At 45.4% G+C, this 57,671-nt stretch carries 55 protein-coding genes (2 of these 55 cut by a window edge); 18 read left to right on the forward strand and 37 right to left on the reverse strand.

What is annotated here, in order from left to right; all coding sequences use genetic code 11:
• Positions 1–1,067, reverse strand: partial view of an FUSC family protein gene (locus VER99_RS15815; protein WP_024372587.1) — the 5' portion only. It extends 835 nt beyond the left edge of the window; the window shows 1,067 of its 1,902 coding nt (coding positions 1–1,067); its start codon is at positions 1,065–1,067; its stop codon lies off the left edge, out of view.
• A 15-nt stretch (positions 1,068–1,082) separates the two neighbouring features.
• Positions 1,083–1,505, reverse strand: coding sequence for a MarR family transcriptional regulator (locus tag VER99_RS15820; protein ID WP_020333778.1), 423 nt, complete (start codon positions 1,503–1,505; stop codon positions 1,083–1,085).
• A 399-nt stretch (positions 1,506–1,904) separates the two neighbouring features.
• Here VER99_RS15820 and VER99_RS15825 point away from each other — a divergent pair, with 399 nt between their 5' ends.
• Together VER99_RS15825 and VER99_RS15830 are read left to right on the forward strand one after the other, a co-directional pair.
• Entirely contained in the window at positions 1,905–2,882 is a 978-nt protein-coding gene (locus tag VER99_RS15825; protein WP_020333777.1) for a DUF1852 domain-containing protein, read from the forward strand.
• Positions 2,883–2,910: 28 nt separating this feature from the next.
• Complete coding sequence (locus tag VER99_RS15830; RefSeq protein ID WP_014233963.1) at positions 2,911–3,939, forward strand: methionine synthase; 1,029 nt, start codon at positions 2,911–2,913, stop codon at positions 3,937–3,939.
• Positions 3,940–4,117: 178 nt separating this feature from the next.
• On the opposite strand, the gene VER99_RS15835 is transcribed toward VER99_RS15830, so the two are convergent.
• From VER99_RS15835 to VER99_RS15860, 6 genes are all read right to left on the reverse strand, one after another.
• A complete protein-coding gene (locus VER99_RS15835) occupies positions 4,118–4,795 on the reverse strand; it encodes a hypothetical protein (protein WP_014233962.1) in 678 nt (225 codons plus the stop codon).
• 582 nt (positions 4,796–5,377) lie between these two features.
• A complete protein-coding gene (gene dgcA, locus VER99_RS15840) occupies positions 5,378–6,364 on the reverse strand; it encodes an N-acetyl-D-Glu racemase DgcA (protein ID WP_014233961.1) in 987 nt (328 codons plus the stop codon).
• On the reverse strand, positions 6,357–7,379 hold the full coding sequence (gene dgcN, locus VER99_RS15845; RefSeq protein ID WP_020333776.1) for an N-acetyltransferase DgcN: 1,023 nt from the start codon (positions 7,377–7,379) through the stop codon (positions 6,357–6,359). Before dgcN ends, dgcA begins: the two co-directional genes overlap by 8 nt.
• A gap of 82 nt (positions 7,380–7,461) precedes the next feature.
• Positions 7,462–8,181 (reverse strand): ABC transporter permease, encoded by a 720-nt coding sequence (locus VER99_RS15850; protein ID WP_020333775.1) that lies wholly within the window; start codon positions 8,179–8,181, stop codon positions 7,462–7,464.
• A gap of 10 nt (positions 8,182–8,191) precedes the next feature.
• Positions 8,192–8,908 carry an ABC transporter permease gene (locus VER99_RS15855; protein ID WP_020333774.1) on the reverse strand — a complete coding sequence of 239 codons (717 nt, stop codon included), beginning with the start codon at positions 8,906–8,908 and terminating at the stop codon, positions 8,192–8,194.
• A 62-nt stretch (positions 8,909–8,970) separates the two neighbouring features.
• On the reverse strand, positions 8,971–9,750 hold the full coding sequence (locus tag VER99_RS15860) for an ABC transporter substrate-binding protein (protein ID WP_020333773.1): 780 nt from the start codon (positions 9,748–9,750) through the stop codon (positions 8,971–8,973).
• A gap of 145 nt (positions 9,751–9,895) precedes the next feature.
• Between VER99_RS15860 and VER99_RS15865 the strand changes: the two genes are divergently transcribed.
• Positions 9,896–10,942, forward strand: a complete 1,047-nt coding sequence (locus VER99_RS15865; RefSeq protein WP_231119412.1) for a LysR family transcriptional regulator — start codon at positions 9,896–9,898, stop codon at positions 10,940–10,942.
• Between the two features lie 32 nt (positions 10,943–10,974).
• On the opposite strand, the gene VER99_RS15870 is transcribed toward VER99_RS15865, so the two are convergent.
• Entirely contained in the window at positions 10,975–12,018 is a 1,044-nt protein-coding gene (locus VER99_RS15870) for an NAD(P)H-dependent flavin oxidoreductase (protein ID WP_020333770.1), read from the reverse strand.
• A 145-nt stretch (positions 12,019–12,163) separates the two neighbouring features.
• A complete protein-coding gene (locus tag VER99_RS15875) occupies positions 12,164–13,024 on the reverse strand; it encodes a mechanosensitive ion channel family protein (RefSeq protein WP_020333769.1) in 861 nt (286 codons plus the stop codon).
• 310 nt (positions 13,025–13,334) lie between these two features.
• Here VER99_RS15875 and VER99_RS15880 point away from each other — a divergent pair, with 310 nt between their 5' ends.
• From VER99_RS15880 to VER99_RS15890, 3 genes are all read left to right on the forward strand, one after another.
• A complete protein-coding gene (locus VER99_RS15880) occupies positions 13,335–14,648 on the forward strand; it encodes a molybdopterin-dependent oxidoreductase (RefSeq protein ID WP_020333768.1) in 1,314 nt (437 codons plus the stop codon).
• Positions 14,649–14,653: 5 nt separating this feature from the next.
• Positions 14,654–15,313 (forward strand): c-type cytochrome, encoded by a 660-nt coding sequence (locus VER99_RS15885; protein WP_020333767.1) that lies wholly within the window; start codon positions 14,654–14,656, stop codon positions 15,311–15,313.
• A gap of 606 nt (positions 15,314–15,919) precedes the next feature.
• Positions 15,920–16,699, forward strand: coding sequence for a hypothetical protein (locus VER99_RS15890; RefSeq protein ID WP_020333766.1), 780 nt, complete (start codon positions 15,920–15,922; stop codon positions 16,697–16,699).
• Positions 16,700–16,811: 112 nt separating this feature from the next.
• On the opposite strand, the gene VER99_RS15895 is transcribed toward VER99_RS15890, so the two are convergent.
• The 9 genes from VER99_RS15895 to VER99_RS15935 all read right to left on the reverse strand — a co-directional run bounded on the left by VER99_RS15895 (position 16,812) and on the right by VER99_RS15935 (position 27,786).
• Positions 16,812–17,414 carry a methyltransferase domain-containing protein gene (locus VER99_RS15895; protein WP_020333765.1) on the reverse strand — a complete coding sequence of 201 codons (603 nt, stop codon included), beginning with the start codon at positions 17,412–17,414 and terminating at the stop codon, positions 16,812–16,814.
• Between the two features lie 100 nt (positions 17,415–17,514).
• Positions 17,515–18,717 (reverse strand): phenylacetate--CoA ligase family protein, encoded by a 1,203-nt coding sequence (locus VER99_RS15900; RefSeq protein WP_020333764.1) that lies wholly within the window; start codon positions 18,715–18,717, stop codon positions 17,515–17,517.
• 9 nt (positions 18,718–18,726) lie between these two features.
• A complete protein-coding gene (locus VER99_RS15905; protein ID WP_014233948.1) occupies positions 18,727–19,548 on the reverse strand; it encodes an ABC transporter ATP-binding protein in 822 nt (273 codons plus the stop codon).
• Positions 19,549–19,627: 79 nt separating this feature from the next.
• On the reverse strand, positions 19,628–20,872 hold the full coding sequence (locus VER99_RS15910; protein WP_014233947.1) for an ABC transporter substrate-binding protein: 1,245 nt from the start codon (positions 20,870–20,872) through the stop codon (positions 19,628–19,630).
• Positions 20,873–21,182: 310 nt separating this feature from the next.
• Complete coding sequence (locus tag VER99_RS15915; RefSeq protein ID WP_014233946.1) at positions 21,183–22,250, reverse strand: branched-chain amino acid ABC transporter permease; 1,068 nt, start codon at positions 22,248–22,250, stop codon at positions 21,183–21,185.
• Positions 22,251–22,261: 11 nt separating this feature from the next.
• Positions 22,262–23,155 (reverse strand): branched-chain amino acid ABC transporter permease, encoded by an 894-nt coding sequence (locus tag VER99_RS15920; RefSeq protein WP_020333763.1) that lies wholly within the window; start codon positions 23,153–23,155, stop codon positions 22,262–22,264.
• Complete coding sequence (locus VER99_RS15925; RefSeq protein ID WP_020333762.1) at positions 23,155–25,107, reverse strand: long-chain fatty acid--CoA ligase; 1,953 nt, start codon at positions 25,105–25,107, stop codon at positions 23,155–23,157. The genes VER99_RS15920 and VER99_RS15925 overlap by 1 nt, the downstream gene beginning before the upstream one ends.
• The gene (locus tag VER99_RS15930) at positions 25,107–25,907 is read right to left on the reverse strand and encodes an ABC transporter ATP-binding protein (protein ID WP_020333761.1); all 801 of its coding nucleotides are present in this window, start codon (positions 25,905–25,907) and stop codon (positions 25,107–25,109) included. Before VER99_RS15930 ends, VER99_RS15925 begins: the two co-directional genes overlap by 1 nt.
• Before the next feature lie 241 nt (positions 25,908–26,148).
• Positions 26,149–27,786 (reverse strand): electron transfer flavoprotein-ubiquinone oxidoreductase, encoded by a 1,638-nt coding sequence (locus tag VER99_RS15935; protein ID WP_024372583.1) that lies wholly within the window; start codon positions 27,784–27,786, stop codon positions 26,149–26,151.
• Between the two features lie 159 nt (positions 27,787–27,945).
• Between VER99_RS15935 and VER99_RS15940 the strand changes: the two genes are divergently transcribed.
• Together VER99_RS15940 and VER99_RS15945 are read left to right on the forward strand one after the other, a co-directional pair.
• Positions 27,946–28,698: an electron transfer flavoprotein subunit beta/FixA family protein gene (locus VER99_RS15940; protein ID WP_020333759.1), complete on the forward strand. Its 753-nt coding sequence runs from the start codon at positions 27,946–27,948 to the stop codon at positions 28,696–28,698.
• A complete protein-coding gene (locus tag VER99_RS15945) occupies positions 28,695–29,621 on the forward strand; it encodes an electron transfer flavoprotein subunit alpha/FixB family protein (protein ID WP_020333758.1) in 927 nt (308 codons plus the stop codon). The genes VER99_RS15940 and VER99_RS15945 overlap by 4 nt, the downstream gene beginning before the upstream one ends.
• Positions 29,622–29,694: 73 nt before the next feature.
• Here the strand turns inward: VER99_RS15945 and VER99_RS15950 are convergent, their stop codons facing one another.
• From VER99_RS15950 to VER99_RS15965, 4 genes are all read right to left on the reverse strand, one after another.
• On the reverse strand, positions 29,695–32,904 hold the full coding sequence (locus tag VER99_RS15950; RefSeq protein WP_020333757.1) for an HD domain-containing phosphohydrolase: 3,210 nt from the start codon (positions 32,902–32,904) through the stop codon (positions 29,695–29,697).
• Between the two features lie 197 nt (positions 32,905–33,101).
• Positions 33,102–33,473, reverse strand: a complete 372-nt coding sequence (locus VER99_RS15955) for a DOPA 4,5-dioxygenase family protein (protein ID WP_020333756.1) — start codon at positions 33,471–33,473, stop codon at positions 33,102–33,104.
• A gap of 188 nt (positions 33,474–33,661) precedes the next feature.
• Positions 33,662–34,570, reverse strand: coding sequence for an O-acetylserine/cysteine exporter (locus tag VER99_RS15960; protein WP_020333755.1), 909 nt, complete (start codon positions 34,568–34,570; stop codon positions 33,662–33,664).
• A gap of 226 nt (positions 34,571–34,796) precedes the next feature.
• Complete coding sequence (locus tag VER99_RS15965; protein ID WP_014233932.1) at positions 34,797–35,999, reverse strand: MFS transporter; 1,203 nt, start codon at positions 35,997–35,999, stop codon at positions 34,797–34,799.
• Positions 36,000–36,165: 166 nt separating this feature from the next.
• Between VER99_RS15965 and VER99_RS15970 the strand changes: the two genes are divergently transcribed.
• The 3 genes from VER99_RS15970 to VER99_RS15980 all read left to right on the forward strand — a co-directional run bounded on the left by VER99_RS15970 (position 36,166) and on the right by VER99_RS15980 (position 38,664).
• Complete coding sequence (locus VER99_RS15970) at positions 36,166–37,044, forward strand: LysR family transcriptional regulator (RefSeq protein WP_020333754.1); 879 nt, start codon at positions 36,166–36,168, stop codon at positions 37,042–37,044.
• A 98-nt stretch (positions 37,045–37,142) separates the two neighbouring features.
• The gene (locus tag VER99_RS15975) at positions 37,143–37,901 is read left to right on the forward strand and encodes a metallophosphoesterase (RefSeq protein WP_020333753.1); all 759 of its coding nucleotides are present in this window, start codon (positions 37,143–37,145) and stop codon (positions 37,899–37,901) included.
• 157 nt (positions 37,902–38,058) lie between these two features.
• Entirely contained in the window at positions 38,059–38,664 is a 606-nt protein-coding gene (locus tag VER99_RS15980) for an AAA family ATPase (protein ID WP_014233929.1), read from the forward strand.
• Between the two features lie 14 nt (positions 38,665–38,678).
• On the opposite strand, the gene amrA is transcribed toward VER99_RS15980, so the two are convergent.
• Both amrA and amrB read right to left on the reverse strand, forming a co-directional pair.
• On the reverse strand, positions 38,679–39,257 hold the full coding sequence (gene amrA / locus VER99_RS15985; protein ID WP_020333752.1) for an AmmeMemoRadiSam system protein A: 579 nt from the start codon (positions 39,255–39,257) through the stop codon (positions 38,679–38,681).
• Entirely contained in the window at positions 39,235–40,038 is an 804-nt protein-coding gene (gene amrB, locus VER99_RS15990) for an AmmeMemoRadiSam system protein B (protein WP_014233927.1), read from the reverse strand. Before amrB ends, amrA begins: the two co-directional genes overlap by 23 nt.
• A gap of 64 nt (positions 40,039–40,102) precedes the next feature.
• Between amrB and amrS the strand changes: the two genes are divergently transcribed.
• The 4 genes from amrS to VER99_RS16010 all read left to right on the forward strand — a co-directional run bounded on the left by amrS (position 40,103) and on the right by VER99_RS16010 (position 42,807).
• Positions 40,103–41,191 (forward strand): AmmeMemoRadiSam system radical SAM enzyme, encoded by a 1,089-nt coding sequence (gene amrS, locus VER99_RS15995; protein WP_024372581.1) that lies wholly within the window; start codon positions 40,103–40,105, stop codon positions 41,189–41,191.
• 125 nt (positions 41,192–41,316) lie between these two features.
• A complete protein-coding gene (locus VER99_RS16000; RefSeq protein ID WP_020333750.1) occupies positions 41,317–41,769 on the forward strand; it encodes an Rrf2 family transcriptional regulator in 453 nt (150 codons plus the stop codon).
• Between the two features lie 90 nt (positions 41,770–41,859).
• A complete protein-coding gene (locus VER99_RS16005) occupies positions 41,860–42,243 on the forward strand; it encodes a hypothetical protein (RefSeq protein WP_020333749.1) in 384 nt (127 codons plus the stop codon).
• Between the two features lie 381 nt (positions 42,244–42,624).
• Complete coding sequence (locus VER99_RS16010; protein ID WP_014233923.1) at positions 42,625–42,807, forward strand: hypothetical protein; 183 nt, start codon at positions 42,625–42,627, stop codon at positions 42,805–42,807.
• A gap of 77 nt (positions 42,808–42,884) precedes the next feature.
• Here the strand turns inward: VER99_RS16010 and nadE are convergent, their stop codons facing one another.
• The 6 genes from nadE to ltnD all read right to left on the reverse strand — a co-directional run bounded on the left by nadE (position 42,885) and on the right by ltnD (position 50,380).
• The gene (gene nadE / locus VER99_RS16015) at positions 42,885–44,975 is read right to left on the reverse strand and encodes an NAD(+) synthase (protein WP_020333748.1); all 2,091 of its coding nucleotides are present in this window, start codon (positions 44,973–44,975) and stop codon (positions 42,885–42,887) included.
• Positions 44,976–45,152: 177 nt separating this feature from the next.
• Positions 45,153–46,607: a GntP family permease gene (locus tag VER99_RS16020; RefSeq protein WP_020333747.1), complete on the reverse strand. Its 1,455-nt coding sequence runs from the start codon at positions 46,605–46,607 to the stop codon at positions 45,153–45,155.
• A 157-nt stretch (positions 46,608–46,764) separates the two neighbouring features.
• Positions 46,765–47,541 carry a 2-oxo-tetronate isomerase gene (gene otnI, locus VER99_RS16025; RefSeq protein WP_020333746.1) on the reverse strand — a complete coding sequence of 259 codons (777 nt, stop codon included), beginning with the start codon at positions 47,539–47,541 and terminating at the stop codon, positions 46,765–46,767.
• Positions 47,541–48,188 carry a 3-oxo-tetronate 4-phosphate decarboxylase gene (gene otnC, locus VER99_RS16030; protein ID WP_014233919.1) on the reverse strand — a complete coding sequence of 216 codons (648 nt, stop codon included), beginning with the start codon at positions 48,186–48,188 and terminating at the stop codon, positions 47,541–47,543. Before otnC ends, otnI begins: the two co-directional genes overlap by 1 nt.
• A gap of 11 nt (positions 48,189–48,199) precedes the next feature.
• Positions 48,200–49,456 (reverse strand): 3-oxo-tetronate kinase, encoded by a 1,257-nt coding sequence (otnK, locus tag VER99_RS16035; RefSeq protein WP_020333745.1) that lies wholly within the window; start codon positions 49,454–49,456, stop codon positions 48,200–48,202.
• Between the two features lie 24 nt (positions 49,457–49,480).
• Positions 49,481–50,380 carry an L-threonate dehydrogenase gene (gene ltnD, locus VER99_RS16040; RefSeq protein ID WP_014233917.1) on the reverse strand — a complete coding sequence of 300 codons (900 nt, stop codon included), beginning with the start codon at positions 50,378–50,380 and terminating at the stop codon, positions 49,481–49,483.
• A 280-nt stretch (positions 50,381–50,660) separates the two neighbouring features.
• On the opposite strand from ltnD, the gene VER99_RS16045 reads away from it, so the two are divergent.
• Positions 50,661–51,434, forward strand: coding sequence for a DeoR/GlpR family DNA-binding transcription regulator (locus tag VER99_RS16045; protein WP_020333744.1), 774 nt, complete (start codon positions 50,661–50,663; stop codon positions 51,432–51,434).
• Positions 51,435–51,441: 7 nt separating this feature from the next.
• Here VER99_RS16045 and VER99_RS16050 read toward each other — a convergent pair whose 3' ends face one another.
• Complete coding sequence (locus VER99_RS16050; RefSeq protein ID WP_020333743.1) at positions 51,442–52,281, reverse strand: aldo/keto reductase; 840 nt, start codon at positions 52,279–52,281, stop codon at positions 51,442–51,444.
• 474 nt (positions 52,282–52,755) lie between these two features.
• Here VER99_RS16050 and guaD point away from each other — a divergent pair, with 474 nt between their 5' ends.
• Positions 52,756–54,081, forward strand: a complete 1,326-nt coding sequence (gene guaD / locus VER99_RS16055) for a guanine deaminase (protein WP_031779198.1) — start codon at positions 52,756–52,758, stop codon at positions 54,079–54,081.
• 31 nt (positions 54,082–54,112) lie between these two features.
• On the opposite strand, the gene VER99_RS16060 is transcribed toward guaD, so the two are convergent.
• Positions 54,113–55,057 carry a carbon-nitrogen hydrolase family protein gene (locus VER99_RS16060; RefSeq protein ID WP_020333740.1) on the reverse strand — a complete coding sequence of 315 codons (945 nt, stop codon included), beginning with the start codon at positions 55,055–55,057 and terminating at the stop codon, positions 54,113–54,115.
• A gap of 148 nt (positions 55,058–55,205) precedes the next feature.
• Here VER99_RS16060 and VER99_RS16065 point away from each other — a divergent pair, with 148 nt between their 5' ends.
• Positions 55,206–56,081 carry a LysR family transcriptional regulator gene (locus VER99_RS16065; protein WP_020333739.1) on the forward strand — a complete coding sequence of 292 codons (876 nt, stop codon included), beginning with the start codon at positions 55,206–55,208 and terminating at the stop codon, positions 56,079–56,081.
• Between the two features lie 2 nt (positions 56,082–56,083).
• Here the strand turns inward: VER99_RS16065 and VER99_RS16070 are convergent, their stop codons facing one another.
• The 4 genes from VER99_RS16070 to VER99_RS16085 all read right to left on the reverse strand — a co-directional run.
• On the reverse strand, positions 56,084–56,362 hold the full coding sequence (locus VER99_RS16070; RefSeq protein ID WP_020333738.1) for a putative quinol monooxygenase: 279 nt from the start codon (positions 56,360–56,362) through the stop codon (positions 56,084–56,086).
• A gap of 12 nt (positions 56,363–56,374) precedes the next feature.
• Complete coding sequence (locus tag VER99_RS16075) at positions 56,375–56,881, reverse strand: GNAT family N-acetyltransferase (protein WP_020333737.1); 507 nt, start codon at positions 56,879–56,881, stop codon at positions 56,375–56,377.
• A 63-nt stretch (positions 56,882–56,944) separates the two neighbouring features.
• Positions 56,945–57,175, reverse strand: a complete 231-nt coding sequence (locus VER99_RS16080; protein ID WP_080654293.1) for a cysteine-rich CWC family protein — start codon at positions 57,173–57,175, stop codon at positions 56,945–56,947.
• Positions 57,176–57,259: 84 nt separating this feature from the next.
• A protein-coding gene (locus VER99_RS16085; protein ID WP_020333736.1) for an SDR family oxidoreductase crosses the window boundary here: on the reverse strand, positions 57,260–57,671 show its 3' portion. The gene runs 341 nt beyond the window's last position; only the last 412 of its 753 coding nucleotides appear in the window; the start codon falls outside the window, past its right edge — the gene reads right to left on this strand; the stop codon is at positions 57,260–57,262.

Here is a 57,671-nt window from a genome sequence, read left to right on the forward strand (position 1 = left end):
GAGCCGGTAATCGCCCAACCTGAACCCGCAATAAGGATAAGCGCACTAGTGCGATACATAGCCTGCAAAGCACTTACCCAATCACGATGAAGTACAACGTGATAAGGCGATTGTGTGGTAGTCATTCGACCGTGTTGATTAAATGCGTGCCTACCAGATAACGCTTGTTTTAGTTCAGCCAGTCCCTGAGCGAAATGAGGTGTGTTACAGGCTTGAATGGCATAAGTCAGGTTAGATACCACTTGCTCAAGAGGAGATTTCAGATCATGCGCATCAATGACTTTTTGTAAGTAATCCGCCAGCTCATCATTGCGAAGAACAGGACGCTTTTCGGCCAGTATCGTTAAGAGAGAAACATGCGCAAACACCACAGCACGCATGGATTGGACGGCACGACGAGAACGAAGTGAGCCTGCGCTGTGTGGATCTAACGCTTCTTCAATTTGTGAAGCTTCCAATAGAAGTTGTTCGACAGACTGAGAGAGCGGCTCTTGTCGAACCTGTTGCTGCAATGCACGCAGTACGGATACCGTCAGAGTTCGAAGTCGCCAGATCAGCGCGTCCTCGTCACTTCGATGGGCAAACACAAGGCCGACCACAAGTGCCACAATGACACCAGTGAGAACTGTGAGAAGGCGGTCCGCGCCAAGCGTCCAGATACTTTGGTGGTTGACCTGACTTAAAAGCACAACCAGTGAAGCAGAATAGCCAGACAGTAAGGTACAGTAGCTAAACAAACCATGGATAACATTACCTGCGGCTGTACATAGACCAACCCATAATGCCAGGCCGATAACCAGCAAAAATAACTGTTCACCGCAAAAATGCATTAAAGCCAACCCAACTAGCGTACCGATAAGTGTCCCCAGAATACGGAATAGCCCTTTCTCTATCAGCATTCCCCGCCCTGGCTGGGAGGCAGCCCAAACAGACATCGCCGCCCAGGATGGGTGATCTAACCCGAGTAACCATCCAATAATTAACGCCACGCAAGACGCAACGGCCGTCCTAAACGCAAAACTAAGACGGCTGGTATCGAATCCCCAGTGTACTAATCTCTCCAGCATTCGGCCTCTCACTACTTAACTCTTGAAACGAGTGGTTAACTTATTCAATACGCCCAGCATGGTGTCTATCTCCTCATCAGAAATATCAGACAGCATATCTTCTTCAATTTCTTGCAAATGGCCACGTAACACCGAAACCTGCTGGCGACCCTCATCCGTTAAATAAATTCGTTTTGTCCGACGATCATGTTGGTCGGCTTGGCGAGTGATTAAGCCTTTCTTTTCTAAGCTATCGAGAAGGCGAACCAGTGATGAGCCTTCTATGCCAACAGAAGATGCCAACGCTTTTTGGCTGATACCATCACCAAACTCGTCTAAGTGCAAAAGCGGTGACCAACTCACATCGGTAAAACCTACCTGAGCTAGTCGATGGTCGATGTGTCTTCGCCATAAACGGGAGGTAATCGAAAATTGTATACCGAATTTTAATCTGCTCATAATAACTTCAATTAATATTATTTGAATTCAAACTATTTGAAATGATAACAGCATTCTTGCAGAGATCAATCTCTCTGTCGTGATCGTCGCGCTTGGGACTTACGAGCTTTGATTAAGCAGATTTAACCCTGAGAACAAGAAAATTATTGAGCCTCTCCCTCCTCTCTATGCCACACCATGAATATTTTTCATGTGCCACATTAAGTAAAAGCGTTTTGATTCATGTAGCACGAAGGGTATAAAAAACACTCTATCTATAACTCATAATAATATTGAATTTGAATCTCTACTCGATTTTTTGTCACTAACAACATACATAACGTCAGAAAAAATTTAGAAAGAACAGAGATAGCTAGGAATAAGTTCAGGTTTACCTTAGGTATAGGATGTCAGCTCAAAATGAATAAAGACTTTACATTTACGATTAATAGCATTTGCTTTGATGAAAATTATCAGCCTTCTGATAACACACGTATCACGACAAACTTTGCTAACTTGGCAAGAGGTGAGAGTCGTCAAGAGAACTTACGCAACACCTTAAAGATGATTAACAATCGATTTAACGCCTTAGCGAGCTGGGATAATCCCGCTGGCGATCGTTATTCAGTCGAACTGGAAATAATTTCTGTTGATCTGGATATTGAAGGCAGCGGTCAAACCTTCCCTTCAATTGAAATCTTAAAAACGAACTTTGTTGATCATAAAACTAATGAGCGTATTGAAGGCATTGTTGGCAATAACTTTTCTTCTTATGTTCGTGATTATGATTTTAGCGTATTACTTTTGGATCATAACAAGAACCAAAATCAATTTAGCATTCCAGATAACTTTGGCGATTTGCATGGCAAGATATTCAAGAGCTTCGTAGATTCAGATACTTACAAGAAGAATTTCAAAAAAACGCCGGTTATCTGTTTGAGTGTTTCAGACAACAAAGTCTATCAACGTACAGAGAACCATCACCCTGTGCTGGGCTTTGAGTACCAACCTAATGAGTCTTCTTTGACTGAACAGTACTTCAAGAAAATGGGCTTACAGGTTCGCTATTTTATGCCACCAAATAGTGTCGCGCCTTTAGCTTTCTACTTTTTTGGTGATCTGCTCAATGATTACACCAATCTTGAGCTCATTAGTACGATCAGTACGATGGAGACCTTCCAGAAAATATACCGTCCTGAGATTTATAATGCTAATTCGACGGCAGGAAAGCGCTATCAGCCAAATTTAAATAACCTGGATCATTCATTAACTCAAATTGTTTATGACCGAGAAGAACGTGGTCAGTTAGCTATTCAACAGGGCAAGTTTACTGAAGAACATTTCATCAAACCATATAAAACAATTCTTGAGAATTGGTCAGTTAACTACGCTTTATAATCAACGAATATAGACAGCAGCCTTTATTATGAAAAAATTATTACCTACTTCGACGTCAGGCAGTTTACCTAAACCTTCTTGGCTCGCTCAACCTGAAACACTTTGGTCACCTTGGAAATTACAAGGTGAAGAACTTACTGCCGGTAAAGAAGATGCGTTACGTATTTCTTTACAAGAACAACAATTCGCAGACATTGATATTGTTAGCGATGGCGAACAAACGCGACAACACTTTGTAACGACGTTTATTGAGCATCTCAGTGGCGTTGATTTTGAGAATCGCAAAACGGTTAAAATTCGTGATCGCTATGATGCGAGTGTTCCAACCGTAGTGGGCCCTGTTTCTCGCCAAAAGCCAGTTTTTGTTGAAGATGCTAAGTTCTTGCGCCAGCAGACCGATAAACCCATCAAATGGGCATTGCCAGGTCCTATGACGATGATCGATACGCTGTACGATGATCATTATAAAAGTCGTGAAAAACTGGCTTGGGAATTTGCAAAAATACTCAACCAAGAAGCAAAAGAGCTCGAAGCTGCGGGTGTGGACATCATCCAGTTTGATGAGCCTGCGTTTAATGTGTTCTTTGACGAAGTCAATGATTGGGGCATCGCAGCATTAGAAAGAGCCATTGAAGGCCTGAAATGTGAAACGGTTGTCCACATATGCTATGGCTATGGCATCAAAGCCAATACCGACTGGAAAAAAACGTTGGGCTCAGAGTGGCGTCAATACGAAGAAGTTTTTCCAAAGCTGCAAAAATCTAATATCGATATCATCTCATTAGAATGTCACAACTCTCGTGTGCCTATCGAGTTGCTCGGGCTTCTTCGCGGTAAAAAAGTGATGGTTGGGGCAATTGATGTCGCAACCGATACGATTGAGACACCAGAGGAAGTCGCCGATACGTTGAGAAAAGCACTTGAGTTTGTTGATGCCGATAAGCTTTACCCTTGCACCAACTGCGGCATGGCACCGTTGTCTCGACAAATAGCGAGAGGCAAACTTAATGCCCTAAGTGCCGGGGCAGACATCGTTAGAAGAGAACTATTGGCTTAACCGTTCTCAAACTAAAGCGAGGGTTACCGTGTTCGAACAGAATGGATTCTGAATCCATTGTCCAACTGGTAACCCTTCATCCAATGTGATTGTCTATCTTTGCCTTTAGAATTAGGCTTGGGCAAACAGATAGAAATCTGAGTAATCTAAGGTTTCGGCCTAATCTAACGGTCGATTATCAGCGAAAAATCGTTTGATACTCTCCCGTTTTCTTATTGATAACATGCTGTTCTCTCACTTGTTCGGTACCCTTTTCATTAATATCATCGACCCAGTAACCGTCGTAACTATTAACACAAGTGACGGATTCACCGCTGTTCCACGAGTCGTATACTGACACGTTATCAACTCTCATGCCGTGCCCTTTAAGGATATCAGCGTATTTTGCCCCAAAGTCCAAACAAAACTGAATGCGTTCATCTATCATGGCCTGACGTTTAGCAGCTTGTTCTTGTTCTCTTTTCTCGCGCTCTAAATTTTGGCGTCTTTGCTCTTCTTGTGCCACTTGCTCGGTCAGGCTAGCCAGAACTGCAGTCTTGTTGTTGCCACTAAACCTGCGGTGTAGATAAATCTCTGAACTCTCGTCATACGCAATGGCGTAACCCGTATCAGTAGCTCCGACAACACTACAGGTCAGAACACCACCCTTAAAATCTTCAGCAACAACTGGCAATTGGTTTAAAACGAGCGATGACACTGACATTGATGGTTGGAACTCTTTATCTTGAGTGACGACTAGTCTACCGAGCTCTTCACACTTTTCTACGTGTACATCCGATAAAACAGGATTACTAGTAGATGTCGTAACACACCCTGCTAGGCTAATTAACACAGCCAAGGAGATAATTTTTTTCATATACAGTCTTTTACTCAGCGCTACTCGCACAAATATTGAAGCTCGAAGGTATTACATCAGTCTTTACTGTGGATGTATAGTTTGCTTTCCGTTTCATACACGGTTTTTAATCAAGTCAGCCAAAGCAATCGATTCCCCGAGACAAAGAACTAAAATGCGCTGTAAGTCAGCAGCATTGCTCTCTTTGCCGATGTAATTTTGCCTTCTTTACATAATCGTCGCCGTCATCTTATCAACATAGTTGCAACTTAGGGAGTGCTGAACGCCATTTTTTAGCTCTAACAACCAGTTAACTTATAAAAAGAACAACATCCTACCAAATGACATGCAACATTGCTTTCAATGCGACTCCTGCACTTACGAGACCTCATCATCATTTGACCATGCGGAGCCAATGCATTCGAAGTCAATAAATGGTTACAAGAAATTACCTGTCCCTCGGAGGCCTAAGCCAAGCGTCACTATGGCTAATTTATACGATCAGGAATTCGCACTCGCCAAAATAACAAAAAAGCCATGGTACTTGACCATGGCTTTGAACGAGATAAAAGTTAGACAGTAGATATACGTCAGGCTGCAGTCTTATCCCCATACACCTTCTGTCGGCTCGACTACGCTCTCGCAATAATTGAGCGCAGGTGTTCTGTCTTCTGATAACAAAAGTGGCCCATCAATATCGACCCATCGAGCTTGTTGAGCGAGAAGCAGTGCCGGAGCCATAGCAAGAGAAGTCCCAATCATGCAGCCGACCATCACTTCAAAGCCCATCTCCTGCGCATCTTTAAGCAAAGCCAATGCTTCTGTCATGCCACCGGTTTTGTCCAGTTTAATATTCACCGCCTGATAGCGTCCTTTCAAAGCAGCTAACGAGGAACGATCAATACAAGACTCATCCGCGGTAATGGGCAACAACGGCGTGATCGTTTCCAGTAAGTGCTCTTCTTCGAACGACAACGGCTGCTCAACCATTTCCACACCGAGTTCAGCGAGAACTGGCAAGTACTCACACAGCTGCGCAAAGCTCCAACCGGTGTTGGCATCAATCACCAAACGGGTATTAGGCGCTGCCTCACGTACTGCACGGACACGTTCTAAGTCACCGTCGCGACCGAGTTTTAGCTTCAGAATTGGGCGATGTTTTTGCGCTTCAGCCGCTTTGCCCATTTTTTCAGCACTATCGAGTGATAAAGTGAATACCGTTGTTACTGGCTGAGGTGCGTCACTAAAACCCGCCATTTGCCATGCTGGTTGCTGTTTTAGCTTGGCTTCCAATTCAAATAAAGCACAGTCAACGGCATTGCGTGGCGCAGCAGATGGTAACAACTCACCGAGTTCTTCACGGCTGATACCCGACTCTACTGCTTGAACAACAGACTCAACATCCGCCAAGACATCGTAAGGGTAATCGGGCTCGAAGACATTCATCCGTTCGCACTCGCCACGTCCTACGAGTCCATCTTGTTCAATCTCAACCACCACTACTTCACCATGCAGCATTGGATCCATGCGTGAAATGACAAATGGCTCATGCAGTGGCCACCTTTCAACGCGCACACTCATCTTACGCATAGCAAACCTCTTCGATGCCATCGACAATTTTCGCCACGCCTGTACGGACAGGGTCGACCACAGGTACACCAAATTGTTTCTCAATGCGTGCGATTTCAGCGAGTGCCTCTTCTTCACTCAAATTCACCGTGTTCAGCGCGATACCACCCAGACGAATATTCGGGTTCGTCACGCGGCCCATCGTAAGGTTAATGTCGATAACCGTTTGTAGATCAGGCACTCTGTAACCTTCCATTTCATCCATTTGCGTGCGACCAGCCTCGTGACAAACGATGATCACATCCGCTTGAGCACCATGTAACAAGCCCAAGCTTACCCCCGCATAAGCTGGATGCAGAAGTGAGCCCTGCCCTTCGATAATGTCCCAATGTTCTGGTGCGTTATCTGGAGAGAGCGTTTCAACCATGCCAGAAATGAAGTCGGAAACCACGGCATCTACAGGCACACCACTGCCTTCAATAAGAATACCGGTTTGGCCAGTGGCGCGGAACGTTGCCGGTATACCGCGTTTTTCCATCTCTCGATGAATCGCTAGCGTGGTAAACATTTTTCCAACACAGCAATCAGTACCAACGCTCAGCAGACGTTTACCAGTGCGCGGAAGGCCTGTGCCACATACCATTGGCCCTTGAGGCACGCGAACATCCAATAGTTTTTGCCCCGTACGTTCAGCCGCTGCAACCAGTTCAGGGATGTCGTTTAGGCGCATGTGTAAACCACTTGCGACGTCCATTCCCGACTCCATCGCTTCAATTAAGATGTCAATCCAAGCCAGTGGCAACGTGCCACCTACGGGAGCAAGTCCAAGAATAAAGGTTTTCGCGCCGCACGCAGCCGCTTCGCGCGGTGACATTTCAGCGATGCCGAGGTCTGCTTTTGCGCCCGGAAGTCGATATTGCGCCAGACACTTTTCTGGTCGCCAGTGAGCCACACCTTTAGCTACTTTCGCCATTAGAAGATCATTTGCATCGCCCAGAAACACCAAATAAGGCGTTTTCAATTCAATCTTGTTCATTGTGTTGATCCTTTTTTAAAGTCAAACGAGCCCACAAGAGTCTTTGCTCCTGTTGCCATCAGGTTGTGGTAGGGTTGAAAAATCAGGTCGTAGCGACAGTCGCTGGCTGTGTGCCCGGCGTTCGCTGGATCTGATGACGATAGAGATAACGTTCTGCCTGACGCCAGGCCATTACAAATACAGTTGCAATCACCAAATACATCGCTGCCGCCAGAAAGTACGTCGAGATATCAAAAGTCTGAGAAAATGCGCGTCGAGTTTGTCCCATCAAGTCCATAACGGTAATCACACTCGCGACTGCGCCGCCTTTGAGCATTAAAATACATTCATTCCCAAGGGCAGGAAAAGCAATACGATACGCAAGCGGCATGACGATGTGTCTGTACAACAAGCTATTATTCATGCCCATTGATTTGGCCGCTTCTATCTCACCTGCATCTACAGATTGAATTGCACCGCGTAATATCTCGGTCTGATATGCCAGTGAGTTGAGGGTGAACACCAATAGCGCACAGTTAACTGGATCGCGGAAGAAACCCCACATTCCCATTTCCATCAGCCAAGGGCGAAACTGACCAGAGCCGTAATAGAGTAAAAACAGCTGAGCAATCAGTGGCGTTCCACGAAAGAAAGAGATAAAGAGCTGTGCTGGCCAACGATAGATGCGCGCCCGCTGAATACGCAATAGTGACATAGGCAATGCCAGCAAAGCCGCTATCGAAACCGAAATAAAGGTGATTTTCAGCGTCATCCATGCCCCATCGAGTAACATCGGAGCGACCTTAGCAATAAAATCTGTCATAGCTTTCTCCTTAGCGACTCACTCGAATACCACGTTTTGAGTGTTGCTCCATTGCTGCCAATAATCTTTCGCAGCACAAGCACACCGCCCAATAGGCTAAACAAACCGTCAGGTAGAACAAAAATGGCTTTTTGGTGGCACCTACAGCGATGTTCGCCGCACGCATCAAGTCATCAAGTGCAATAACCGACACCAGAGCGGTATCCTTTAATAAGTTGATCCACAAGTTACCTAACCCCGGCAGAGCCAAACGCAGCAGTTGCGGGCGCTCGACCAGCCAGAATATTTGAAGTCTGGACAACGCGAGTGCGTATCCGGCCTCACGCTGACCTTTATCCATCGCTTTCCAGGCACCACGCAACACCTCTGCCGCGTAGCCGCTAAAGACCAGACCAAGTGCAATCACACCTGCACCAAACGGATTCAGTTCGAAAAAACCGTTGCTAGGGTCAATCCATTTCAGCGTTTTGTTAATCAGCAGACCGACGCCATGGTAGATAATAAACAGAGTCAGCAGCTCCGGAAGCCCTCGCAGTACCGTGGTATAAACATTGGCAAACCAACGGTGGCTCTTGTTGTTACTTATCGACAGTGCGGCCACGCCCGTTCCCAAAAATAATCCCACAGGTAAAGCACACAGAGCTAGCCCCAGAGTCACCACTAAGCCTTTAAGTAGCTCGTCTCCCCAGCCAGTGTCACCCAGACTCAGATACATCAGATAATCCATCGCGTCGCTCTCTTTTTGATTTACTACTCAGTGGCGACATAGGCCGCCACATTTGATCTGACTTATTTCAGAGTCAGTAAGTTAATCGAGAAGAACTCGTCGTTGATTTTCTGATAAGTACCATTTTTGATGATGCTCGCTAACGCCTGATCTAAACGTTGGCGAAGTTCCTGATCTTCTTTACGAAATGCAATACCCACGCCATCACCCACATATTGTCGGTCCATGATCAGGTTGCCAACTTTCTCACAACAAGCACCATCTTCAGAGCTTAGCCAGTCCGTCATTGGCATGATGTCGCCCGCTTGAGCGTCAATACGGCCACTAACCAAGTCGAGGTTTACTGCATCCTGTGTCGGGTATAAACGCACTTCAGAATCTGGGTATTTTGCTAACAGGTACTCAGCCTGTGTCGTCGAGCCTTGCGCACCAATGATCATGCCTTTCATCGCTTCCGGAGACACATCTTTAATACCTGACTGCTTATCGACAACAAACGTCATCGCAGACGCCTGATACGGAGCGCTGAACGCCACTTGTTGTTTACGCTCATCGGTAATGAACATGGAAGCCAGAATCATGTCGTATTTACCCGCCAAAAGCGCCGGAATAATACCGTCCCAATCCTGAGCGACGAACTCACATTCGACTTTCATCTCGCTGCAGAGTGCTTTACCGATTTCGATATCGAAACCAGCTAGCTGGCCGTCTGCGGTGTAGTAGTTAAACGGAGGATACGCACCCTCTGTACCAATTTTGATTGTTTCTGCGTTAACGCCCGCTGAAGCAGCGACGGCCACGGAGGTAGCAAGCAAAGCACCTAAAAATTTTCCTTTTGACATCATGGATTCCCTTCTACTTTTGTTATCGTTTCATTCCAGATTCTCGCTCGCTAAGAAGACATCTCCCTTCTACTTCAGCAAACGGTCACAAAGACAGTATTGAGTATGTGAAAAAAGTAGTTAAAAGCCATAATGATGAATTAGTATGATATACATAGCCTATCGCTATGGGGTGTTCATTCAAGTAACCATTCAAGGAAAGAAGCACATGCTCAACCCTAAAGACCGCCTTTTACGTAATCTCGACTGGAACTTACTGTATACGTTCTTAACCATTGTTAACGAAGGTGGTATTAGTGCTGCTGCGCGCAAGTTATCGCTCAGCCAACCCAGCGTAAGTAATGCGTTGAAGCGACTTGAAGAGCACGTAGATAAGCGGCTCATCCTGCGTAAAAAAGGCGTGTTCTCTCTTACTCTGCACGGGATGCGAGTTTACGAGTATGCCTCATCAGTGAGTCGTATCATTGGCAACATGGCGGATCAATTTGTTGATCAAGCGGATAATATTCAAGGCGAGTTGACGATTGAGATAGCCAGTCATCTGCAGTGCCCGGCGTTTGATGCCACACTGGCGAACTATCACGCGCTGTACCCTAACGTTATTTTTAACGTTAATACCCATCCAAGCGCTGACATCGTCAGTCACGTCGCTGACGGTTTATTGCACATCGGATTGAGTAATAAGAAAATAGCAAAAACAGGTATTCGCTGTGACTTTCTTGGCTACGAACAGATGGGTTTTTATTGCGGACGAACCCACCCGTGCTTTGGTCGCGAAGACTTGACCCTCGACGAAATTAAAGGCTTGCCCTACATCTCTTTTGAAAGCGACCAGCCAGGAGAAGGACTGGACGCTATCGCCCACTTTCGTGAACAACAGCAGTTTTGGGGTAAATTAGTTGCCGTTTCATCCAATGTTGAGGAAGTTCGCCGCATGATCATGGCAGGAATCGGCTTTGGTGCTCTGACTGTCGAAAGCGCCAAACCTTACGTTGCACAAGGACTACTGTGGCCACTTCCTCCCTACGAATCACTGCCCGTAACCGAAATGTATCTGGTAACGCCAGAAACGGTCTCGTTGAGCGATATTGAAGTGCAGTTTGTTAAACTGCTCAAGCAACAAACTCAAGAGTTGGTGCGCGACACCCTTAATGCGATTCAGAGTGCTCATCATCAGCCTCAGGGAGATTAAGTCGTACTACCAATCTCTATAAATATTGAAAATTAACGCAGCCCAGCTAACGCAAGTGTCATCTCTTTTGCCGAGATTTCTTGGCAACCTTGCGTATTTTGTCCGCACCATAACGGGGTGAAGTCATCTATGCCTTGGTTTTCAGCTTGCTTGCGAAGTTGCGTCATTTCGATGGAAGCAAATGGGAATTCCGGCACAGACGAGCTCATATAACCCAGTTCTCTCATTGCTCGATTGACAATGCCACGGGCTGGTTTTCCAGAAAAAATATTCGTTAATGCGGTATGTTGTGATTTCGTTCCTTTCAGAGCCTGTCTATGCAATGGCGATGTTTGAGCTTCTGTACATAACAGATAAGCCGTTCCGACTTGTACCGCTGTCGCTCCTAGCTGTAAACAAGAATGCACTGAGCGACTGTCAGCGATACCACCTGCGGCTATCACCGGAACGTTGACTCGATTTACAATTTGAGGAAGAAGTGCAACCAACCCCATTTGCGTCGAGATATCTTTGGATAAGAACATTCCGCGGTGGCCACCAGCTTCTATGCCTTGTGCAATGATGCCATCGACTCCGCGAGACTCTAACCAAAGTGCTTCCTCTACCGTCGTCGCTGATGACACGACTTTGGTGCCCCATTGTTTGACTCGCTCTAGTAAGTCACTATCGGGCAGACCAAAATGAAAGCTGATGAACTCCGGAGAAAACGGTTCAATCGCATCCGCTATCTCATGGCTGAATGGCACCCTGTTCGCGCCACCAGCCGCAAGCTTCATATCTAAATCAAGTTCATCAAAAAACGGTTTTAACTCATTTTGCCAAATCGCTTGGCGCTGTTGATTGAAAGGCGATGCATCATGACAGAAAAAGTTGAGATTAAATGGTTTGCTGGTTGCCGCTTTGATCGCCTCTATTTCACTCACAATTTGATCAATACTCAACATACCACAAGGTAAGGACCCTAGCCCCCCTGCTTCACTCACAGCAATGGCCAGATTACTTCCTTGGACACCCGCCATCGGCGACTGAATAACGCAAAGTTCGGTACCTAATAAATCCTTATATCTTGTGTTCATTATTTCCCTGCTTCTCTAATGAAGAAAACGAAGCTCACATAATGCAACCTTTTGAGCATTCATACAATCCGCGAGTATCGCTGAGGTTCAAGGTTTTAAAGGTTAAGGAGCCATCACATGAAACGGCGAATCAAGGCAAGGTTGGCTAACGCTCCCGAGAAACTTTAATTTCGCCATCAATATGGACATCACGTTGAGGGAATGCGATCTCAATGCCTTTTCGCTCAAAGGCTTCATAAATTTCAAAACGTATCTGACTGGACACGGCACGAATCCCTCCTTCAACCGTTGAATGGATCCAAAAATACGATTCAAAGATAAGAGCGTTATCACCAAAGTCCTGGAAGAATACATCGGGCTCTGGATTACCAAGCACTTGTTCTTGTTTTAACGTCACTTCTTTCATTAACGACGCGACCAGTTTTACGTCACTTCCATAAGCAACACCGACCACGACGGTGCCTCTTACCAACCTGTCGCAGAGTGTCCAGTTAATGACCACGTTTTCAATCAACTGACTGTTTGGTATTAACATGTGCACACCATCAGTACGTCTGATCCGCGTAGAACGGGTATTAATTTGCTCGACAGTGCCTTTTGCTCCTTCTACTTCCAAAAAATCACCAATCCTAATCGGCTTTTCACCAATCAAAATCCAGCCACTAATAAAGTTATTAATGATGTTTTGAGCACCAAAACCAAAGCCAATCGCGACAGCACCAGACAGGAAGGCAAACGCGGTAATAGGTACATTAATCAACGAAAGAGTGGTGAGGAAAATAATCCCGAGAGCGATGACGAACAATATCCGCTTAACTAAATGAATAACATTCGGATCTTTCCCTGCTGACGCCATTCTGGACGTAACCGCTTTAATAAGTAATTTGGACAGCCACAAACTAACCAGTATCCAAGTGGGAACCATCAATATTGCCCACAAAGTGATGGGTTGATCATTAAAGGTAAATAAGGTGGTCTCTAGAAAGGAAATGACTTTATCGAACATAGAAGCTCACTTTTATCTTATTGTTTTTGAGTAATACAACGCGTGTTAATTAAATTGTAATCCACATAACGACAAATGAAGGTTTTAAGCCTTCTCCGAATCAAAATAGAACCTGTAAATCCGAAAAAGCATCGAAGTGTGCTGATGAGGAGCATATTTCTCACAAATATTGTTAAGGCTATCAATAGTCGACTAATGTTAGTGATGTAAAACTTATTTCGGACGTTATTTGTAGAGTTCGGTGAAACGACCTGCAGAACCATAAAAGTACAGAGATGTTCTTGGGCGTTAACCGGTAAAGGAACGCATCATGAGTGAGAACGAGAAAAACAAGCCACAAGGGATTTATAAATATTATGAAAAAAATCCTGAGTCTGCGGATGAGAAAGTCTTTGGACGAGTCAGTCACCCTGACAGACGAGGCTTTTTAAAAGGCGCGGGATTAGCAACGATGGCCGCCGTGCTTGGCGGAGCCATTCCCTTCCACCGAAACATGCCCGCAGGGATAATCCCGGCAGCATTTGCGGAAGGGCTCGATGACGTAATGATTGAAGGTAAAGATGGTCTGACTGTGCTTAACGACAGACCAATGAATGCTGAAACGCCACCTCACCTTCTTAATGACGACATTACGCCTACCCGCCATCATTTCATACGCAACAACGGCATCCCTCCAACCGCAGTCAACGCTGAAGCGTGGAGCTTAACCATCGATGGTCTGGTGGACAAACCCATGACACTTACGATTGCCGATCTGAAGAAAAACTTCGATGTGATCGAGCAACAACTCGTCGTGGAATGCGGCGGTAATGGCCGTGCATTCTTTGATCCTAAAGCATCAGGTAATCAATGGACTTATGGTGCGGTTGCCTGTTCAAGCTGGACGGGAGTGAGGCTAGCTGATGTTCTCAAAGCTGCCGGTGTCAAGGACGGTGCGGTTTATACGGCGCATTACGGTGCAGATAAACACCTTTCGGGTCAGGAAGGTAAGTTACCAATTTCTCGCGGCGTACCCATTGCCAAGGCGATGGGCGCTGAAAACCTTATCGCTTTCGAACAAAACGGTGAACCTCTTCACCCAATGAATGGTGCGCCACTACGTTTGGTTGTCCCAGGTTGGCCAGGCTCATGTTCGCAAAAATGGCTGACACGAATTCAAATCCGCGATCAGGTACATGACGGTCCAAAAATGACAGGGACATCCTATCGTGTGCCTAACAGACCAGTGGCTCCCGGCGAAGAAGTTGCAAAAGAGGATTTTGAAATCATCGAGCGTATGCCGGTGAAATCCCTCATCACGTCACCTCAAACAAACTCACAAGTGGATGGAAACGAGGTTGCGGTGCGCGGTCATGCCTGGTCTGGAGACCGTAAAGTGACAAAAGTTCAGCTTTCGATAGATTTTGGCGCAACATGGATGGATGCTGACCTCGCCGATCCAGCAAACGACGGCGCATGGCAGACCTTTAATGCCAAAGTGAAATTCCCACAACCGGGCTACTACGAAGTTTGGGCAAAAGCGACCGATGATCAGAATGTTAGCCAACCTTTTGCCATCGCTTGGAATCCAAAAGGATACCTAAATAACACCTTTCATCGCGTTGCTTTGGTCGTTAAGGGGTAACCACAGTGAAAAGTCATAACCTTAGAGAGCGGGTCTTCCCGCTCTCTCTATCACTATTAAGCCTTGTTAGCGGGCTTACCTTTGCAAACACAGAGTTAATTGAAGCAGGCGAACAACAAGCAATGGTATGTAAAGCTTGTCACCAATTTGAACCCAATGGCGTCACTGTGGTTGGTCCGCCACTGTGGGGGCTGGCAGAACGTTCTATTGCTAGTTTTGCGGGCTTTAATTACAGCGAGGGAATAAAACAGCATCAAGGCAAATGGGATGCTGAAAAGCTTGATGCATTTTTAGCGTCCCCCACTGAGTTTGCACCAGGCACCAACATGGTGTTTCCGGGAGTGAAAGACCCAGGAGCTCGAGCCGCCATCATCGCGTGGCTTGCGACTAAGAACCCCTCACCTCCTGACTGGGTTACCCCTTCGTCCGGAATGGAAGTAAAATCAGCGGGGGATGGAATCTTAACACCGGGAGAAAACATGGAACTGGTTGCGGCAATATGCTCTGCTTGTCATTCTTTACATATGGTCGCTCAGCAAGGTTTAAGCAGAAAGCGTTGGGATAAAATGCTCGACTGGATGATCGAAGAGCAAGGTATGGAAGAACTCGATGGCGATGATCGTGAAGCTGTTCTTGATTATTTATCTGTCTACTATGGCCAATAATTCTCTTCTTCCAAATAATGCTAGTAAATTCAATTGATAACTTAATAATTGAAACGCCCATATAAATAAATAAGAGTAAACTTTATGGGCCTCAAACCATTTTTATTTATTCACTAGATTGCTTACGTCTATTTTTCAAATTTATTTTTTATAATAAAAATAAGAGGAAATTTATAAACCGCATTATAAACAAACAATTATAATACTCCCTACAATTTATATGAAACCATGTTTATATGGAATTTAAATTTAGCCACCCGCCTCAATTAAACAGAAAAATAAAATAAATTTATTTTATTATCAAATCCTTAAACAAAATTTCCTTATTCATTACTTTCCCACCTCGCGTTTTTCGCTTTGAAAAACACATTGCATATTGTTATCTCTTTTAAAATAGGAATTTTAAATAAGCAAGCTATTTTTGTGCAATTTATTTTATTTCAACTAGTATCTTATCCAATGGTTTTTATCAAGGGCTAATTTAAAGACCATTCTGACCATAACTAAATTTAAACGTGGCCTGTCATTTTATTGTCGTATCCCATTTCGTTATTGATTGTATTAAGAATCTGGGGAACTTATTGTTTCAATAATCAGGAGTTAGACATGAGTTTTAAAAATATTTTGTTATTAACAGCGATAACAGGTGCCTTAGGCTCAACTTCCGCACTAGCAGGCCCATCTGCAAAATTCGCTGCAACATGGAGCACAAATCCGGCACAGATTGTAGCACTCAACTTTGAAAACTATGACACGAATGAAAGTGTTGCACCCGAAAAACACGGTCATGTTATTACTACCTTGAAAGTACCTCAAGACAAAGAGCTATTGATTGGCGTTTCTGCTGAGATTGGCATTGTCACTGACACATCAGTCAAAGGTAAAGACGGTGCTTTAGCCAAAGCGATTGCTGATGGACGAGCGACAGTAGTTGTAACGGCAACACCTGTAGGTGGAGGCGAAGAAGTAGAAGCTGTTCCTGGTGAAATTACTCTTTCTCAAAGAATTCAAGAGATGAGTGCAACGTTGGCCGGCGTTATCGAAACATGTGAGCTATCTGTCGAAGGTACTCTTGATGACAATGGAGACGTAGTAAGCGAAGGCTCCTTAGACGTAACAGAAGATTGTGAAGTTACCGACGAAGAAATCGGGCTCATGCAGGATACGCTTGCAGCACACCACTTTAACTTTATCTTGCCTAATATGGATGCTGGTGAATATGAGATTAAAGCTTACTTTACCACCAAAGCAGGTGTAGGTCTTACTACAGAGGAACTTTCCGATGCCAGTGCTTATGCGAAGGTCTTTGTAGGCAAAACAATGGTCACGGTGCAACAAGTGCGCGCAGCTGCAAACGGCTTATCGGAGTTCGACATCGTTGAATAAAAATTAAGATAACAAAATGAACCATCGTAAGCCTCTTATTTTCCCAGTAGTAAAGAGGTAAACGATGGTTTTTCAACTTCACTTACGGCGCACATCTCAAGAACGTAAATCACTACTTCTTCTGCCACACCATCCAATACTCTTTACCTTTAAACACGTCGACGCTGTCAGTCACTGGTGCGGATTCTATGAGAGAAAACGACTTATCTAACCGCCTTTCCAACTCGCCGCTGCGCAAACAAAACGGAGGAAAGCGCGATAGATAGTCGTTATCGATAACAAAATAACCCACCAGAAGACCTTTGCTTGGTAATAACCGCTGAATCATTGCAAAGTAATCGTCCCACTTCTCTTTTGGTAATGCGGCTAAAAATGCTCGTTCATAAATCACGTCAAACGGCTCGGAAAATTCAGCACTAAACACGTCCCCTAACCTGACGTTATCTTTGTGCCTGCCAAGCTTTGATTGAGCCATTTTCACGGCTTCTTCGCTATAATCCATCGCGACAACATCATGTCCATGATCGACGAACTGTGTTACCTCATACGCTGCACCGCAGCCGGGAATAAACACAGATTGAGCATCATTGGAAGTACGGCTCAGATAGCGTTTTAGCTCTTCAGGCGCTTGATTACAATCCCAAGGCATGGTGCCTTTGACAAACAAATCATCCCAGAAATTCACATCGATACTTGGTGAGTCTGTCGTTTTCATAGCACTTCCTTTAAAGCGGTATTGTTTAACTTAAAAAGGGATACGCGACTTATCTCGGTATCCCTTTTCTCCTAGCCTTACGCTGTTAAATCTTACGTTGCTAATTGCGTAAATCGTTAATCAGAGGTTGTTCTGCGCTGTTCGGTACAAACTGAACTTTGCCTTTGAGCTTAGTAACAGACTGTAAGGTTGCTTGAATATCATCGGCAGAAACGTGATCTTCCTGGCAACAGAATGTAATGGTATCGCTGAAACCATCACGCTCAATTTTTAGCGATCCGGTAATATCATGGCGACGACACACTTCCTGTATCTGGTGCGGATAAACAAATAAACCTTTAACTTTGACTGCCGAATCGGCACGCCCCATCCAGCCTTTTATGCGCATATTAGTACGTGGTGAACCAGAGTCTCTTTCGATGTAAGCAGAGAGATCACCGGTTGCGTAGCGAATAAGCGGAAACTTTTCATCCAGAGAAGTCACCACCACCTCACCGATTTCACCGAGTTGAACGGGGATACCATCAGGATCAACGATTTCGACAATGATATCTTCTGCAATCACTAAGCCTTGTTCACCAGAAACCTGATAAGCAATCAAACCAAGTTCTGCGCTCGCATACGCTTGAGACACTGCAATGCCCATGTCTGAAAACGCTTTTTGCATGTCTGCCGTGACCGCTTCTCCAGAAACCAGAGCCTTGTTAATGCTCGGCTTCTCACCATATTGCTCTTGATATTTGGTTAGCAAAGTAATTAGGTAAGATGGCATCCCGGTGTAGCCAGTCGGCTGAAGCTGTTTGATAGCTTCAATCTGCGCTTCACTATTCCCCACGCCAGCCGGAAACACTGCACAGCCGCAGGCTCTCGCCCCGCCATCCATAATGAATCCGCCCGGGGAAAAATGATAAGAGAGCGTGTTGTGGACTAAATCTCCGCGGCGAAACCCAGCCGCGTGAAACGCACGCCCCATACGCCAGAAGTCAACTTCATCCGTTTGTGCCTCATACAATGGGCCTGGAGATTGAAACACGCGAGCCATTTGCCCGATACTGACGCTGTTCAAGCCCCCAAACGGCGGCTTGAGTTGCTGCTGGCTGGGCACATTAAACTTGCGTGTAATCGGCAACTTCGATAGCCCTTCGCGACAACTTACCGCAGTAGGATCAATATCTGCGAATAGTTTGGCGTAATGGTCGCTGTGCGCTTTTGCATTTTCAATCAATGTTGGTAAACGTTGAAATAGAGATTCTTCTCTCTCTGTTGACGGCAGAGACTCTTTCGCATCGAATAATTCGTTCATCACCACTCCTTACAACCAACGCTTACGACGTTTGTAAGATTTTAAGTTCTTAAAGCTCTTGCGTTCTTCATCGCCGCCACCAAGGTAGAACTCTTTCACGTCTTCATTGTTAAGCAACTCATGCTTAGTGCCATCAAGCACAATCTTGCCTGACTCCATGATGTAACCATAATCGGCGGCATGAAGAGCAAAGTTCGCGTTCTGCTCCACCAGCAACATGGTAATGCCTTGGTCTTTGTTGATCTTCTCAATGATACTGAACACCTCTTTCACCAGCAGTGGCGATAGCCCCATCGACGGTTCATCAAGTAAGATCATTTTTGGGCGAGCCATGAGTGCACGGCCAATTGCGAGCATTTGCTGCTCACCGCCAGACAAGTAGCCAGCTAGACCAGTACGTTCTTTAAGTCGAGGGAAGTAGTCGAACACCATTTCGATGTCTTTCTCGACCTCGTTGTCGTTGCGGGTAAACGCTCCCAAGCGAAGGTTTTCAATAACCGTCATGTCTTCAACGATTCGACGCCCTTCCATCACCTGGAAGATCCCCGAACGGACAATTTCTTCCGGACTCTTGTTGTCGATACGCTCGCCCATGAAGGTAATTTCACCGCGTGTCACTTCACCGTCTTCGGTTTTCAACAAACCCGAAATCGCTTTTAGTGTGGTCGATTTACCCGCCCCGTTTGCGCCTAATAGCGTCACGATTTGACCTTTTGGTACTTCAAGGCTCACACCACGCAGTACCAGGATTACTTCGTCGTAGACCACTTCGATATTGTTCACCGAAAGCAGGATTTCTGCTGGTTCTATATTCGTTGCTAATTCACTCATCAAGCCACTCCTTGTGCAGGTGAGAGTTGCCTCTCACCTATCCTATTCTTAGTAATCGTTATGCTTAGTAAGTAGAAGATTAGTAACCTAACCAATCATCACGACGTGACAATGTAACTTGAGACACTTTCTTGATGTCTACCGCGCCCCCTTGGTTATTACCCATAAACACGTTTACGGTAGTGGTGCCACGGTGATCTTCTGGTTGCCAGTTAGCAGGAATACATACTCCCTCTAGACCTTTTGGTACCCAGTTTTTGTGTACGTACATGCCTTTCTTGATGTTATCACCCGTAATACCACCGTTGTCTTTCGCCCACTCCATCGCTTCTTTCATGTAGAACGCAGAGCACACGCCACGGATGTAGTGGTGAGTTCGAAACTCTCCTGGTTCCGACTCTGACAGTTTGGAAATTTCCTCTACCAGTTTCATTCCTTCTGTATCATCCCCCCAGAATGCGGTCATACCCGGGAAAACGTAGTCTTTCAGACCGTCACCCGCCGCTTCAATAACCGGTTTATCACCGCCCCAGATGTTCGCCATGTATTGGAAGTCGGTGCCGACCGTGTTACACGATTTAACCAGAGAAATAACCGAACCACCTAAGTTTGCTATGTAGCCGTAGTTGGTACCAGACTCTTTAAGTGACAGACATTGCGCTTTGAAATCGCCCGGTTTAAGCGACACGACCACCGGGTTTTGCACTTCAAAGCCCAGTTCTTTGGCATACTCTGCACACGCCTCTTTTGGCGCATTCGGGAACGGGTGGTTATCACCGATGTGAGTAAATTTAGGCGCAGTGGTATTGCCTTTCGCTTCCCAGTCTTCTTTCGCCCATTTCACCAATGCACGACAGGCATCTGAGTAAGAAGCGCCGTAGAAGAAGTTGTACGGAGCAGGTTTGGCTGTTTTCGGGTTTTTACCTGTTGGGTCAGTTAAGTGGCCCGAGTAAGATGCCGAAAAGACTGGCACTTTGTCTTTGGTGACAAAAGAGATTAGCGCTTCGGTATCCGCCGTGCCCCAACCTTGCAGCGCGACCATGTTCTTACGGGCAACCCAACGTTTGTAGTTGGAAATCGCAACTGGCACTTTGTATGCCATATCCACCGTTTCAAATTCTAATTCGGTACCGTTGATGCCGCCATTTTCGTTAATCCACTGCAGTGCATCTCGCACACCAGAGCCGTACGGTTTACTTACATAAGCCGTTGGACCAGAGAAGTCCACCAGATGTCCGACAAACACGGAATCTTTTGCCCAAGATGCGGTAGTAAACAGTGCCGAAGATAGCACCAACGTTGTCGCTAAATGTCCTTTGTTCATAACTCGTTGTCCTTGTTATTGAGGTATATTCCACTTAAGTACCCGGAGGGTCTGTTTATCTTTCGTGATTAATTTTTGTTCGAGATAAAAGCGTTATAATCGCGGCGAGAGGTTTGTAGCCTAGTCATTCTAAGCAAAATACCTCTCAACAAAGAGTAGAACGCTTTTAGCCGAACCCTTTGGGCAGCGTTTGTGGGTCCCTTCTACTGCGCTATCGGCTTATCAGGTAGTGCACTACATTTCAAAGCCTCTGCCTTGTATAACGAACCCACAAACTGCTGCAAAAATCAGCTCGAAAGGTCAACAGACCCTAGTAAGAGAACGGATAATGTTTCCAATATGCTCGAATCTGCTGCCAGCGATGTGACAATCCTTGAGGTTCGAAAATCAAAAACAGCATGATGACCAGACCAATTGCCATTTCTTTAAAATAAGCCAGCCCATCAATAAACGAAGTGTTATCGCTAAACGCAGCCAAACCCGTTACGCCAAACTCTAAAACTTCTGGCAGCAATACGATAAATATCGTGCCCATTAAGGTGCCTTTTACTGAGCCCAGACCACCGATGATGATCATCGCCAGGAACTGTATAGACATCATGATGGTGAAGCCTTCCGCAGAGACAAAGCCTAAGTAGTGACCGTAGAGTGCGCCGCCGATACCTGCGTAGAATGCGCAGACACCAAAAGAGAGCAGACGATACTTGGTCAGGTTGATACCCATGATTTCTGCGGATAAGTAGTGATCTCGTACTGAGACAAACGCACGTCCATCACGTGAACGAATCAGGTTCGATGCCCACATGTACATAAAGATCAGCGCAAACAGTGCAACATAGAAGAAGCTTTCATCGGTCGAAAATTCGAAACCAAACAGATTGATTGGGTTTGCACTTGCACCGTATGAACCACCACTGAACCACTCAGCACGAGCAAAGAAATCTTCTAGAATGAACTGCGCGGCTAAAGTCGCGATTGCAAGGTACAACCCTTTGATACGCGCCGCTGGCAGACCAAAGATCATCCCGACAATCATGGTCAGGTAACCCGCGAGCGGAATGGCAAGCACCACAGGAATGTTGTATTGGTTATTCAGCCATGCCGATGCAAATGCGCCAAAGCCAAAGAACGCACCGTGACCTAACGAAATTTGCCCGGTAAAGCCAACCAGAATGTTCAAACCCAGCGCTGCAATACCCAGATATGCAATCTGAATAAATAGGTTGAGGAAGTAGATATCCAGAACCAGCGGCGCTGCCAGCATCGCGATAACACCCGCTATCGCTAGTCTTCTAATGGTTTTGGTTTCAAAAATTGGCGTATCACTTTTGTATGTGGTTCGAAAATCCCCACATGGGCGCATGCTAAGTTGAGCCATGTTATTTCTCCTTAAATACGCTCAATATCTTTGGTACCAAACAGGCCATATGGCTTGAAGGCAAGAATGATTAACAGCACATAGAAAGGTGCGATGTTGTACAGGTTACCCACTTGCAGGTATTGGCTATCAAAGAACTCAGCCAGATTCTCTAGTAACCCGATAGTGATACCACCAACAATCGCCCCGACCACCGAGTCCAAGCCTCCTAAGATTACCGCTGGGAATACTTTGATGCCGATGATGGATAGCGCGTCAGAAACACCGTTTACAATCCCGATAACAATCCCTGCTGTCGCGGATACCATCGCCGAAATAGCCCAACTGATCGCAAACACTTTCTTGATGGAAATGCCAAGACTCTGAGCTACTTGCTGGTTAAATGCCGTCGCTCGCATCGCCAAACCCATTTTGCTGAATTTGAAGAACCAGTAGAACGCACCCATGATGATCATCGAGAAAATTAAACTAAGGATGTAAGCAAACTCGACGTTTAAACCACCAATATTCACCACGTTTGTTTCGAATACTTGTGGATAAGAAACGGCTGATACGCCAAATATCCATTTCATCAGTGCCTGGAAGAACATCGACAGACCGATCGTCACCATAATGACCGAGATGATCGGCTCACCGATTAAAGGCCTGAGTACAATGGTTTGCACAGCGATACCAAACACCATCATAAAGGCGAGTGTCAGTAAGAAGCCGACAAAGAAAGGTAATTGAAGGTGAACCAACGCCGCCCAACACACCCATGCGCCGATCAGTAGAAATTCACCTTGCGCGAAGTTCACCACCTGAGTCGATTTGTAAATCAATACAAAGCACATGGCGACCACGCCATACAACATGCCGACGATTACGCCATTAATGACGAGTTGCAGTAATAAATCCGTATTCACTATGCGATCCTCCGTTGTTCGCTATCCACCAGTGTCAGCTCATGTTGAATAAGCGTTTCAATCACCAATGACGTTTGAATGCGTGTCTTAGTCCCATCCTGATAAGTAATCACCGTATCGACATCGACATTTGGCGCTGCACTGTAAATGGTTTCGATGATGTCACCGTATTTCTCCGCAACCACACCACGACGAACTTTACGCGTACGGGTTAACTCGCCGTCATCGGCATCCAGCTCTTTATAAAGCAGAATAAATTTGCTGATTTTCTGTGCGTCTGGAAGTGATTCATTCACTTTCATTACTTCTTCGCGAATCGCTCTATACACTTCAGGTTGCGCAGAAAGGTTGGTGTAGTTGGTGAACGCAATACCCTTTTGCTCTGCCCATTTCGCAACGATTGCATAACGAATACAGATAATTGCAGAGAGCCAAGGTCTGTCTTTGCCCACCACAACCGCTTCTGCGATAAATGGTGAAAACTTGAGTTTGTTTTCAATAAACTGCGGAGAGTAACGGTCACCGTGGCTGGTTTCCGACATGTCTTTCAGACGGTCAATCACCACTAAGTGGCCAGATTCTTTAAAGTAGCCCGCATCGCCAGTATGCATCCAGCCATCTTGCACATCTTCATCGTAAGCGGCCTGGTTGTTGAGGTAGCCGGTAAACATGCCAGTACTTTTGGCAATGATCTCACCCACACCATTGCTGTCTGGGTTGATAACTTTCACTTCCGCATTGTCAAACGCCACACCGACTGAGTCGTAGTCGACATCATCCGCTTTATGCACGGTGTACGCGCCACACATTTCAGTCTGACCATAAAGCTGTTTGAGTGGCACACCGATCGCTTGCAGATAGCGGAAAGTATCTGGGCCCATTGCCGCACCGCCTGTTGCAGCAGAGGTCAGATTCGAGAAACCTAAACGGTCACGCAGTGCTCGCAGAAGAATCCATTCGGCTAGCTTGGAGCGTTTACCCTGATCCAAGGCTTGATTCGCCAACTTCATGCCGAGTTTGTACATTTTCTGCTTAAACGGGGTAGAGTCCATCATTCGAGCAGACACGTCTGCCACAATGTTTTCCCATACACGTGGAGCCAATAAAACGAAGTTTGGGCCAATCTCGCGTAAGTCCGCCATCATGGTTTCCTGCTCTTCGACAAAGTTGACGATTTGACGGGAAATCAACGCCTGACCAACCACATATACCTGTTCCATAATCCAAGGCAGAGGCAGTACCGAAACGTAGTTATCACCTGGAGAACGTGGGTCGGCACGAAGATAAGCCGCACAGTGATCCAAAAACGTGCCGCTGTGAAGCTGTGCGAGCTTTGGTTTAGAAGTCGTACCCGAAGTGGTACAAAGAATCGAAAGATCGCTGCCTTTGGTTGCCGCAACCATATTCAGATATTTGTCAGGGTCAGCTTTGTCGATTAACTGACCTTTTTTATACGCTTTCTCGACATCGATAAGTCTTGGATCATCGTACTTGCGCATTCCGCGTGGATCACAATAAATGATGAACTCAACGCTCGGGATCTCATCGCCCAACTCAAGCAACTTGTCACATTGCTCTTCATCTTCTGCAATCACAACTTTCGCTTTGGCATAGTTGATTAAATACGCCACTTCCTCGTGCATCGAGTCTTGATAGATGCCCAATGAATAACCTTTGATCGCATGCGCGGCCAGTTCGCCCCACACCCATTCAGGTCGGTTGTCGCCTAAAAGCCCCACAACGTCTTGCTCACCAACACCTAAATCTTGTAGTGCAAGCGCCATCCACTTGACTCGATCTTCATAATCCTGCCAAGTAAATTCTCGCCAAATACCAAATTCCTTCTCGCGCATAGCGACCTGATCTGGCCAGTGCTTGGCGTTGTGCTGCAACACTTTTGGAAAGGTATCTAAGCTGGTTATATCTGCCCAATCATTATGTTGCTGTGCCATTATGCACTCTCCTCTAATGTCGGAAGTTCTTCACCCAAATAAGCTTGTTTCACGTGTGGATTCGCCATGACTTCTTCTGGCTCACCCATCGCAATGTGTTTACCAAAGTCCAAAACGAGCACCCGATTGGAGATGTCCATGACCACACCCATATCGTGCTCGATCATGATGATGGTGATGTCCAGTTCTTCGTTGAGATCCATGATGTAACGTGCCATGTCTTCCTTTTCTTCAAGGTTCATACCGGCCATCGGTTCATCAAGCAAAAGGAGTTTTGGTTTCAAAGCTATAGCGCGAGCAAGCTCAACACGCTTACGTAACCCATAAGAGAGCGTGCCAGCGGTGGCTTTACGGATGTGTTGGATTTCTAAAAAGTCGATAACGTCTTCTACGTACTTGCGGTGTGCCATCTCTTCTTTTTGTGCGTTAGAAAACCAGTAAAGCGGGCCTGTCACGAAATTGTTTTTCAATAGGTGATGGCGGCCAACCATGATGTTGTCGAGTACAGACATATGAGAAAAAAGCGCCAGGTTCTGGAACGTTCTACCCAGACCTAACTCTGCTCGTTGACTCGGTGTACGCTTGGTGACGTCATTTCCGGCAAACACTACGGAGCCTTTGTTAGGCGTGTATCGTCCTGAAATGCAGTTGAGCATTGATGTTTTACCAGCACCATTGGGACCAATGATTGAAAAGATTTCCTTTTCGTTCACATGGAAGCTCACATCGGTTAAAGCTTTAACCCCACCAAAGGCCAATGAAATATCGTTTACCTGCAAAAGAGGTGTTTCCGATACCATAGTTGATCTCCCTTTCTTTTTGAGTGCGTTCCGTGAAGCACTATTTCCATATCCAGCCTGACGTTGATACTGGCAACTGCTTATACACCTATGCATCAACTCATTTATTCAGTTTACGTAAACGTCAATTTAAAGTCAGAATAGTGCCTAGAAGTTGAAGTTGCAATCCAGTTCATCGATTAAGATTTGAACTAACGCAAACTTTAAGTAAATAAATTGTTAATAGAAATTACATGCGAAATTACATGTTCGGGTAGTTAGGGCCACCGCCCCCTTCTGGAGGTGTCCAGGTAATGTTTTGACTTGGGTCCTTGATGTCGCAGGTTTTACAGTGAATGCAGTTTGCCGCATTAATCTGTAATTCAGCTTGTTCCTCACCCTTGACTATTTCATACACCCCAGCAGGGCAATAGCGCTGTGCTGGCTCGGCGTAAAGAGCTAAGTTCTGCTCTATTGGTATTCGCTGACTAGTAAGATGCAGATGACATGGCTGATCTTCTTCGTGGAAGATATTGGACAAATAGACTGAAGAGAGGCGATCAAAACTCAATACGCCATCCGGCTTGGGATAGGCAATCTCATGGCTCTTTTCTGCCAAAAGTAACGATTGATGATCAGGATTATTACAGCGTACATTCCACTTCGCTTTGCCTTTTAACACGTTGTGTTCCAGCATCGCCAAGCCTCCACCTAACCAAGCGCCAAAGCGGTGAATGCCGCTTGAAAAGTTACGTGCCTGATACAGTTCTTCGTATAACCAAGACTGGTGGAAATGTTTCTGGTAATCAGCACTAGCCGACTGATTTAAAATTGCTTCGAATACTGCTTCGGCGGCAAGCATCCCCGATTTCATTGCGGTATGAGTGCCTTTGATTTTGGCACCATTGAGCGTGCCTGCATCACAGCCAATCAGTAATCCCCCAGCAAATTCTTGAGTTGGAAGGGAGTGGAACCCACCTTTAGTGATCGCTCTCGCGCCATAGCTGATGCGCTTACCATTTTTAAGGTATTGCTCAATCATCGGGTGATGTTTGAACCGCTGGAATTCGTCAAACGGGCTGAGATGAGGGTTGGTATAATTGAGGTCGATTATCAGACCAACCGCAACTTGGTTACCTTCCAAATGATAGAGGTAGCTTCCCCCTGTTGCCTCACTCGCAAGTGGCCAGCCTAATCCATGCACAACTAACCCTTGCTGATGCTGCTCGGCAGGAATTTCCCACAGCTCTTTAAAACCAATCGCATAGTGCTGAGGCGTTTTATCATCAGCTAAATTAAATTTGTTAATCAGTTGTTTACCGATATGACCACGTGCACCTTCGGCAAACAAAGTAAACTTAGCGCGAAGCTCAATACCCGGCTCAAAATTGGCTTTCTGCTTGCCATTTTTATCCAAGCCCATATCGCCAGTAATTACGCCACAAACACGGTTTTGCTCGTCAAAGATAGCCTGACTGGCACTGAAACCTGGGTAAATTTCCACGCCTAAGTTTTCCGCTTCATTCGACATCCAGCGGCATAAGCTACCTAAGCTTATTATGTAGTTACCTTCGTTGTGTAACGTATTCGGCACTGCCCACGTTGGCAGCTCATGACCATTGAGTTCATTACTCAGATAGTAGGTTTTATCCTGATTAACTTTAGTATTCAGTGGGGCACCCATTGCCTCCCATTCAGGAAACAACTCCTCCAGACTGCGCGTTTCAAACACCGCACCAGAGAGTATGTGCGCGCCGACTTCTGAACCTTTCTCGACAACACAAACTGAGATTTCTTGGTTTTTTTCCATTGCCAACTGTTTAATGCGGCAGGCAGCAGACAAGCCCGCAGGCCCTGCGCCAACAATCAGAACATCAAACTCCATGCAGTCTCTTTCCATGGTTGTATTCCCTTCTTCTTTTTGCATGTTGCCAACTTGTTAAACAACAATATATTTAAAGTTGACGCAAACGTAAAGGTAAATTAACATCAATTTAAAGACGTCATCACATCGTCTTCACTGTAAACACATAGTCTTCACTGTAAAAAGGAATCTAACGTGAAAATACTAGTGCCAATTAAAAGGGTCATTGATCCTTACATTAAGGTCCGTGTTAAGTCGGACAACAGCGATGTTGAAACCAATAACGTCAAGATGACTATCAACCCTTTCTGTGAAATCGCCGTTGAAGAAGCTGTGCGACTTAAAGAACAAGGGATTGCAGAAGAAGTCATCGTTGTGAGTGCGGGTGGCACACAGTGTCAGGAACAATTGCGTACTGCCCTAGCGCTAGGCGCAGATCGAGCCATTCATATTGAAACTGAAGACAAGATTGAACCGCTGGTTGTATCGAAACTACTAAAAGCGATCGTCGAGCAAGAGCAAGCTCAACTGGTGATCACCGGTAAACAGTCTATCGACACCGACAACAACCAAGTTGCACAAATGCTGGCAGCTCTGCTTGACTGGCCTCAGGCAACCTTCGCTTCGGAAGTGAAGATTGAAGATCAAAAAGTTCAGGTAGTGAGAGAAGTTGATGGCGGTTTGATGACAGTAGCAATGAGCTTACCAGCGGTGATCAGCACTGATTTACGCTTAAATGAGCCTCGCTTTGCGTCTTTGCCAAACATCATGAAAGCCAAACGCAAACCACTAGATACGATCACTCCCGAGAGCCTGGGTGTTGAGATTGTATTTAGCCAGACCATCACTGAAGTCACGCCACCAGCGCAACGAAAAGCAGGCATCAAAGTAGAGTCTGTCTCTGAACTTATTGATAAGCTACGTAACGAAGCGAAGGTGATTTCATGAAGAATCTAATTATTGCAGAACATGACAACCAGCAACTGCATGCCGATACGCTGAAAGTTGTGAATGCTGCGAGTCAGGTGAGCCAAGACAATACTCTACTCGTGGTTGGTTATCAGTGTGAAGACGTTGCCCAACAAGCAAGCCGAGTTGATGGCATTGCTAAAGTGATTTGCATTGACGACGAATCGCTGGTGCACCAATTCGCCGAAAATATTGCTCCTGTTGTGTCAGGGCTAGCCGACGGATTTGACGGCATCTGGGCAAACTCTTCATCAAAAGGGAAAGATCTTGCGCCACGCATCGCAGCTAAATGCGGAGTTGGACAAATCTCAGATATCGTTCAAGTGGTGGATGACAAGACATTTATCCGACCAATTTATGCGGGTAACGCGTTCGCTAAAGTAACATCAAACGACTCATTGCGTGTGGTCACCGTGCGTGCTTCGGCCTTTGACCCGGTTGCCTGCAATAGCCAAGTTGACATTGAACATCAGCAAACCACAGTTCAATCTCCAGTTGTTGAGTTGGTCGCTATCGACAAGACCGTTTCAGAGCGACCTGAACTCACCGCCGCTGAAATCGTGATTTCTGGTGGTCGTGGTGTGGGCAGCAAAGAAAACTTCGAGCTTATCGAAAAAGTTGCCGACAAACTTGGCGCAGCGATTGGGGCGTCTCGTGCTGCCGTCGATGCTGGTTTTGTCGCGAATGACTTACAAGTTGGCCAAACCGGTAAAATTGTCGCACCTAAGCTTTATATTGCGGTTGGGATCTCTGGTGCAATCCAGCACCTTGCAGGTATGAAAGAGTCTAAAGTCATTGTTGCGATCAACAAAGATCCAGACTCCCCTATCTTTGAAGTCGCTGATTACGGGCTAGTCGGCGATCTGTTTGAGATTCTGCCTCAGCTTGCTGAACAACTGTAAACAGTCAAACAAAGGGCGAGCAGGTTGATGCTCGCCCTTTTTGATCCTCTTATAGTAAAACCTCGCGCTTAAACTAGAACCCACCACTTACGTTCTGAGTTTCAGGCTCTAAAGGCGAGCTGCAATTTTGTGACTCTTCAACATCAATCTGCTCATCTGGTAGGAATGTTTTCGCATACTCGATGTGAAGGTTATGATTTAACATCAGCTCAAACAAATCCTTATCTAAGTGCCCGTCTTGAACCATAAAATTGAGTATTTTTATCGCTTCACTTAGTGGTTTGGCTTTTTTATACGGTCGGTCAGATGCGGTGAGTGCTTCAAATACATCGGCAATGGCTAAAATTCGAGTTGCGGTCGGCAATTCATCTGCACTGAGTTGTTTTGGATATCCGTCACCGCGGAGGGTTTCATGATGACCACCTGCATATTCTGGAACACGCCTTAATTCTTCCGGTAATGGCAAAGCTTCAAGCATTCGTATCGTAGAAACAATATGTTCGTTAATTCGGTAACGGTCTTCTGCAGTTAACGTACCTCTGCCAATACTCAAATTATACAGCTCTCCTTGATTTGCCTGATATTCAGGAGCGCGCATTTTAATCTCTTCACCAGTTTTACTATTCGGGTCTTGCGGCCATTTAATCAAATGCTCTGGCTTATCAGACAACAGATTTTCTTCACACGGCACACTCTGAGACTCTATGCTTTCAATACGCCGGCTTTCTTCTGGCGACAAACCCAGCCGGTCATCTAAGTGGCGAATCCAGGTTTGAGAGGCGATTTCCTTCAATCTATCCAAGTGTTCATCAGACATAAACTCGCCACCCACATTACATTGGGCAACAAAGGCAAAGTCATCTTTAATCTGCTCCTGACGCTGAGCAAGCGCGCGTTTCAATTCGTCGGCATCTTTACCAGATTCAATGCCTTTCCAATAGGAAATTTCCGCCTCTCTTAACAACACTTCAAAACGCATTCTAACCAGATGGATTCGGTTAAATATCGCTTCAAGCTTGGTGCCTTTGTCGACGATATGTTCTGGTGTGGTCACTTTACCGCAATCATGCAACCACGCAGCAATTTCAAACTCCCGCCACTCTTCTTCTGTTTTCAGTTTGAAATCTTTAAAGGCTGGCAAATTACTCTTGTTAGCGGCTTTCGCGAGTTCAATCGCAAGTATTGGTACCCTCTCACAGTGCCCCGCCGTATAAGGAGACTTGTCATCAATGGCTTGAGCAATCAGCTTGACGAACGAGTCCATTAATTCTTGCTGATGTTTTTGATATTCTTCGATCGAGCGAGACATAGAGAACATCGAATCCGAAAGCGCCGAAAGCTCGGCTATCCAACTTGGTACTTTCTCTACTGAGCTAAAATCCCGCTTCTTGATTTTTTCGCTCTCACCAAATAATGCCCGAACCGGTCGAACAATGACATTGGCGAAAAACAAAAGTACTGGCAAAAGCAACAACATCGCACCAAACGTGATGACCGTAGACTTGTTCACTTTATCCATATACGGCGCTTGAATTATCTCGGTAGGGAGAACAAACCCAATGTATTCTTTGGAGCCCAGGCTTACTTCGACTCGCTGCACATAAAGGGTGTACGGTTTGCCGTGACTTTCAATTGAGGCCAATACCGGACTGTCCGTTTCGCTCTGTTTTGCCATGTTGACCAGTTCACGAAACGGCACAACCCCCGCTTTAAGAGAACGGACAATATTGTTGTTTTGACTGCTTTGATCGCCCTGATCTTCTAACCATTTCTTTTCTAGCGATTGCTTCTCTGTGTCAGAAACAGATGCCATGGCTTTGTTAAGTAAACTCACCAGTGGCTTTTTATCTTCAGCAACCATTATCGACAACGTTTGATCAAAGCCTTGTATTGCTTGATGTACCTTTAACTCACTAAGAGAATAAGCACCAACCAAGTAGTCTGCGACTCGCTTAGACTCCAACGATGCATCGGCTGATCGGTTTTCCACCGCTTTAAGTGCACTTAGACTGTCTTTCACTTTTAGGACATTAATATTGGGATAATCGCGCTGAATACGTTCAGCCAATCCCGATCCCACCGAGATAGCCAGTGACTTCCCTTCTAACTGATCTAAGCTGCTGACGTTTGGATGTTCTGTTCTGGTGACAATCGCGCTGGATAGCTCAAGATACGGTGTGGTCGATAAGCCCGTGTGTGACGTTAACGGCAGCTCGGGGACTGACTGTTGAATATCGATATTACCGGACAGGTACAGAGCGTTTAAATCTTCCCAACTGTATCCGTTAACGTATTTGACGTCTAAACCGAGTTTTTTGGTTAAGAGACTCACCAGATCGGTAGAATAACCTTGCGGTAACCCGCTGTAAGAGAAATCGAATGGTGGCCAGTTTGATTTATTCGCGATCCGAAGAACACCAAGCGAATCGACATAATGCTTCTCTTCGGCAGTCAACGCTATCGGCTGTGTTGGTAAAGCATCAGTGTCACTGGCTAACTCGAAGGAGTGTGCATGAATGCGTCCGTTGGTATCAAATATCATGGCTTCGCCATCGGAGTTATTCTTAGCAAGAAATGCGGATAATGATGTAAGAGAGATATCTGCTGCGATAACGCTATCGGTATTTTTTATGCGTTTGGCGTAAGTGACACCCGGCGTTTGTAGATTGTGGAAAAGATAAGGCGCAGTTTTGACGACTTCATTGCTGTTGATGGCTTTTCGATACCAGGGACGTCTATTTGCAGAATACGTCGTGGGCTCTACATTGCGGCGAGTGAGGTTGAAATTACTATCGTAATATTCAGACAATCGCTCCTTTCCTCCTCCTGATTCATAAATTTTAACCACTAACCAACTTTCATCTGTCGCCGCACCGTGTTTGGATTTTAAATTCTCACTGCTGCCGAGATTTATCAGCTCATAAAAGTCGCCATTTCCATAACCAATGTATACCCCATATAAATTATTATTTTTTAACATCGCTTGGGCGATCACTTCTCGGGCTGAATGTTGATCGTTGGTTTCGACTTCCTGATCTATTTGGGGAAAGTGTGAGAGTACATTGATGAGGTTACTTGTTTGTGTATTGAGTGAATCAATTTTTTCGCTAAAGCCATTTGCAGTCCGGTTGAACGCCGTTGATGCGGCATCTTTGGCAAGTCCCTGACTAAAGTAATACTGTAATGAAAGGGCTAAGATAACGATTAATGAAGATAAAAATAGAAATACGGAAACCACTGTTACTTTCATACTGAAAGTACTTTTCTTGACCGCTTCGCTCATGTTCCCCAGCCTCCCTGGATAACAAATCACCTGCCAACGATATGATTATTCTTATTGTTAAAATATTAGGTTAGATCAGATACTTAAATATTCAAGATTTAACATAACCTCTAAGTTGCCTTATCCTGGCTAAACACAAAAAGAAAGGAGCCGCGAGTGCGACTCCTTAACATCCATTCGGCTGGTTATAGGCTCTATCAATCTTCTCTTTCTGATGTCGCTTCGAAAACAGATAAATCCAACACAAGGCTTTCACCCAGCCAATACGCATACAGAGTATGATCTTCCCACTCGTTACCTGAAAGCGCGTGAACCAAAATTGACAAACCTTCTCGATTTTCTTCTAACCATGGAATGAGCTCATCAAAATCCTTAGACGTGAACTTGAGCTGACAACTCCATTTCGGGTGCGGACCAACCAATTTCTCATGGACTCGTCCCATTTTTACACGAAACCTTTCTTCGGCTTCTCGGCATAGCCCTGACGCAAACGCCACCGTTTGGTGATCAAAATAGACATGGGCATGATAAGCCCGATGAGAGTTTACAGGTCGTTTACTTTCGTTCATGTTGTACTTCCATATCCTTTTTAGTTAAGGACTTATAAATATTAACTTAACTGTCTGACAGTGTAGACTATCTCAACCGCCTCCATAGATGAAGTTGAACGTAATCATTCATACCGCAGATTAATTCTAAACGATTAAGCTTCTTTCCCAGGGTGGAACATCGCCGCCAAAACGCTCTAACACTACCTCTAAACCGACGACACCAGATCAGCTTTTCTCCTAAACCAACGTCGACCAAATACGTTAATCACTAACCCCACTGCAATGACAATTACACCCATCACCTGATACAAGCTCAGGCTTTCATCTAATAGAATCCATGCGCTAAGCAAGCCAAATACCGGAACCAGCAAAGACAAAGGCGCAACCAAAGCAGTTGGATAACGACTCAGCAGGTAACTCCAGCCTCCATAGCCGACAATAGTCGCCAAAAGTGACAGGTAAACAATTGAAAACAGGTTGTGCCATTGCATGTTTAACAACGAGCTCTTGATAACGTCTGGTCCCTCTATCGAAACAGAGGCAATGGCAAATGCGAAGGTGGGTACTAAGGCGCTCCAGACGATCAGTGACATAGTCGGCACGCTGTAGTTTTGCATGATCACTTTATTGGTAATGTTGCCAAGCGCCCAACAAGTTGCAGCACCTAAAATGAGTATCAAGGTCACACCAGTAAGCGATGCAGCGCCATCATGTTGCGCTGCCGCAAGTAGGTAAACGCCACAACCAGCGGTCACAACTGCAATAACATTGTGACGCTGCACCTTTTCTTTGAGCAGTAATATTCCAAATCCTAGCGTGATAAATGCCTGTGCCTGTAAGAGAAGTGACGCTAACCCTGCCGCCAAACCAACATTCAGCGCCCAAAAAAGTAACGCAAACTGTCCAAAACTGATGGTTAAGCCATAGGCAACAAGCCATTTTAAAGGCACTTTAGGGCGAGGAATAAAAAGCAACGCAGGAAACGCGACTAAAGCAAAGCGCAATCCCGCCAGTAACAGAGGCGGCATCCCTTGCAGGCCGACTTTGATAACCACAAAATTGACACCCCACACCAGCACGATGGTGAGAGCTAATAACCGATCACGTAAAGACATTATGCTTCCTTTCAGGCGTCCACCGTGTCACGTAATACGGATAGTTGGCAAAAGCGGCTTACCGATTACCCCTCGGGGGATGAGTTGGATATAGAATCGAACTTCCAGACTGCCTGAAACATGGAATTAACACAAGAGTTGCATATGTTTTACTTCGTCCAAAATGAGAAAGAGCCCGCGACAGGCTCTTTTAACACTACACTAAACACATTCATACACAGAGCATTTATGACATAGCATGAGAATGGTTATCTTTGTATATTTTGATCCACTGGTAAATGATCACTAATAGGATACAAAGCGCGAGTGCGATACGTGTGGCTCCCAGAATACCCTGCCATCCCCAGGCTTGATAAAACGGCTCTAAGAAAAAGACGCCTAAGCTCGCACCTGAGTAGTAAAACAAACTGTATAGCGCTTGGGCACTGCCTTTAGATTTAGTGGCTTTTCGACCAATCAAGGTACTGGCTTGCGCATGACAGAAAAAGAATCCGACCGATACCATCACCATGCCAATGACCATGGTATAGATATTTGACCAACTCATTAAAAAGTTGGCCATCAACATAATGATTGCACCAAACGCCACGCCAGCAATCTGACTGTGTTTTTTCGCAAACTGACCAGCAAGCGAAGAGCTGGTTGTACCGCCAAGTAACGTTAAAAACATCAAACTACGAACGTCGCTAGGCAGGTTGTATGGGTAATCGCTTAACACCATCATCAAATAATTAGAAAGGTTAACAAACGTACCGAATGCCAAACCGATGAGTAGATACAACACCACCAGCTGAGGGTTTTTAAGGTGATAGCCATACGCTTTGAGACATTTCCCCACGCGAAGAGGAGCTGGTTTAAAGTGACGCTGCTTAGGCAATAAACAGTAAATGATGACATAAAGAACCACACTGATACCAGCAATCATATAGCCAGCGTATGCCCAGTTACCCAGCAGTTCCGTGCTGAGTCCACCCATTAAGCGACTGCAGATCCCGCCAAGAGTGTTAGAGGCTACGTAAAAACCGACCGCGCCTGCTAGCCAACTTTTTCTCAGTTCCTCGCCCATAAGCGGTACGGCCAATGCCGGACATACCGCCAAAAACATACCCTGAAGAAAACGTAAGCTTAAGAAAACGTCATAGCTTTTTACCATAGGCAGAGCAAGCGAGACCAAAAGCCCAATCGCGGTCCCTACTAATAACACTTTGCACCGTCCGATAGCGTCAGACAAACTGGCGAAAATCAATAAGCCCAGCCCCATACCAAATAAAGGTGCTGACATCGCTAAGTTTGCAGCCAAAGAGCTAACCTGAAACTCTTTCTGAAGCACAGGCAACAAAGGCTGCAACCAATAAATATTGGCAAAAGTGACGATGGAGAAGAGACAGACACAAATGACGACTCTACTGTAATGGGCTGATTTTTTCACTGCAAACTACTTTTTCTTGTCAATTAATGAAACTGGTTACAGCGCTAGGGTATCGACCAATTGACAATAAAAAAAATATTTTGTATTTATCAGATCCATAAATAAAATTTATATACATAGATAAACCGAAGCCGTCATTGTGCGATCTAAGTAAGGATGAGTGGATATGGAATTACGTCAGTTAAGGCACTTTGTTGCCGCCGCAGAGCAGAGCTCTATTTCCGCCGCAGCGAGGTTGATGAACTTAGCGCAACCAGCAATTAGCAGTAGTATCAAGAAGCTGGAGCAGGAACTGAAAACGCCACTGTTTAATCGCAGAGATCGTGGTATTACTTTGACCGTCGCTGGCAATGAGTTTCTTTCGCACGCTATACAAATCTTAAAACAGGCTGATGATGCCAAACTGGCGATGCAGGCAATGGAAGGATTAGATCAGGGTTTGGTTGACGTTGCCGTACCCAGCATGCTCGGCTCTTACTACTTTCCGCCTCTTGTGATGGCATTCAGGCATCAATATCCGAATATTGATATGAATATCCTCGATACAGGCACGCGTAATATTCGACGAATGTTACTTGAAGGAGAAGTAGAGCTTGGTGTCGTTGCGAGTAAAGATCTCACACCGGAATTAGAAAGCGGCCCACTTATCCGCGAAGAAATGGTCGTTTGTATGGCCGTCGATCACCCTTTAGCAGAGAAAGAGGTGATTGAATATTCTGATTTTCTTGCTCACGATTTAGTCCTGTTTCAAAAAGGCTACTATCACCACACCTTAATCGACCTAGTTTCTCAACAAGTTAACATGAAACCGAAAGTCGCGTTTAGCAGTAATTTACTGCCTTTAATCAAAGCAGTGATTCGCCAAGGTTACGCCATTTCACCGATGTGGAAAGTCGCAATCAGAGATGATGATGAGATCGTTACTCGTCCATTTGCCGAAACGTTCGAAATTGACCTAAGTTTGGCCTGGCGTAAAGATAGCTACCTTTCGCGTGCCAATCAGACGTTTCGCGACTTTCTTTTATCTGAAGTCAATAAGAATTAACGACGCTCTAAAGCGACGACTTAGTAAGTGCAAACTGCCCTTTTTTAGCCTGTGCTATTCTTGAGTAAGGTATCACTGATATAAGTAAGCTAGTGATCATGAGCAGTCCATCTGACTTACCATTACATACTCGCTTCTCCCGAAATACGTTGGGAAAAGATCTGTTTGTTGGCGATATTCATGGTAATTTTGAGCTGTTTATTCATGCGTTAAAGGCGCTTCACTTCGACAAATATCGAGACCGTGTATTCTCGGTTGGTGATTTAACCGATCGAGGTGATGACTCTTTACGATGTTTAAACCTCGCGAGAGAAAAGTGGTTCTTTCCCGTCCTGGGAAATCACGACAGCTTTATTTTGGAAAGATTCGATCAAGACCCATACAGAAAGTCCATGTGGATGATGAATGGTGGCGAATGGTGGTTGTCCTTAACGCAAGCCGAAAAAGAAGCCGCCAGAAAAACCGTTGCCTCGTGCTTTAGCCTGACGCTTAGTGTGGAAGTCGACCAGTGGCGCATCGGTGTACTGCATGCGGAATATCCATTTACTCTGTGGCCACCCGACGAAAAATCCGTAGATAAAGACTCGATTAAGACCATGCTTTGGGGGCGGGATGATATTTTAAGAAGTACAGGTAAGCACATTGATAATGTTGATTTTGTTGTGTCCGGCCATACCCCGTTAAACAGCCCCAAAATGAAGAAAAATAAGTTATTTATTGATACTGGCGCAGGTTACAGTGCGAACAACTTTATTCCTGACCCTCGTATTACTTTGTGTGAGTTCCATCAAGGATCCATCGAAATGCACTCGATCAATATGCATGATGAAAAACGACTTGCGTTCGAGGTTATTTAGGCAGCACGAATCATTCATGGATTCAGAAATATTTGTACTGCCTAGTTTGTAAGTGGCTTATAGAGCCAGCCATTTATTAAACCTAACATTACCTAACTTTGTATATTTTTTGACTATGCTTTAAATATCAACTAACTACTTGAAGTCAGAGGCTAGGATGAGAAAGCAGTTACAAGTCGTGGTAACCGGTGGCCCGGGCGGAGGGAAAACTACTGCATTGGATCTCTTTCGCAGAGAACTGAGGGATAAAATTGTGGTTGTTCCTGAGGCAGCCACACTACTTTTCTCTGGTGGTGTCGAACGTTCTGACAACGAACAAAGTACTAAGATGGTACAAAAGACCATTTTTCAACTGCAAAAAAACCTCGAAGACATCTATAAAATCCAGTATCCAGATAGATTATTAGTCTGTGACCGTGGTTCGCTTGATGGACTCGCCTACTGGCCCAATTCAGAAAGTGACTTCTTTAAGCAAATAAACTCTACTTTCGAGCAAGAACTTGAACGCTATGATGCCGTGATCTTTTTTGAGTCTGCTGCTGCATCTGGACAAGACATCAGCAGCAACAATCCAACTAGGAGTGAATCTCTGGAACAAGCAGCAAAATTAGACAAAAAGCTGCAACGAATCTGGTCCAAGCACCCCCACTTTTACTTTGTTGGCAGCTCGGAGTCTTTTGTTAGAAAAATCATGTTTGGAATCATGACTTTAGAAAATGTGATAAACCGCTACCCTACCCATGCTCTGCAAAGTCAGAAATAGAACCAGCGGCGAAACTATATTTCAGAGATCACGGTGGTTGTAAAATGATGGATAACAATGTCTTCGTCCCAATAAGTTTCTGGCCACCCTCCTTTGCGCTTTAACGCACGAACAAACTGTTCAGGGGTCGGCAAAACTTCCCACACTGAAGGAAGAAACACAGCTCGGTGCCATTCATCTTCTAATAACAGCCCATCAATACCGGGACGCAATGTTGCCAGTAAGGTTGCTTCACCATGATTTGTTAGAGGCTTTAAGTTTGATAAGACGGATATATCGACATTCAATCCAGATCGGTCACTCAGTGTAAGAGGTAGGAACCGAGAATCCTGAAAACCGCTGGCATACGCATTTTTACAGACATTAAGCCACAGAGGTTCATTCGCTTCTAATGAACCAATGCAGCCGCGTAACTTCCCGTGATGCTGTAACGTAACAAAACAGGCGGCTGGCTTGAGTAACTCTTTAAGATCTGGCTCTGGTGGTAGCTGTAAACCATTACCTCTTAGTGCTTCATCAAGAACCTGCCAAACCATTTGCAAAAGACGTGTTTTGGCCTCCTGAGTCAATTCAAAACAAGATGAAGCTAGCATAACCAACGACTCCTTCAGACGGCTCTGGAGCGCGATTTTCATGATGGGCCATCACATCTCCTGAATTGGTGTAATTAATACACTTAATCTCCCAGTGTTGTTCCTTGGCGAAGTCGAGCAAGCCATTGATTGCATTACATCCACAGGCTCGTTCGGGGTGAATGTTGCTACCAAACGACAAAACACGCTGAATGGTATCGGCATCAATCTCATTGGCTTCGCTGTAAGGATGGTAATGACTGAGGTCGCTACTCACGACGATGAGAGTATTGGGTGTTTGAGTCACCGCTTCCAATATTCGCTTTACGTATCCGTGTAAATCGCGTCCCACGACTATTGGTAAAAGCGTGAAATCATTCAGACAATATTGTAGGAAAGGCAACTGCACTTCTAACGAATGTTCCCAATGATGAGCTTGATCTGATGTTGCGACCAGATCTTGTGACAGCAAATCCTCAACACCCTCACGATCTATCATCACCTCTCCCGTTGGGGTAAGAAATACATCACTGTCCGGGACGGCACAACCATCTAATGCGACATGGTGGCTGGGTCCGAACAATACAACGCGAGAAAACGTATTTTTGCTATTGCTCAACAGGCGAAAAGCCTTAGCCGCTACTTCGCCGGAATAAAAGTAGCCTGCATGGGGCACGATAAGTGCCTTTGGCGCCTCAGTTAGTAGTGCTTGCTCGGCAAAATAACCGTCGAGCTGAGTTATGAGTTCATTTGCTGTTGCGGGATAAAATCTTCCGGCCACCGCGGCTTCCCGATATTTCATTGCATTCCTACTCGTATGGCATCAACTATACTTTTAGTGTAGGTCATTAGAGGGTGAATTCACTATGCAAACCTCTCCTCCCGATTATTTCCCAACTCGCTACTGGCATAAGCTAGAGGACGGTCGCGTATGTTGTGATGTATGCCCACGCAAATGCACACTGCGAGAAGGAAAACGCGGCGCTTGTTTCGTGCGTATGCACCGGCAGGGAGAAATCGTCCTGACCAGCTACGGACGTTCCTCAGGTTTTTGCATCGATCCCATTGAGAAAAAGCCGCTCAATCATTTCTATCCCGGCTCCAGTGTTCTGAGCTTTGGGACCGCTGGTTGTAACCTTAGTTGTCAGTTTTGTCAGAATTGGGACATCAGCAAGTCACGCGAGTTTGACACCTTATGTGACACCGCAATGCCAGACGAATTGGCACAAACGGCACTAAAATACGGTTGTAAAAGCTTAGCGTTCACCTACAACGACCCAGTTGTGTTTATGGAGTATGCCATCGATGCAGCTATCGCAGCTCGTGACCTTGGTTTGAAAAGCGTTGCCGTGAGTGCTGGTTACATATGTGAAGAGCCAAGAGAAGAGTTCTACCGTCATATGGATGCCGCAAATATCGATTTGAAAGGCTTTACTGAGCATTTCTATCACAAGATATGTCACGGTCACCTTCAACCTGTTTTAGATACCTTGCTGTACTTGAAAAAAGAAACCGACGTATGGTTCGAAATCACTACGTTACTCATTCCTGGTGAAAACGACAGTGATGCTGAACTTAATGCCATGTGCCAGTGGATTTTTGAGAACCTGGGGGCAAGCGTACCACTTCATTTCAGCGCCTTCCATCCGGATTTCAAAATGTTAGACAAAGGCAGAACCCCGCTGAGCACCTTATTGCGAGCCCGGGATATCGCCCTTTCGCACGGATTACACTTTGTCTATTGTGGCAATGTTCACGATCCGGACTCCGATGCCACCTATTGCCCTTCTTGCGGTAAACCGATCATTGAGAGAGATTGGTATCAACTCGGAGAATACCATTTAGACGACACTGGCCACTGCAACCACTGTGGCCACAAAATCCCTGGGCGATTTGCAGGACCAAGAGAGAACTTTGGACCTCGACGCATTCCTGTCGCTATTCATCGGCGATGATTAATTTCCCCCAGACAACTAAGATAAGGGAAGCCATGCCACCTCACTTCACCAATTACACGTGCTGAACACTGACGATATTGTTATGATGTCGGCTCTTATTCAGTCGGATTTACAATAATTTTATGAATTTAGACAGCCGGTTATCACGCGTACTTCACATCTTGCTTCACTTGGCTCACGAAAATAAACCAATGAGCTCGCAGCACTTTGCTACTATGCTCGGAACCCAGTCTGCCGTCATTCGTAGAACCATGGCTGGTTTGAACAAAGCAGGTTATATAACGTCGACAAAGGGCAAGAACGGCGGCTGGTCTATCAGTTGTGACCTGGAAAAAGTGACACTTCTTGATATTTACCAAGCCATCGGTGAACCCAAAGTATTTTCTATTGGCTTTGATAACCAAAATCCTAACTGCCTTGTCGAGAAGTCGGTAAATACATCGTTAAACGAAGCGCTACAAGAAGCCGAAGCGCTGTTACTCAAACGCCTGTCACAAGTCACCCTCGCCTCTTTGAGTGACGAGTTTACCCGTCAATATACCGAGCACGCAGAAGCAACACACCAAAACGAATAAAAGAATACCCAGCTTTGTTTTGTGGTTGATATTCGCACAAACTTTAATGTATCTTTTAATGATACAGTTTAAGTTAAGTAAGATCGTTTTATGTTTGAATTATTAAGTACAACGCAAGCAGAAAGCTTGTGGGTCTGTTTTGTGTTAGCCGTTGCTGCATCCAGTATCTCTATCACCATCACGCAAACTGAACTTTTTATCCCGGTCCAGAACCTTGCCAATAAGTGTGGGTATATGATTGGCTACCTGTTTAAGTGCTTCTATTGCATAAAGCATTGGGTCGTCATTCTTGGTGTCGCGCTCTATCAACCCAGAGTCATTGTGAGTGATTTCGCGTTGGTGGATTGGATTGTTTCCGCCTTTTTTACCATAACGATAAGTAGCTTAGTCAGTGGCATAATGTTTAACGTTTTTATCAGAGCCATGAACAAAAAGCTAAAGCAAATAGAAGTTCAAGAAGCCTCTCAAAAATAGTTTAGCCACTTTCGAGACAGAGCAAATTCACAAACAACATCGTTGTCGCTCTGCGTTTGCAACTCGCCGTGTTTGGGCCGAACGTCTATGCCGCTTTGTTTAAGTTATTTCTACCAGCCGAAGTGGCAACAACCCGTTAATTTCCTTTTTGAGTAAGACAAATTGACTGCTTAATTAGGCACTAAAAAAATAAATCACCTGTAAGTGTATTGGTTTTTAACTTGGTAATATCTTTGTTATTCAAAATGATATTTCCACTTTTAGCGCAGAAGAAACCTGTCAAACTCATTTGGTTAAACTTATGTTTCGTTTTTAACTAGTGTGCAACTTAAATAAACGGATTAGTTTAAGTAGCACGTCAATGACAACGGAGCGACGACGATGAAAGTACTTATTCAATACACGCAAGCAGGTAAATACCGAGATCAGGCATGGGAAACATTAACGCTTAAATCTAAAGGGCAAGTTCAGGCAGTTACCCCAGCATGTGCGGCGCAATTGATTGAACAAAAGAAAGCAAGCTTAGTCACATCTGACGATGATCAGATCATCTTCTTCACCTAATCATCCTCAACATCAATACTTTAAATATCAGGACAAAGAGAAAGCTAGGGAGCAGTTAGAGCGGATCTTGAATCACGCTAGCTGTCTTTCATCCAGCAATTATCCTCGATGAAGGCTAGCTCCTCTTGGTATCCAGAGCTTAGAAGCGGAAAACGTTTATAGGTTTTCGGATCCAGGCTATTGAGTTCGATATGAAACCCCGGAGCCTGACGATCGCGTTTCCATTGATTGCGAAACAGCAACTTAAAAAATTTGACGATATATGTGGCCATGGTTTGGTTGTCTACGCGTTCAAATTCTTCCGTCATCGCATCAAAAATATCCCTTGGTGACATACCGGCTTCTAAGGTCAAAAAAACCATACGATCGAGCACATCATAAGGCATCAAATCCTCTTCATCACTTTGTTCTTCGGGGCGCAACTCCGCCGTTGGACGTTGATTATTGATATAAGAAAGCGCTTCTAGCTTCATGATGTGATTACCAGTGCAATAAAACCCTTTTTGCTCTAGCCATACCAGTAACTTGAGAATTCGGCTTTTAGTGACACCGGAAATAGGTGCGAGGACTCCGGAAGAATCACCATCCATTGTGCAGTAACCTACCGCCCCTTCCGACATGTTGCTCGTTGTCAGCAGCAGTTTATTTTCCAGATTAGCGATGAACCAAATACTTGGAGAGCGCACACGTGCCTGAATATTTTGCAGCGCAATATCATGATCATTCCAATTGAGCTCTAGATTGGTTGCTTTTGATATCATCGACTCGTAATTCTTCACCACCTCGGCAACACTGAGGTTTAGAAATTTCGCACCAAATGACTCCGCTACTTTTTGCGCAGCAGTACGAGTAACGGAACCGCTGTTCGCGCTGGCCTGATACGCAGTTGTCAGCATGTTCGCCATTATTGCTGATGCCGTATCCCTGACGAATTGCTCTAGTTTGTTTGAGGACCCCGCCTGTTTGAATTTACTCCTTTGATCTTCGCTCAAAAATTGACTCAAATGGTCTGGTAGTGAACACTCGTCATCTTTCTCTGTTTTGGTAACCAGCTCCCAAAGTTCCAGGATAACGGATGTATAAACAGCACTAGCGACCAAAGCAGAGTCTGCTCCGCCACTTAATGAAAGCGCGTAGCCACCAGTGTGCGTTTTTCGAAGCCAATCACGTAAACCTATTGCTATCGCACGCAAAGCTTCTTCATGTTCCAAATATTCACTATCTTCCCAAGGCTGATTTAGCGGCGGTACATGCAACTTGGGAGAGCTAAGAGATTTACTGAGCGTTACTTTGACGACAGCCTCTGTATCAAAGTCATGTTCCTCATAATAGCGTTGACTACTATTGATTTGGCCAATCCTGCTGCGGGATAAGTCGATATCGGCCGTTACAACCTCCACATCACTCATGTGAAAACGTTCGCCTTTGGCAACCAAACTGCCATCAACCGCAATCATCACGCCAGCATCATAAATTGCCCGGCCAGATTCACACCCTGATAGATTGGAATACACATAACAGGCCGAATATACGCGGCTTGACTCTTCCACCAGCCGCTTACGAGTGAGAGATTTACCTATCGAAAAGTGACTAGCACTTGGGTTAGCAATCACTTCAACACCTTGGTTGAAGAAACGTTCTGAAGTGCGGTCGGCAACCCAGGCATCCTCGCAGATTTCAAAGCCAACTTTGACACCGTTAACGCTGTAAACCAGATTGCCAACACGCACAGGTGGTGTCCCTTCTTTGAGTACCACCGTCGCGTTTTTATCTCGAGTCCATGGCGTAAACCAACGTTGCTCATAATGAAGGCCATTCGCAGCTAAATTCCGCTTTAGAGAGATGCCTTGAATTCCTTCATGCGTAACCAGCGCAACACCGTTGTAAACCCGATTGTTAATCATCACGGGTAAGCCAACAGATACCGCCATGCTATTGGGAATCGACTGCGTTAGGTCAGAGACACTTTTCAGTGCGCGCTCAGAGACATGAGGACTATGGAAAAAATCTTCACAGCCATAACCAGAAATACACAACTCTGGCGTAATAAGCAGTTCGGCTCCAGCTTGATGTGCAATCTTGATTGCTTTTTGAATGTTATGCAGGTTTCCACTCCAATCCATTGGAGTCTGGTTTAGTGAGCATGAGCTAATATGCAGTTTCTTCACAATACTTCCTTTCCTCAACTTCTGGCCTTAAGCCAATACTCAGTAAGTATTAGTGATTGAAACGAAAATGAGCAAATGTAGCTTCCCGCAACAGCAATCTTGACAGGTTTTCATAAACAAAAAGCCCCATATTGAGGCTTACAATATGGGGCTTTTTATTGTTGAGTTCTTGTCAGATTAGGCAAGCGACTCTACTGATTTTGTTTTACCACTTTTGATTTTTACCGCGACGATAACCGCCGCAAGCACAGCAATTGGTACTAGTGGATCAATGATAGTGCCGCCTTTACCAAACACTAAGTTTAGTACCATGATGATTGATGCACCGATAGCCCATGCAATCGTTGACGATACAGACCAAATCTTCAATTGATCCGTTAACTCAGTGATACCAAGCGTGCGGTTGATGATGTGGAAGTAAGAGTCATTTAGGTGAGAGAAACCTACAGGACCTACCGCACACGCCAACGCTACGAAAACAGGGTCTAGACCTAATGTTTCTACAAGAGGCAGAGTCATTGTCGCAGCAACCATCATAGACGCAGTTGCAGAGCCCTGGATTAGACGAAGCATTGAAGCAATTGCCAATGGAACTAATAGTGGTGGAATACCACTGCTTGCGATAGCTTCAGCAACTTGTGGACCCGCACCAGACGCTTTTAATACTGCACCCATTGCACCACCACAACCTGTTACTACAAGGATCAAACCCGTTGTCGATAAGGCATCGTCCATTGAGCCAACCATATCTTTACGTTCAATCTTACGAGTCAGGCCATAAAGCGCCATTAGAACACCCAGACCAACTGCAACTACAGGGTTACCCAGTAGAGAAAGAACTGTATGTAATGCTGAATCACCTTTACCTACTAACGTATTGATTAGAATAAGTGCGATAGGGATAAGGATAGGACCGAACGATAAGAAGTTACCAGGTAATTCTTTGTCATCTGTCGCTTTTACTTTTTCAAGGTTCGCCCAATCCGCTTGATTCGTAATCCAAGATTCGCCATTTGGAACTCGGTAGTATTCATTACCTACGCGGCGGATGTAGATCATCGATAGCAGCATCATTGGGATTGATACCATTAAGCCCCAAAGCATGTATTCCCCAAGGTCGACACCGAGAATACCAGCAACAGCCACTGGACCTGGTGTTGGCGGAACAAGTGCGTGAGTAATCAACAAGCCTAGAGCAAGAGTGACGCCTAAGCCAACCGCTGATTTACCCGTATCTCGTGAAATTGCGCGGACAAGAGAGTGCAAAATGATGTACGCAGAGTCACAGAATACAGGGATTGCCACGAGAACGCCGGTGAAACCAAGCGCGAGATCCTCACGGCCTTTACCACAAAGTTTTACGAAGGTTTTCGCCATGCGAACCGCAGCGCCAGAGCGTTCAAAACACGCGCCCATGATCACGCCAAATGCGATGATTAGGCCGATACCGCCCAGTACGCCACCAAAGCCAGCTTTAATCGCGTTAATTAGATCGGTTGGGGCCATTCCAGCAAACAAGCCCATAATGATACTGGCAATAACCATTGCGAGTGCTACTGGGATACGTGTTTTTACTATCATCCCCATCATGGCAATGATGCCAATCACAATTCCTATTAATGCTCCGTCCATTTTTGTTTCCTTTGTCTCGTGTGTAGGGTTTGTGCTATGGGCAATCAAGTTATGCCCATAGCACTTATTGTTATTTATGACACTTAATCTTTTTGATTAAGTTATCTTTATTTTTCATCTGGCTTTGCTCAGCAAAGCCCTCTTATATCTTTATTCTTTACAGATACGGCTTAACCCAATCGAGTCCTTCCTCTGTAGTGTTTCTTGGGTTGTATTCACAACCGATCCAGCCCTGATAACCTGAGTCGTCTAAAACACCGAACAGATGCGGATAGTTCAGTTCTCCTTCAGAAGGCTCGTGTCTTTCTGGCACTGACGCGATTTGAATATGACCCGTATACGGCGCAACCTCACGGATAAGCGTGCTTAAATCACCGTCCATAATTTGTGCGTGGTAAAGATCCAGTTGCAGCTTCACATTTGGTCGGTTTACTTGCTTAATTAACTCAACAGCTTCACGCTGATGAGCGATGAAGTAGTTGGGAACGTCACGGCTATTTAGCGGCTCGATCATGAGCTCAATGCCATGCTCAGCAAACTTGTCTGCTGCATAACGAATGTTGGCGATAAACGTTTCTACATGTTGCTCGCGAGTAAATTGCTTATCAACGATGCCTGACATCGCGTGTACCTTTTTGCAATTCAGCTTGTCGGCATACATTAACGCGGTGTCTACACTGGCTTTAAACTCATCTTCGCGGCCAGGGATTGCTGCAAAGCCTTTTTCGCCAGCATCCCAGTCACCAGGAGGCATGTTGAACAGGGCTTGTTCGAATCCAAATTGCTGCATTTTGTCTGCCAGATCCTGCACTTCATAAGCGTAAGGAAAAAGGTATTCCACCGCTTTAAATCCCGCTTGATGCGCTTTTTCAAAACGTTCCAGAAATGGTACTTCTGTAAATAGCATGGTGAGATTTGCTGCAAACTTAGCCATTATTTACCTCTCCCTTTTAGATCTTGGACTTCGGCATCTGTTAAGTAACGGATCTTGCTGTCTTTAAGAATGAAAGCCAGTTTCGCGGTTTCTTCGAGCTCTTCTGCATTATCTACAGCATCTTCAAAGTCAGTGCCCGTGACGACAGGCCCATGATTCGCAAGTAAGAATGCTCGATAGTCGCTGGCTCGTTGTGACAATTCCTCTGCAATTTGTGGGTCACCCGGACGTAGGTAAGGGATAACCGGTAGCTCACCAATGCGCATCACATAATATGGAGTAAACGCTTTTATTGCGTTGTCACGATCCAGCCCTTCCAGACACGACAGTGCGGTTAAGTAAGTCGAGTGAAGGTGCACAATCGCGTTACACTCAGAGTTGTTACGGTAAATTGCCAGATGGAACGCCACCTCTTTTGATGGTTTCTTACCTGAGATGTGATTACCATCGATATCCACAACGGATAACTCTTCTGCTACAAGGCGGCCAAATGAAGAACCCGTCGGTGTTGCCAGAAAGTGGCCATTGGGTAATTTTATCGACAGGTTACCAGCACCACCGGTGGCGTAGCCGCGCTCAAACATAGAACGCGCCAGTGTTACCATTTGTTCTCGAAGCTGTTGCTCCGTCTTAGAATTGTTGCTCATTCGTACCTCACTCATGCAAAGAATGATTGGGCTTTAGCGAAAAAGTTTTCGTCGCCAAAGTTGCCAGATTTAAGTGCCAGTGAAAGCTCACCTTCTACCGACTTAACCCAAGGAACACCTGGTGCGATTTGAGGGCCAATATGGAAACCTTTAACTTTCAGGCTTTGAGTAACGACACCCGAGGTTTCCCCTCCCGCGACAATAAAGTTCTTCACACCATTTGCTTGAAGTTTGACGGCGAGTTGGCTGAAGAACTGCTCTACCGCGTGACTTGAAGCCTGAGCGCCATATTGCTCTTGAATCGCTTTCAGAGCGCTCGCATCTGCGGTCGCGTAGACTAAAGGTGCGAATTCACTTGCGATATTTGTCATGACCCAATCGAAAACGACATCCGAGTAATCCTCATTAGTCAGACAGGCCTCAACATCGATAGCAAAATGAGGGGCTTGTTGCTTATAAACCGAAACTTGTTGATTGGTCATCACAGAGCATGAGCCAGAAAATACCACCGTTGGTGCTTTTACAGGGTTACCAGCTTGCTTCGCATCACTCTGATCTTCGAGCTGTTCAGCCCAGTTTTTAGCAAGCCCCGCTGCCAGACCTGAACCACCAGTAATAAGTTTTAGCGATTTAGCCGCTTCTCCCAGCGTAACCAGATGCTGGGCGTTGAACGCATCGACTACAGCGTAACGATGACCTTGCTCTTTGAGTTGAGTAAAACGCTGAGTGACGGCCTCTGCACCTTGTTCAATCGTTTGGAAGTTAACCAAGCCGGTTGTACCTTTTGATTGAGCATTCATCATGCGGACCAAGCTTGAATCGGTCATTGGTGTCACTGGGTGATTACGCATACCAGAGTCACTTAGCAGATCCTCGAACACAAATAGATGCCCGTTGTAGACCGTACGACCATTTACTGGCAGAGCAGGACAAACGATCGTGAAGTCTTCACCAAGTTCAGCCAGTAATGCGTCAGTAACAGGGCCAATATTGCCTTCTGCTGTGCTGTCAAATGTTGAGCAGTACTTGAAATAGAACTGCTGACAACCTTGTTCTTGTAACCACTGAAGTGCAGCGACAGAGTCTTGGATTGCTTCGTCAACAGGGCATGAGCGAGATTTCAGACTGATCACAACCGCATCCGCGTTTACGTCAATCTCTGTTGCTGGGATTCCGTTTAATTGCACAGTTCGCATGCCGTTTTCAACCAGAAAACCAGCAATATCTGTTGCGCCAGTAAAGTCATCCGCGATAACGCCTAATAACATATTTACTTCTCCACTCCAGTACGCCTACTTATCTACACCAGGTAATTCAATGCCATCAAAAATCTTGATCACCGCACTGTCGTCTTCCTGACCAAAACCAGCGTTGCTTGCGCTGACAAACATGTTTAGTGCTGCACTAGACAACGCCAGTGGAAATTTAAGATCTTTCGCTGTCTCAGACACAAGGTTGAGATCCTTAACAAAGATATCGACCATCGATTTTGGTGAATAATCGCCATCGACCACATGCTTCATACGGTTCTCAAACATCCAAGAGTTACCCGCAGCGTTTGTTACCACGTCGTACATAAGATCCAGAGGGATATTTGCGCGGGCCGCGAGTGCCATGGCTTCTGCGCCGGCAGCAATATGAACACCAGCTAATAACTGGTGGATGATCTTAACTGTCGCGCCGAGGCCAATCGCTTCACCAATGTTGTAAACTTTTGCTGCTGTGGCTTTGAGGACGGGCTCGAGTGCATCAAATGTACTTTGAGCACCAGATGCCATGATAGTCATTTCACCAGCTTCTGCTTTCACTGCACCTCCCGATACTGGCGCATCCAGCATTACCAGATTGTGCTCTGCAAGTTTTGCTTCTATTTGCTTAGCAGCATCAGCAGAAATCGTTGCTGAGACCATTACTGGCGTATTCGGTTTTAATGAAGCTGCAAGACCTGTTTGAAATAATACGGTATTTACTTGTTGTGCATTCACGACAAGGACCAGAACAGAATCCAGCTTATCGGCAAACTCCACCGCATTGGTTGAAACGGCTTTTGCGCCAAATTCCGCTAACTCTTCAAGAGCTTGAGGATTTAAATCAAAACCATAAACATCAAGACCTGCACGCACACAAGATTTTGCAGCGCCCATACCCATTGATCCTAAACCGATCACACCGACAGATTGAACTTCACTCATAGTAACAATGCCTTCTTGGTAAATATTGAACTGAATTTTGTTAATTCTTGTTTATTGGTTGTGATTATATGTGAAGGTTAACATCTGGACTCCGCTCTAAGTCACATTTTTAACAAATATTAACATTTAACTGATATTTCACTCGTTATAAGTGTAGTAACACCGTTGTTTTGAGTAAGTTCACATCCTTAACACTGTTAACGCAACATATGTTCACAGATATTCACAAAATAGAGAAAGGTTGTTAGGATACTGAAAAACAAGAACATGAAGTGAAATAATGATTCCAGCAGAACGTCAAAGAACAATTTTGTCCCTTCTATCACAGCAAGAAGTCCTCAGTATCTCTGATTTAACAGAGCATCTCGGTGTGTCACACATGACGATTCGTCGTGATATTGTGAAACTAGAGTCTTCGGGAAAAGTAGTCTCTGTTTCCGGCGGGGTGCAGCTTGCTCAGGTGCTGCATAGTGAGTTGTCACACGATGCGAAAGTAGAACAACAGGCTGATGAAAAGGCGCACATTGCTCAAATTGCCGCGACGTTAATAGATAAAGATGCCACGGTATATTTGGATGCAGGCACAACGGCGTTAAGTATTGCCCATCGAATCGTCGACCGGGATGATCTGCTGGTGATCACCAATGACTTTTCGATAGCGGCTTACCTAATGACCCATAGTCAATGTGAGCTATACCATACAGGTGGAAAGGTTGATCGCGAAAACCAATCGAGTATTGGCGGAAAGGTTGCTGAATTCCTCGCGGGAATGAACATTGATATCGCCTTCATATCGTCTTCATCTTGGAGCTTAAAAGGACTGTCTACACCCAATGAAGGCAAAGTGTGGGTTAAAAAAGCTATAGCAAAAGCGGCGCAAACAAACTACCTGATTTCCGACTCTACCAAATATGGTCGCGTCGGTAGTTTCCACGCGTTAGATATTGAGGAGTTTGATGGCATCATCACCGATCTGAACCTATCGCAAGTCGTTAAAGTAGAGCTTATGGATAAAGGTTTGACCGTGCTTGATAAATTACCCTCTCTGGGCTGACAAAAAATCATCGAATGGCAATCCTTCCCTCATGCTGGTTAACAGGTGCGGGAAAGGCTTTGTCTAGCTCTCGAATATCCTCTTCGGTCAGTACAATTTTTACTGAATCTAGATTCTCTTTCGTACGTGCAATCGAGCTGGACTTGGGAATCGCAACCACGCCTTTTTGTCGAGTCAGCCAGGCTAATGCGATTTGAGCGGCCGTCGCTTGGTGACGTTCCGCGATAGTTATCAGTTCTGGATGATGTAACAAAGCGCCCTGATCGAGTGGACAATACGCCATCATCGCCATGTTGTGTTTGTCGCAAAACGGTTTCACAGCCCACTCCGGTTCACGATGCGAAAGGTTATAGAGTACTTGATCTGTTGCGCATAGCCCAACCTTGTCAGCCGCGCAAAAATCTTCCAGCTCATCGATATCAAGATTACTCACCCCATAGTCACGAATTTTACCTTGGGTTTTTAGCTGATAAAGTGCTTCCAGAGTTTCCTCAAACGGGACGGTACCCGACCAATGCAGCAGATAAAGATCGAGATGATCCGTATTCAAACGGGTCAAGCTTCGCTCACAAGCCGCAATTACGCCTTCTCTGGAGGCGTTGTGGGGATAAAACTTACTAACCACATACAATCTGTCGCGATATCCAGCCATTGCCTCACCAGCAATACGTTCGGCTTCACCTTCGCCATACATTTCTGCACAATCGATTAACTTCGCGCCATATTCAATACCAAAGCGTAACGCGTCGATTTCCTGTTGTCGCGATCGTGGGTCCTCGCCCATGTACCAGCTTCCCAGCCCCAACTGTGGTATCACGTTACCACTGGGTAAAATAAATTCAGCCATCCCACCTTCCCTACGCTTTATATTTTGTGTCGCTCGACATTAATCCGTGCAGTCTGCGAATCACTTGATTTGGGTTACACATATAAAAATGTAGGCGTGTTCTCGCAGCTCGTAAACAAGCAATTCAATCAACCATTGCCACGATGTAATCACGCCAAGTCAATGCACCACTTGAGGTCAAAGGTTCTATATCTCTCACCAGTTTGGTTCGAATATCGACCCTATTCCGGCAACATAAATGCACTGAATCATCAATCCATATAGGAACATAGCGAATTTCCAAGCTGGCATACTTCTGGCTTAGTCACTTTGCTTTTAATGGTTTTCGGTTGTTACATACACTACTCTATTGACAAGGGCTTACACAGATAAGTCAAAAACCATGGGTATCAAACATATTCAATGGAGTGACTTATGAACCACAAATCGAACGTTCTATACTTAAAGAATACTGAACCATTTTCTTCTGACTCGATGCCGAAAACGATGGCGATACGTGCGAGCTTGCTCCACTTTCTCGAAGATCCTGCCAAGGTCACCAACCCCAAACACGCTTTTCAATATTTTGAAGACGGTCTGTTAGTCGTTGAAGATGGTCTCATCAAAGACGTGAAAGCGTTCAGCAATTCAGATACAACTCAATATGCCGACATCGTGGATTATCGCGGCAAACTTATCGTGCCAGGCTTTATTGATACTCACATTCACTACCCTCAAACAGAGATGATTGCTTCGTATGGCAAACAGTTACTCGAATGGCTAGAGAATTATACCTTCCCAACCGAGAGGCAGTTTGAAGACAAAATACATGCAAAAGTGATCTCCCGATTCTTTATTAATGAGCTGCTAAAAAATGGCACCACCAGCGCTTTAGTTTTCGGTACGGTTCATCCCGAATCCATCGACGCTCTGTTTGAAGAAGCGCTTGAGAAAAACATGCGTATTATCGCCGGTAAAGTCATGATGGATCGCAATGCACCGGACTACTTACTCGACACGCCAGAGTCCAGTTACAAAGACAGCAAGGCACTGATTGAGAAATGGCACAATCACAAACGCCTTCAATACGCTATTACCCCAAGGTTTGCTCCTACGTCGTCGCGTGAGCAATTAACAGCAGCGGGCAAACTCAAAGCAGAATTCCCAGATGTTTACGTTCAAACCCACCTCTCTGAAAGCAAAAATGAAGTGGAATGGGTGAAGTCTCTTTTCCCTGAACACGAAGACTATTTTTCTGTCTACCAACACTACGGTCTGGCTGGTGATCGCTCCGTCTTTGCCCATGCGATTCATCTCACTGAACGGGAGTGGAATGCTTTTGAGGACACGGATTCTGTTATCTCGTTCTGTCCTACCTCAAATCTGTTTCTTGGTAGCGGGCTTTTCGATTTAGAGAAAGCCGAACAGAAGAATGTACGCGTGGGATTAGGGACTGACGTGGGTGCTGGCACCAGTTTTAGCCAGTTCCAAACCTTAAATGAAGCTTATAAAGTCATGCAGTTACAAGATAAAAAACTGTCCCCATTTAAAGGATTATATCTCGCGACTCTTGGCGGGGCGAAATCACTCAGTATCGACGACAAAGTTGGTAACTTTGAAATAGGCAAAGAAGCCGATTTTGCAGTCTTAGACTGGGCCGCAACAGACTTACAACACCTTCGACAGCAACATGCGAAAAGTCTGGAAGATAAGCTGTTCGCGCTGATGATATTAGGGGATGATCGAAACGTAGATGCCACCTACGTTGATGGTAAGTTGGTCTATTCCTCCACCGATCACTTAGTGACAACACTAACCTAAAGCGAAATCCCCCATCTGATGGGGGATTTTCTTACTCGGCTTCCCTGATACGCAGAGATGTTTGCGGCGCTCGATTTACGTTGAGTGTAAATATGTCTGGGCGAGAGTAATGGCCTGCAACGTCGAAAGAGCGTCTGGCGGCAGCAACTTTATCTGTATCAATATCGCAATACAAAATCCCTTCCTCTTCATGCAATGGGGCAACTAACGTCTCCCCGCCGGGGGCGATGACGGTGGAGTCTCCGCCGTTAATCCACTCGTCTTTATCAGGATAGAGGGTTTCTTTTTCTGGGAAGTCATCAGGCAGATCGTTAACTCTCAACAAATTACCACTGCCGACAACGTAGCATCTGCCCTCTCTGGCGATATGGCGCAAGCTTTCAGTCCAGTCCGAGCCGCTGTCATAAGTAGGCGCAATGTAGATTTCGACGCCCTGAGCATAAAGCGCATAACGTGCCAACGGCATGTAATTTTCCCAGCAAACGAGTGCGCCAATCCTGCCAACCGGTGTGTCTATTACCCGTAATCCAGTCGCATCACCAAAGCCCCATACCATTCTCTCTGGGTTAGTCGGCATCAGTTTTCGATGCACATTGATGAGATTACCCTCATGACAAACCGTGATGTAAGTGTTGTATAGCGTTGTTCGGCTGACGCTGGAGTCGCGTTCATTAATGCCGCATACAACCGTGACGTGATGACGCTTTGCCGCTTCATAAATCGGCTCTAAATCCGATGAGCTTAAATCAACCGCGTTGCTCATTAAGCGTTGATAAAGACTGTCTGTTGTCCCCCAATCTTTGCCAGGGCGCAAACGCCATAACCAGACGGGATAACCAGGAATAAAGGCTTCAGTAAAAACAACAAGCTCTGCGCCGTTATTCGCAGCAGACTGAATACTTTCAACCACCAACGCGATGCTCTGCTGCTTATCTAAAAATCCAGACGCACGTTGAACCACAGCTAACTTTTTCATGACAACACCTCCCTCAGGAACTCGATTCTCACTCTATTAATGAGCAAACTTTTTAATGTGCAAGATCAGTTTAGGTGTGCAAAAATTAAAACGTTATCCCCAAAAAATGCCCATTAACTGTGCAAAAATGCACACAAGGACGGTTTGTATGAACTGGGATGATCTAAAGATATTTTTGGCCGTCGCTCGCCGTGGTTCTGTCAGTGGCGCAGGCGCTGAGCTTGGGGTACAACACTCCACCGTTTCAAGACGCCTTCGAGCAATGGAAAACAAGCTTGGCGTGCGCTTAGTAGAGCGTATGCAAGGAGGCTATGGGCTGACGCTCGCGGGTGAAAAACTCAGAGCGACTGCCGAGCATGTCGAGCGAGAAGTACTCAACGCTGAGGACATGTTGTCTGGCCAAGATAAACTTCTCAAAGGCACGCTGCGAGTGACGGTCGTTCACCACATCGCATACGCTTTTTTCCTTCCCATATTTGCTCGTTTTCACCAAACCTACCCGGACATCGATCTGGAAATACAATCTTCAAACACCTACTTGAGTATGCCGCACCGAGAGACTGACGTTGCACTGCGAGTCACTAATAATCCAGCGGAAGTACTGATTGGGAAGAAGTTAATCACTTTTGCATCAGCGATATACGGCAGCAAATCTTATCTAGAACATTTAAAGAAAACGGGCGACAAGCCAAATTGGATCGGAACTGAGTGCTGCGACTTCCACCGCGCCTGGACGAAAGAGGTTTGCCCGGAAGGAAAGCACGACTTCACCGTTGATGATACGGGATTAGCACATATGGCGATAAAACAAGGCGTCGGACTCTCTTTCTTACCCTGCTTTATCGGTGATTCTGATGACGATTTGGCTCGATACGATGAACAATTCTCTGCTTTCTATGGTCTGGATTTGTGGATGTTGCTCCACGAAGATCTAAGACATACCGAGCGCGTACGAGCGTTTCGAAACTTTGTCATTGAAGAAGTTGAGAAGCAGCGCGACAAACTAGAAGGTCGTTTGAGATAACGTTAATCCAGCAATATCTCATAATGGCGTTCTACATTATTAGTCACTTTCCCCCAATGTGACTCCTTTACCCTTACTTGGTGAGCCTCAAATGCAGCCTCATCGACGAACTCTTCGTACACATCAAATCGCAATGAGTTTTCTGCACTTTGGGTAACGCGAAATGTAATGCAACCAGCTTCTTCCAACGTCAGGCGCTTATGTTTTTCCAGTTCTTGCTTTACCACCTGCAATTCCGATTCTGGCACCAAAATATGGCCTTTCAAGATCACTTTCGACATGGATTAACCTAATTACAATAGCTTGTAGAAGTAGACTGTCGCTTCGAGTTCTCCACTAGAGCTACGCGCGAATTGAGGAATTTGTCCTGCTTCGTTATAGCCAATAGCGCGATATAATGAGGATGCGATATCACCGAGTCGCGTGTCCAATACCAGTAAAAACAAACCGATTTCTGCAGCTGTATTTTCCATCAGTGACATCAGTTTTTTACTTACCCCTTGCCCTCTCGCACTGGTTTTGACCATGAGCTTTTCAACTTCACCCCGGTGTGAGCCGTTGGCTTTTGAGCACAGAGAAAGCTGGACTGCGCCTATAACGCTTCCGTTATCGTAAGCTAAGAAGATCTTTCTGGAACCAGCACGAAGTTCCGCCTCTACCGACCGCCAATAAGCATCAACTTCCTGCTCATCAACCGGTGTTAAAAATCCGACTGACGCACCACTTTCTATGCAATCAGTAAGAAGCGCATGCAATTGAGCAACCAAACCAGAGATTGAACTGACTTCTTTTATTTCCACTTAACTTTCCTTGTTTAAACGAGCACGCTCAGTTTAATTAACAAACCGAGCGGTCAACGTGTACTAACTCTCTTTAATACTGTTCTGATACTTTAACGCGCACGCTTTGCAAATACATGCTTTTCTTCTTTTTTCTTCAGGAACTTGGGAAAGGAGCCCTTCGGGAAATTTTATCGACGGGTCGTTACACCAACACGATTTAGTGATGTCTTTATCACCTAAATTGAGACAGGAGTTCGGCTGTCCACACAGAGGGCAAACAAGCGGGTCTGGAGTGACGGATTTGATTTTCACAAGATATCCTTTAATTGACGACGCCCAGCTAAACAGCAAGTAACCAATAGCGATCAGAGGTACTAAACAAGGCTTGATTGTCGATTATAACCCACCAGCTAAATCCAAATAATTCCCCGTTGAGAATGACGACTTCTCAGACGCTAACCAATAAATGGCCTCAGCGACCTCTTCTGGCTTTCCGCCCCTTTGCAATGGAATGACACTTTTGAGCCTTTCAATTCTCTCGGGTTCTCCTCCATCCGCATGCATATCGGTATGAATTAAGCCAGGTCTCACGCAATTGACGCGGATACCCTCAGACGCGACTTCTAGGGATAAGCCTTTGGTTAATGTGTCGATCGCGCCTTTTGACGCCGCGTAATCGATGTATTCGTTCGGAGATCCAGAACGAGAAGCTCCGGAAGAGACATTCACAATCACGCCACCTACCCCGCCATGGCGCGTAGACATGCGCTTAACGGCCTCGCGACAACATAAAAAGGAACTGGTGACA

This window comes from Vibrio natriegens NBRC 15636 = ATCC 14048 = DSM 759, from assembly GCF_035621455.1.
Classification (GTDB): Bacteria; Pseudomonadota; Gammaproteobacteria; order Enterobacterales; family Vibrionaceae; genus Vibrio; species Vibrio natriegens.

Excerpts from the sequence above, each read along its gene's own strand:
- VER99_RS15975 (WP_020333753.1), top strand. The coding sequence starts at position 37,143 with ATGAGCAGTCCATCTGACTTACCATTACATACTCGCTTCTCCCGAAAT.
- VER99_RS15850 (WP_020333775.1), bottom strand. The coding sequence starts at position 8,181 with ATGACAGATTTTATTGCTAAGGTCGCTCCGATGTTACTCGATGGGGCA.
- VER99_RS16020 (WP_020333747.1), bottom strand. The coding sequence starts at position 46,607 with ATGGACGGAGCATTAATAGGAATTGTGATTGGCATCATTGCCATGATG.
- dgcN (WP_020333776.1), bottom strand. The coding sequence starts at position 7,379 with ATGAACAAGATTGAATTGAAAACGCCTTATTTGGTGTTTCTGGGCGAT.
- VER99_RS15910 (WP_014233947.1), bottom strand. The coding sequence starts at position 20,872 with ATGAACAAAGGACATTTAGCGACAACGTTGGTGCTATCTTCGGCACTG.
- VER99_RS15860 (WP_020333773.1), bottom strand. The coding sequence starts at position 9,750 with ATGTCAAAAGGAAAATTTTTAGGTGCTTTGCTTGCTACCTCCGTGGCC.
- VER99_RS15915 (WP_014233946.1), bottom strand. The coding sequence starts at position 22,250 with ATGGCTCAACTTAGCATGCGCCCATGTGGGGATTTTCGAACCACATAC.
- VER99_RS15905 (WP_014233948.1), bottom strand. The coding sequence starts at position 19,548 with ATGAGTGAATTAGCAACGAATATAGAACCAGCAGAAATCCTGCTTTCG.
- VER99_RS15830 (WP_014233963.1), top strand. The coding sequence starts at position 2,911 with ATGAAAAAATTATTACCTACTTCGACGTCAGGCAGTTTACCTAAACCT.
- amrA (WP_020333752.1), bottom strand. The coding sequence starts at position 39,257 with ATGCTAGCTTCATCTTGTTTTGAATTGACTCAGGAGGCCAAAACACGT.
- VER99_RS15955 (WP_020333756.1), bottom strand. The coding sequence starts at position 33,473 with ATGAACGAAAGTAAACGACCTGTAAACTCTCATCGGGCTTATCATGCC.
- ltnD (WP_014233917.1), bottom strand. The coding sequence starts at position 50,380 with ATGAGTGAAGTTCAATCTGTCGGTGTGATCGGTTTAGGATCAATGGGT.
- VER99_RS15980 (WP_014233929.1), top strand. The coding sequence starts at position 38,059 with ATGAGAAAGCAGTTACAAGTCGTGGTAACCGGTGGCCCGGGCGGAGGG.
- amrS (WP_024372581.1), top strand. The coding sequence starts at position 40,103 with ATGCAAACCTCTCCTCCCGATTATTTCCCAACTCGCTACTGGCATAAG.
- VER99_RS15865 (WP_231119412.1), top strand. The coding sequence starts at position 9,896 with ATGATATACATAGCCTATCGCTATGGGGTGTTCATTCAAGTAACCATT.
- VER99_RS15890 (WP_020333766.1), top strand. The coding sequence starts at position 15,920 with ATGAGTTTTAAAAATATTTTGTTATTAACAGCGATAACAGGTGCCTTA.
- otnI (WP_020333746.1), bottom strand. The coding sequence starts at position 47,541 with ATGGCTAAGTTTGCAGCAAATCTCACCATGCTATTTACAGAAGTACCA.
- VER99_RS15855 (WP_020333774.1), bottom strand. The coding sequence starts at position 8,908 with ATGGATTATCTGATGTATCTGAGTCTGGGTGACACTGGCTGGGGAGAC.
- VER99_RS15900 (WP_020333764.1), bottom strand. The coding sequence starts at position 18,717 with ATGAACGAATTATTCGATGCGAAAGAGTCTCTGCCGTCAACAGAGAGA.
- VER99_RS16070 (WP_020333738.1), bottom strand. The coding sequence starts at position 56,362 with ATGTCGAAAGTGATCTTGAAAGGCCATATTTTGGTGCCAGAATCGGAA.
- amrB (WP_014233927.1), bottom strand. The coding sequence starts at position 40,038 with ATGAAATATCGGGAAGCCGCGGTGGCCGGAAGATTTTATCCCGCAACA.
- VER99_RS15835 (WP_014233962.1), bottom strand. The coding sequence starts at position 4,795 with ATGAAAAAAATTATCTCCTTGGCTGTGTTAATTAGCCTAGCAGGGTGT.
- VER99_RS16060 (WP_020333740.1), bottom strand. The coding sequence starts at position 55,057 with ATGAAAAAGTTAGCTGTGGTTCAACGTGCGTCTGGATTTTTAGATAAG.
- VER99_RS15820 (WP_020333778.1), bottom strand. The coding sequence starts at position 1,505 with ATGAGCAGATTAAAATTCGGTATACAATTTTCGATTACCTCCCGTTTA.
- VER99_RS15870 (WP_020333770.1), bottom strand. The coding sequence starts at position 12,018 with ATGAACACAAGATATAAGGATTTATTAGGTACCGAACTTTGCGTTATT.
- VER99_RS16065 (WP_020333739.1), top strand. The coding sequence starts at position 55,206 with ATGAACTGGGATGATCTAAAGATATTTTTGGCCGTCGCTCGCCGTGGT.
- VER99_RS15950 (WP_020333757.1), bottom strand. The coding sequence starts at position 32,904 with ATGAGCGAAGCGGTCAAGAAAAGTACTTTCAGTATGAAAGTAACAGTG.
- dgcA (WP_014233961.1), bottom strand. The coding sequence starts at position 6,364 with ATGCGTAAGATGAGTGTGCGCGTTGAAAGGTGGCCACTGCATGAGCCA.
- VER99_RS16010 (WP_014233923.1), top strand. The coding sequence starts at position 42,625 with ATGAAAGTACTTATTCAATACACGCAAGCAGGTAAATACCGAGATCAG.
- VER99_RS15925 (WP_020333762.1), bottom strand. The coding sequence starts at position 25,107 with ATGGCACAGCAACATAATGATTGGGCAGATATAACCAGCTTAGATACC.
- VER99_RS16050 (WP_020333743.1), bottom strand. The coding sequence starts at position 52,281 with ATGGCTGAATTTATTTTACCCAGTGGTAACGTGATACCACAGTTGGGG.
- VER99_RS15880 (WP_020333768.1), top strand. The coding sequence starts at position 13,335 with ATGAGTGAGAACGAGAAAAACAAGCCACAAGGGATTTATAAATATTAT.
- VER99_RS16000 (WP_020333750.1), top strand. The coding sequence starts at position 41,317 with ATGAATTTAGACAGCCGGTTATCACGCGTACTTCACATCTTGCTTCAC.
- VER99_RS15945 (WP_020333758.1), top strand. The coding sequence starts at position 28,695 with ATGAAGAATCTAATTATTGCAGAACATGACAACCAGCAACTGCATGCC.
- guaD (WP_031779198.1), top strand. The coding sequence starts at position 52,756 with ATGCCGAAAACGATGGCGATACGTGCGAGCTTGCTCCACTTTCTCGAA.
- VER99_RS15960 (WP_020333755.1), bottom strand. The coding sequence starts at position 34,570 with ATGTCTTTACGTGATCGGTTATTAGCTCTCACCATCGTGCTGGTGTGG.
- VER99_RS16005 (WP_020333749.1), top strand. The coding sequence starts at position 41,860 with ATGTTTGAATTATTAAGTACAACGCAAGCAGAAAGCTTGTGGGTCTGT.
- VER99_RS15935 (WP_024372583.1), bottom strand. The coding sequence starts at position 27,786 with ATGGAAAGAGACTGCATGGAGTTTGATGTTCTGATTGTTGGCGCAGGG.
- VER99_RS15895 (WP_020333765.1), bottom strand. The coding sequence starts at position 17,414 with ATGAAAACGACAGACTCACCAAGTATCGATGTGAATTTCTGGGATGAT.
- otnK (WP_020333745.1), bottom strand. The coding sequence starts at position 49,456 with ATGTTATTAGGCGTTATCGCGGATGACTTTACTGGCGCAACAGATATT.
- VER99_RS16045 (WP_020333744.1), top strand. The coding sequence starts at position 50,661 with ATGATTCCAGCAGAACGTCAAAGAACAATTTTGTCCCTTCTATCACAG.
- VER99_RS15875 (WP_020333769.1), bottom strand. The coding sequence starts at position 13,024 with ATGTTCGATAAAGTCATTTCCTTTCTAGAGACCACCTTATTTACCTTT.
- VER99_RS15825 (WP_020333777.1), top strand. The coding sequence starts at position 1,905 with ATGAATAAAGACTTTACATTTACGATTAATAGCATTTGCTTTGATGAA.
- VER99_RS15930 (WP_020333761.1), bottom strand. The coding sequence starts at position 25,907 with ATGGTATCGGAAACACCTCTTTTGCAGGTAAACGATATTTCATTGGCC.
- VER99_RS15970 (WP_020333754.1), top strand. The coding sequence starts at position 36,166 with ATGGAATTACGTCAGTTAAGGCACTTTGTTGCCGCCGCAGAGCAGAGC.
- otnC (WP_014233919.1), bottom strand. The coding sequence starts at position 48,188 with ATGAGCAACAATTCTAAGACGGAGCAACAGCTTCGAGAACAAATGGTA.